55 protein-coding genes (2 of these 55 cut by a window edge) are annotated in these 56,246 nt (G+C 57.3%); 35 read left to right on the top strand and 20 right to left on the bottom strand.

Features of this window, described 5'->3' with window-relative positions; genetic code table 11:
* A protein-coding gene (gene murP, locus FHW74_RS14590; protein WP_183171120.1) for a PTS N-acetylmuramic acid transporter subunit IIBC crosses the window boundary here: on the top strand, positions 1-276 show its 3' end. Its footprint begins 1,170 nt before the window's first position; only the last 276 of its 1,446 coding nucleotides appear in the window; its start codon lies beyond the left edge, outside the window; the stop codon is at positions 274-276.
* Between the two features lie 34 nt (positions 277-310).
* On the opposite strand, the gene FHW74_RS14585 is transcribed toward murP, so the two are convergent.
* Positions 311-613 (bottom strand): DUF1161 domain-containing protein, encoded by a 303-nt coding sequence (locus tag FHW74_RS14585; RefSeq protein WP_183171119.1) that lies wholly within the window; start codon positions 611-613, stop codon positions 311-313.
* Positions 614-722: 109 nt separating this feature from the next.
* On the opposite strand from FHW74_RS14585, the gene FHW74_RS14580 reads away from it, so the two are divergent.
* A complete protein-coding gene (locus tag FHW74_RS14580; RefSeq protein ID WP_183171118.1) occupies positions 723-1,433 on the top strand; it encodes a YnfC family lipoprotein in 711 nt (236 codons plus the stop codon).
* A 26-nt stretch (positions 1,434-1,459) separates the two neighbouring features.
* On the opposite strand, the gene speG is transcribed toward FHW74_RS14580, so the two are convergent.
* Both speG and FHW74_RS14570 read right to left on the bottom strand, forming a co-directional pair.
* Positions 1,460-2,017 (bottom strand): spermidine N1-acetyltransferase, encoded by a 558-nt coding sequence (speG, locus tag FHW74_RS14575; RefSeq protein WP_125295253.1) that lies wholly within the window; start codon positions 2,015-2,017, stop codon positions 1,460-1,462.
* 53 nt (positions 2,018-2,070) lie between these two features.
* Positions 2,071-2,406: a DUF1283 family protein gene (locus tag FHW74_RS14570; RefSeq protein ID WP_183171117.1), complete on the bottom strand. Its 336-nt coding sequence runs from the start codon at positions 2,404-2,406 to the stop codon at positions 2,071-2,073.
* Between the two features lie 114 nt (positions 2,407-2,520).
* Here FHW74_RS14570 and FHW74_RS14565 point away from each other — a divergent pair, with 114 nt between their 5' ends.
* From FHW74_RS14565 to FHW74_RS14545, 5 genes are all read left to right on the top strand, one after another.
* On the top strand, positions 2,521-2,847 hold the full coding sequence (locus tag FHW74_RS14565; RefSeq protein WP_183171116.1) for a YnfA family protein: 327 nt from the start codon (positions 2,521-2,523) through the stop codon (positions 2,845-2,847).
* Between the two features lie 148 nt (positions 2,848-2,995).
* Entirely contained in the window at positions 2,996-4,210 is a 1,215-nt protein-coding gene (gene rspA / locus FHW74_RS14560) for a starvation-sensing protein RspA (protein ID WP_183171115.1), read from the top strand.
* Positions 4,211-4,255: 45 nt separating this feature from the next.
* Positions 4,256-5,662: a glucuronate isomerase gene (uxaC, locus tag FHW74_RS14555; protein WP_183171114.1), complete on the top strand. Its 1,407-nt coding sequence runs from the start codon at positions 4,256-4,258 to the stop codon at positions 5,660-5,662.
* A 27-nt stretch (positions 5,663-5,689) separates the two neighbouring features.
* The gene (locus FHW74_RS14550; protein WP_183171113.1) at positions 5,690-7,240 is read left to right on the top strand and encodes an MFS transporter; all 1,551 of its coding nucleotides are present in this window, start codon (positions 5,690-5,692) and stop codon (positions 7,238-7,240) included.
* A 52-nt stretch (positions 7,241-7,292) separates the two neighbouring features.
* Positions 7,293-8,744: a mannitol dehydrogenase family protein gene (locus tag FHW74_RS14545; protein WP_183171112.1), complete on the top strand. Its 1,452-nt coding sequence runs from the start codon at positions 7,293-7,295 to the stop codon at positions 8,742-8,744.
* Positions 8,745-8,784: 40 nt separating this feature from the next.
* Here the strand turns inward: FHW74_RS14545 and ydfZ are convergent, their stop codons facing one another.
* The 3 genes from ydfZ to ydfG all read right to left on the bottom strand — a co-directional run bounded on the left by ydfZ (position 8,785) and on the right by ydfG (position 10,624).
* Positions 8,785-8,988, bottom strand: a complete 204-nt coding sequence (gene ydfZ / locus FHW74_RS14540) for a putative selenium delivery protein YdfZ (protein ID WP_125295261.1) — start codon at positions 8,986-8,988, stop codon at positions 8,785-8,787.
* A 114-nt stretch (positions 8,989-9,102) separates the two neighbouring features.
* Positions 9,103-9,792 carry a GntR family transcriptional regulator gene (locus FHW74_RS14535; RefSeq protein ID WP_183171111.1) on the bottom strand — a complete coding sequence of 230 codons (690 nt, stop codon included), beginning with the start codon at positions 9,790-9,792 and terminating at the stop codon, positions 9,103-9,105.
* An 82-nt stretch (positions 9,793-9,874) separates the two neighbouring features.
* On the bottom strand, positions 9,875-10,624 hold the full coding sequence (ydfG, locus tag FHW74_RS14530) for a bifunctional NADP-dependent 3-hydroxy acid dehydrogenase/3-hydroxypropionate dehydrogenase YdfG (protein WP_183171110.1): 750 nt from the start codon (positions 10,622-10,624) through the stop codon (positions 9,875-9,877).
* A gap of 149 nt (positions 10,625-10,773) precedes the next feature.
* Between ydfG and dcp the strand changes: the two genes are divergently transcribed.
* The gene (gene dcp, locus FHW74_RS14525) at positions 10,774-12,816 is read left to right on the top strand and encodes a peptidyl-dipeptidase Dcp (RefSeq protein WP_183171109.1); all 2,043 of its coding nucleotides are present in this window, start codon (positions 10,774-10,776) and stop codon (positions 12,814-12,816) included.
* Positions 12,817-12,874: 58 nt separating this feature from the next.
* Here dcp and FHW74_RS14520 read toward each other — a convergent pair whose 3' ends face one another.
* The gene (locus FHW74_RS14520; RefSeq protein ID WP_183171108.1) at positions 12,875-13,714 is read right to left on the bottom strand and encodes a MerR family transcriptional regulator; all 840 of its coding nucleotides are present in this window, start codon (positions 13,712-13,714) and stop codon (positions 12,875-12,877) included.
* 631 nt (positions 13,715-14,345) lie between these two features.
* On the opposite strand from FHW74_RS14520, the gene lpxP reads away from it, so the two are divergent.
* Positions 14,346-15,266, top strand: a complete 921-nt coding sequence (gene lpxP / locus FHW74_RS14515) for a kdo(2)-lipid IV(A) palmitoleoyltransferase (protein ID WP_183171107.1) — start codon at positions 14,346-14,348, stop codon at positions 15,264-15,266.
* Positions 15,267-15,302: 36 nt separating this feature from the next.
* Here lpxP and FHW74_RS14510 read toward each other — a convergent pair whose 3' ends face one another.
* Positions 15,303-15,575 carry a hypothetical protein gene (locus FHW74_RS14510; protein ID WP_183171106.1) on the bottom strand — a complete coding sequence of 91 codons (273 nt, stop codon included), beginning with the start codon at positions 15,573-15,575 and terminating at the stop codon, positions 15,303-15,305.
* 149 nt (positions 15,576-15,724) lie between these two features.
* Between FHW74_RS14510 and FHW74_RS14505 the strand changes: the two genes are divergently transcribed.
* Positions 15,725-16,060: a GlpM family protein gene (locus tag FHW74_RS14505; RefSeq protein ID WP_125295268.1), complete on the top strand. Its 336-nt coding sequence runs from the start codon at positions 15,725-15,727 to the stop codon at positions 16,058-16,060.
* A 245-nt stretch (positions 16,061-16,305) separates the two neighbouring features.
* Here the strand turns inward: FHW74_RS14505 and mgtS are convergent, their stop codons facing one another.
* Positions 16,306-16,401 (bottom strand): protein MgtS, encoded by a 96-nt coding sequence (gene mgtS, locus FHW74_RS14500; RefSeq protein WP_000901367.1) that lies wholly within the window; start codon positions 16,399-16,401, stop codon positions 16,306-16,308.
* Between the two features lie 125 nt (positions 16,402-16,526).
* Positions 16,527-17,492: a transcriptional regulator FtrA gene (gene ftrA, locus FHW74_RS14495; protein WP_183171105.1), complete on the bottom strand. Its 966-nt coding sequence runs from the start codon at positions 17,490-17,492 to the stop codon at positions 16,527-16,529.
* A gap of 93 nt (positions 17,493-17,585) precedes the next feature.
* Here ftrA and FHW74_RS14490 point away from each other — a divergent pair, with 93 nt between their 5' ends.
* Positions 17,586-17,975, top strand: a complete 390-nt coding sequence (locus FHW74_RS14490; protein WP_183171104.1) for a rhodanese-like domain-containing protein — start codon at positions 17,586-17,588, stop codon at positions 17,973-17,975.
* On the opposite strand, the gene FHW74_RS14485 is transcribed toward FHW74_RS14490, so the two are convergent.
* Entirely contained in the window at positions 17,972-19,729 is a 1,758-nt protein-coding gene (locus tag FHW74_RS14485; RefSeq protein WP_183171103.1) for a sigma-54-dependent Fis family transcriptional regulator, read from the bottom strand. The genes FHW74_RS14490 and FHW74_RS14485 overlap by 4 nt on opposite strands.
* Positions 19,730-19,958: 229 nt before the next feature.
* On the opposite strand from FHW74_RS14485, the gene FHW74_RS14480 reads away from it, so the two are divergent.
* A complete protein-coding gene (locus FHW74_RS14480; RefSeq protein ID WP_183171102.1) occupies positions 19,959-21,479 on the top strand; it encodes an aldehyde dehydrogenase family protein in 1,521 nt (506 codons plus the stop codon).
* A 30-nt stretch (positions 21,480-21,509) separates the two neighbouring features.
* On the opposite strand, the gene FHW74_RS14475 is transcribed toward FHW74_RS14480, so the two are convergent.
* Positions 21,510-22,526, bottom strand: a complete 1,017-nt coding sequence (locus FHW74_RS14475) for a LacI family DNA-binding transcriptional regulator (RefSeq protein WP_183171101.1) — start codon at positions 22,524-22,526, stop codon at positions 21,510-21,512.
* Between the two features lie 334 nt (positions 22,527-22,860).
* Between FHW74_RS14475 and ascF the strand changes: the two genes are divergently transcribed.
* From ascF to FHW74_RS14385, 18 genes are all read left to right on the top strand, one after another.
* The gene (gene ascF / locus FHW74_RS14470; protein WP_183171100.1) at positions 22,861-24,318 is read left to right on the top strand and encodes a PTS cellobiose/arbutin/salicin transporter subunit IIBC; all 1,458 of its coding nucleotides are present in this window, start codon (positions 22,861-22,863) and stop codon (positions 24,316-24,318) included.
* Positions 24,319-24,336: 18 nt separating this feature from the next.
* Positions 24,337-25,767: a 6-phospho-beta-glucosidase gene (locus tag FHW74_RS14465; protein WP_183171099.1), complete on the top strand. Its 1,431-nt coding sequence runs from the start codon at positions 24,337-24,339 to the stop codon at positions 25,765-25,767.
* A 264-nt stretch (positions 25,768-26,031) separates the two neighbouring features.
* Positions 26,032-27,003, top strand: coding sequence for a phosphotriesterase (locus FHW74_RS14460; RefSeq protein WP_183171098.1), 972 nt, complete (start codon positions 26,032-26,034; stop codon positions 27,001-27,003).
* 8 nt (positions 27,004-27,011) lie between these two features.
* A complete protein-coding gene (locus tag FHW74_RS14455; protein WP_183171097.1) occupies positions 27,012-27,740 on the top strand; it encodes a creatininase family protein in 729 nt (242 codons plus the stop codon).
* Positions 27,740-28,174, top strand: coding sequence for a PTS sugar transporter subunit IIA (locus tag FHW74_RS14450; RefSeq protein WP_183171096.1), 435 nt, complete (start codon positions 27,740-27,742; stop codon positions 28,172-28,174). Before FHW74_RS14455 ends, FHW74_RS14450 begins: the two co-directional genes overlap by 1 nt.
* Before the next feature lie 28 nt (positions 28,175-28,202).
* The gene (locus tag FHW74_RS14445) at positions 28,203-28,481 is read left to right on the top strand and encodes a PTS sugar transporter subunit IIB (protein WP_125293282.1); all 279 of its coding nucleotides are present in this window, start codon (positions 28,203-28,205) and stop codon (positions 28,479-28,481) included.
* Positions 28,482-28,485: 4 nt separating this feature from the next.
* Positions 28,486-29,796 (top strand): PTS ascorbate transporter subunit IIC, encoded by a 1,311-nt coding sequence (locus tag FHW74_RS14440; RefSeq protein WP_183171095.1) that lies wholly within the window; start codon positions 28,486-28,488, stop codon positions 29,794-29,796.
* 11 nt (positions 29,797-29,807) lie between these two features.
* Positions 29,808-30,548: a sugar isomerase domain-containing protein gene (locus tag FHW74_RS14435; RefSeq protein WP_183171094.1), complete on the top strand. Its 741-nt coding sequence runs from the start codon at positions 29,808-29,810 to the stop codon at positions 30,546-30,548.
* Positions 30,549-30,561: 13 nt separating this feature from the next.
* On the top strand, positions 30,562-31,314 hold the full coding sequence (locus FHW74_RS14430) for a GntR family transcriptional regulator (protein WP_183171093.1): 753 nt from the start codon (positions 30,562-30,564) through the stop codon (positions 31,312-31,314).
* A 260-nt stretch (positions 31,315-31,574) separates the two neighbouring features.
* Positions 31,575-33,956 (top strand): DMSO/selenate family reductase complex A subunit, encoded by a 2,382-nt coding sequence (locus tag FHW74_RS14425; protein WP_183171092.1) that lies wholly within the window; start codon positions 31,575-31,577, stop codon positions 33,954-33,956.
* Entirely contained in the window at positions 33,953-34,573 is a 621-nt protein-coding gene (locus tag FHW74_RS14420) for a DMSO/selenate family reductase complex B subunit (RefSeq protein ID WP_183171091.1), read from the top strand. Before FHW74_RS14425 ends, FHW74_RS14420 begins: the two co-directional genes overlap by 4 nt.
* A 2-nt stretch (positions 34,574-34,575) precedes the next feature.
* Positions 34,576-35,400 (top strand): DmsC/YnfH family molybdoenzyme membrane anchor subunit, encoded by an 825-nt coding sequence (locus FHW74_RS14415; RefSeq protein ID WP_183171090.1) that lies wholly within the window; start codon positions 34,576-34,578, stop codon positions 35,398-35,400.
* Position 35,401: 1 nt separating this feature from the next.
* Complete coding sequence (locus FHW74_RS14410; protein ID WP_183171089.1) at positions 35,402-36,265, top strand: 4Fe-4S binding protein; 864 nt, start codon at positions 35,402-35,404, stop codon at positions 36,263-36,265.
* A gap of 9 nt (positions 36,266-36,274) precedes the next feature.
* Positions 36,275-36,877, top strand: a complete 603-nt coding sequence (dmsD, locus tag FHW74_RS14405) for a Tat proofreading chaperone DmsD (RefSeq protein ID WP_183171088.1) — start codon at positions 36,275-36,277, stop codon at positions 36,875-36,877.
* A 356-nt stretch (positions 36,878-37,233) separates the two neighbouring features.
* The gene (locus tag FHW74_RS14400) at positions 37,234-38,637 is read left to right on the top strand and encodes a cytochrome ubiquinol oxidase subunit I (RefSeq protein ID WP_183171087.1); all 1,404 of its coding nucleotides are present in this window, start codon (positions 37,234-37,236) and stop codon (positions 38,635-38,637) included.
* Positions 38,637-39,647 (top strand): cytochrome d ubiquinol oxidase subunit II, encoded by a 1,011-nt coding sequence (gene cydB, locus FHW74_RS14395; RefSeq protein WP_183171086.1) that lies wholly within the window; start codon positions 38,637-38,639, stop codon positions 39,645-39,647. The genes FHW74_RS14400 and cydB overlap by 1 nt, the downstream gene beginning before the upstream one ends.
* Positions 39,647-39,781 (top strand): DUF2474 domain-containing protein, encoded by a 135-nt coding sequence (locus tag FHW74_RS14390; protein ID WP_125293293.1) that lies wholly within the window; start codon positions 39,647-39,649, stop codon positions 39,779-39,781. Before cydB ends, FHW74_RS14390 begins: the two co-directional genes overlap by 1 nt.
* Positions 39,782-39,926: 145 nt before the next feature.
* Positions 39,927-40,376 carry a cupin domain-containing protein gene (locus FHW74_RS14385; protein ID WP_370528037.1) on the top strand — a complete coding sequence of 150 codons (450 nt, stop codon included), beginning with the start codon at positions 39,927-39,929 and terminating at the stop codon, positions 40,374-40,376.
* Between the two features lies 1 nt (position 40,377).
* Here the strand turns inward: FHW74_RS14385 and FHW74_RS14380 are convergent, their stop codons facing one another.
* The 5 genes from FHW74_RS14380 to ttrB form a co-directional block, all read right to left on the bottom strand.
* Complete coding sequence (locus tag FHW74_RS14380; RefSeq protein ID WP_183171295.1) at positions 40,378-41,271, bottom strand: LysR family transcriptional regulator; 894 nt, start codon at positions 41,269-41,271, stop codon at positions 40,378-40,380.
* 60 nt (positions 41,272-41,331) lie between these two features.
* Positions 41,332-42,321 carry an aldo/keto reductase gene (locus FHW74_RS14375; RefSeq protein ID WP_183171084.1) on the bottom strand — a complete coding sequence of 330 codons (990 nt, stop codon included), beginning with the start codon at positions 42,319-42,321 and terminating at the stop codon, positions 41,332-41,334.
* A gap of 663 nt (positions 42,322-42,984) precedes the next feature.
* Complete coding sequence (gene ttrA / locus FHW74_RS14370) at positions 42,985-46,047, bottom strand: tetrathionate reductase subunit TtrA (RefSeq protein ID WP_183171083.1); 3,063 nt, start codon at positions 46,045-46,047, stop codon at positions 42,985-42,987.
* Entirely contained in the window at positions 46,040-47,044 is a 1,005-nt protein-coding gene (gene ttrC / locus FHW74_RS14365; RefSeq protein WP_183171082.1) for a tetrathionate reductase subunit TtrC, read from the bottom strand. Before ttrC ends, ttrA begins: the two co-directional genes overlap by 8 nt.
* Complete coding sequence (gene ttrB, locus FHW74_RS14360) at positions 47,045-47,782, bottom strand: tetrathionate reductase subunit TtrB (protein ID WP_183171081.1); 738 nt, start codon at positions 47,780-47,782, stop codon at positions 47,045-47,047. It lies immediately after the preceding gene.
* Positions 47,783-47,946: 164 nt separating this feature from the next.
* On the opposite strand from ttrB, the gene ttrS reads away from it, so the two are divergent.
* Together ttrS and ttrR are read left to right on the top strand one after the other, a co-directional pair.
* Complete coding sequence (gene ttrS / locus FHW74_RS14355) at positions 47,947-49,674, top strand: tetrathionate respiration histidine kinase TtrS (protein WP_183171080.1); 1,728 nt, start codon at positions 47,947-47,949, stop codon at positions 49,672-49,674.
* On the top strand, positions 49,674-50,258 hold the full coding sequence (ttrR, locus tag FHW74_RS14350) for a tetrathionate respiration response regulator TtrR (protein ID WP_183171079.1): 585 nt from the start codon (positions 49,674-49,676) through the stop codon (positions 50,256-50,258). The genes ttrS and ttrR overlap by 1 nt, the downstream gene beginning before the upstream one ends.
* A gap of 26 nt (positions 50,259-50,284) precedes the next feature.
* Here the strand turns inward: ttrR and FHW74_RS14345 are convergent, their stop codons facing one another.
* The 3 genes from FHW74_RS14345 to FHW74_RS14335 form a co-directional block, all read right to left on the bottom strand.
* Positions 50,285-51,367 (bottom strand): malate/lactate/ureidoglycolate dehydrogenase, encoded by a 1,083-nt coding sequence (locus tag FHW74_RS14345; protein ID WP_183171078.1) that lies wholly within the window; start codon positions 51,365-51,367, stop codon positions 50,285-50,287.
* A gap of 69 nt (positions 51,368-51,436) precedes the next feature.
* Positions 51,437-51,853 (bottom strand): YeeE/YedE family protein, encoded by a 417-nt coding sequence (locus FHW74_RS14340; RefSeq protein ID WP_183171077.1) that lies wholly within the window; start codon positions 51,851-51,853, stop codon positions 51,437-51,439.
* A 10-nt stretch (positions 51,854-51,863) separates the two neighbouring features.
* A complete protein-coding gene (locus FHW74_RS14335; protein WP_183171076.1) occupies positions 51,864-52,292 on the bottom strand; it encodes a YeeE/YedE family protein in 429 nt (142 codons plus the stop codon).
* Between the two features lie 155 nt (positions 52,293-52,447).
* On the opposite strand from FHW74_RS14335, the gene paoA reads away from it, so the two are divergent.
* The 3 genes in view from paoA to paoC are tightly spaced (at most 4 nt apart) and all read left to right on the top strand, a layout consistent with a single transcriptional unit that may run on beyond the window.
* Positions 52,448-53,131: an aldehyde dehydrogenase iron-sulfur subunit PaoA gene (gene paoA / locus FHW74_RS14330; protein WP_183171075.1), complete on the top strand. Its 684-nt coding sequence runs from the start codon at positions 52,448-52,450 to the stop codon at positions 53,129-53,131.
* Positions 53,128-54,078 (top strand): xanthine dehydrogenase family protein subunit M, encoded by a 951-nt coding sequence (locus FHW74_RS14325; RefSeq protein ID WP_183171074.1) that lies wholly within the window; start codon positions 53,128-53,130, stop codon positions 54,076-54,078. Before paoA ends, FHW74_RS14325 begins: the two co-directional genes overlap by 4 nt.
* Positions 54,079-54,082: 4 nt before the next feature.
* On the top strand, positions 54,083-56,246 hold the 5' portion of the coding sequence (paoC, locus tag FHW74_RS14320; protein WP_183171073.1) for an aldehyde oxidoreductase molybdenum-binding subunit PaoC. The gene runs 26 nt beyond the window's last position; 2,164 of the gene's 2,190 nt are visible here — the first part of the coding sequence; it begins with the start codon at positions 54,083-54,085; the stop codon falls past the right edge of the window.

Below are 56,246 nucleotides of genomic sequence, written 5' to 3'. Positions count from 1 at the left end.
TACGGCGTGACGCTGCCGCGCGTGAAGCCGTTTATCACCGCCTGTCTCGGCGGGGCCTGCGGCGGATTCTTTATTGGCCTGGTGGCCTGGATGGGTCTGCCGGTAGGGCTGAATACGGTGTTTGGTCCGTCAGGGCTGGTGGCGCTGCCGCTGATGACCTCGGGCAGCGGCATCTACGCCGGGATGGCGGTCTATGCGGCGGGCCTGCTGGTGGCCTACGTGTCCGGGTTTATTCTGACGTGGTTGTTCGGCAGTAAAAATATCGATTTAAGTTAACCGCTTCCTCCGGCGGCAGGCCGGAGGAAGAGCGTTACTGCGGCTCGTTCTGCGAGCCATCCTGCGCCGCTGACGGGTTGCCCGGCGCATTACCGCTGCTGGTACGGGTATAGAGGATTTTGTGTGTATCGTTGGCGCAATGTCCCACGACCTGCGCATCCACCTGATCAACCTGATCGCCAGGCACAATCGTTAAGCTAAAGCTGGTTTCCGGTACGCCGTTATTGATGATTCGCTGCTGAATGTCGGCCTTCACCCGTTCGCACGACTCAGGCGCGGCGAATGCCGGTGCCGCTGAAATTAACAAACAGGCGCCAATCCAGGATAAACGCTTCATATCAATCTCCTTTTTGGTCGGGCTCAGGTCTAAGCATAGCAGCCATAGTGTCAATCTCTGTATTTGCTTATATCATAAGCGTTGTTTTCAGACGGGAGGAAGCCCAAGCGTGAAGCCACAGATCCTGATAATAGCGGTATCGGCAGCCCTGAGCGGCTGTGACAATTCGCAAGGGCCTATTGCCTATACGCCTGAAATGGCAAGTTTTTCTAATGAATTTGACTTTGATCCGCTGCGCGGGCCGGTTAAAGATTTCAGCCAGACGTTGATCAATGATAAGGGTGAAGTGACCCGGCGGGTAAGCGCGACGTTATCGGAAGAAGGGTGTTTCGATTCGCTGGAGTTTCACGATCTGGACGCCAATACCGGCGCAGCGCTGGTACTGGATGCCAACTATTATCTGGAAGCCAATTCCGGCGAAAAGCGGGTAAAACTGCAGGGCAAATGCCAGCTGGCGGAATTACCGGCTGTCGGGTTGCTGTATGACACCGACGACAACGGTTTTGTGGTGGCGGCGCGCAGCAAAGAGGCGACCATAAACTACCGCTACGATGAAGAGGGCTATCCGCTGGGGAAAAAGACCCAGGCGAAAGCCTCGACGCTGGCGGTGGATGCCAAAGCCGCCGCCGATAAGCGTAAGAAACTCGATTATCAGTCGGTGAGCACGCTCAATGATAAAGCCATCGCGCGCGCTAAGCAGGCCTGCAAATACGATAGCTTTTTCAATCCGGTAAGCTGCACGCTGGATATCACCGACGAGAGCGTCACGCCGCCGTCGCTCCACCATTTCACCATTAAAAATACCATTGAATACTATTGATCCCGCGACAGCGCCGCGGGAGAGGTTTACTGCGCGGTCGGTTTTAAAATGCTGCCCTGGGTTTTGTGTTCCGCCAGGTATTGATGCTGGAAAATGCACATTCGGATAGTGTTGCGGTATTCGCCATTGATAAAGAACTCGTGCACCAGCTCGCCCTCTACCGTAAAGCCCAGTTTGCGGTAGATGTGGATCGCTTTGACGTTCTCTTTATCGACGATCAAATACAGCTTGTAGAGATTCAGCACCGTAAAGCCGTAATCCATCGCCAGTTTAGCGGCGCGCGACGCCAGGCCTTTGCCCTGATGCTCGGGAGAGATAATGATTTGAAATTCCGCGCGGCGGTGAACGTGGTTAATCTCCACCAGTTCCACTAATCCGGCCTTGTCGCCATCGCACTCAACGACGAAGCGCCGTTCGCTTTGATCGTGAATATGTTTGTCATACAGATCGGAAAGCTCCACGAAGGCTTCGTAAGGCTCCTCAAACCAGTAGCGCATCACGCTGGCGTTGTTATCAAGTTGATGGACGAAGCGCAAATCTTCCCGCTCAAGCGGACGAAGTTTGACGGAATACTCGCTGGGCATGGTAAATCCTTTTGTAGCAGGTGAAACAAGGGCCCCCGCGGGAGCCCTGAGTATTACGGCATAATCTGGCGGCCTGTGCGACGATCCAGGCAGCGAAGGGTGTTCGGTTCCCAGTAAGCGTTCAAATTGGCGCTTTGCTGGCATTTATCCTGGGCGTCGAAAGCGACGTCCGCTTTATCCCACTCTTTTTCTGCGCGTTTATTCACTTTCTGGCGCAGCGATCGCGTGTCATTCCATTGCTCTTTATCCATCGCCGCGTTCTGGCGGGATTGCGCGCTGTCACCGGACTCGATGACCAGTCTGTCGGTCTGCGCATGGAGAGGCGAAGCGATGGTAAACACACCAGCCAGCAACATCAGCACTGCGGATTTGCTAAGGAGGTTTTTCATCCTGGTTTCCTTTCTGGTTAAACAGTACATATCGGTGTCCCGACGCTTTTATTATACCATTGCCGCGTTACAGAGCAGCACACTCTCACGCCATTATCAGGATTTTCCTTCAACATGATTAAAACAACCCTGCTGTTTTTTGCCACCGCGCTTGCTGAAATTATTGGCTGCTTTCTTCCCTGGCTCTGGTTGCGGCGCGGCGGGAGTATCTGGCTGACGCTGCCCGCCGGGCTGTCGCTGGCGGTATTTGTCTGGCTGTTAACCCTGCATCCCGCCGCCAGTGGCCGCGTTTATGCGGCTTACGGCGGTGTCTACGTGATGACCGCGCTACTGTGGTTGCGGGTAGTGGACGGCGTCAAACTCAGCATTTATGACTGGCTCGGGGCGGGGATCGCCCTGTGCGGGATGTTGATCATCGTCGCGGGCTGGGGTCGCGCATAATCCAGGTTTCGCTGCAAAAATGAGCAAATCAACAAAGTGTTTGTGACCGCACTCATGATTTTATGATCTTCATACTTGTATGGTAGTAGCTCAGTTGCGTAAATTGAACGCAACTTAATACATGCCGTTCACGTTGTAAGGAAAAACCATGAAGATCGTCAGTGCTGAAGTTTTTGTGACCTGTCCGGGGCGCAACTTTGTCACCTTAAAAATCACTACCGACAGCGGGTTAACCGGGTTAGGGGATGCCACGCTCAATGGCCGCGAGCTTTCCGTGGCGTCATATCTGAAAGATCATCTGTGCCCGCAACTGGTGGGGCGGGATGCGCACCGCATCGAAGATATCTGGCAGTTTTTCTATAAGGGCGCGTACTGGCGTCGCGGCCCGGTCACCATGTCGGCCATTTCCGCAATCGACATGGCGCTGTGGGATATCAAAGCCAAAGCCGCCAATATGCCGCTGTATCAGTTGCTGGGTGGCGCATCTCGCGAAGGGGTGATGGTTTATTGCCATACCACTGGCCATAGCATCGATGAAGTGTTGGACGACTACGCGCGCCACAAAGAGATGGGCTTTAAGGCCATCCGCGTGCAATGCGGCGTGCCGGGCATGAAAACCACCTACGGGATGGCGAAGGGCAAAGGCCTGGCCTACGAACCGGCGACCAAAGGCGAATGGCCGGAAGAGCAGCTGTGGTCAACCGAGAAATATCTCGACTTCACCCCAAAACTGTTTGAAGCGGTGCGTAGCAAATTCGGCTTCAACGAACATCTGTTGCACGATATGCATCATCGCCTGACGCCCATCGAAGCCGCGCGTTTCGGCAAGAGCGTGGAGCCGCACCGCCTGTTCTGGATGGAAGACCCAACCCCTGCTGAAAACCAGGAATGCTTCCGCCTGATCCGCCAGCACACCGTCACGCCTATCGCGGTGGGCGAAGTGTTTAACAGCATCTGGGACTGCAAACAGCTGATCGAAGAGCAACTGATCGACTATATCCGCACCACCATTACCCATGCGGGCGGTATTACCGGCATGCGTCGTATCGCTGATTTCGCCTCGCTGTACCAGGTACGTACCGGATCTCACGGCCCGTCGGATCTCTCACCGGTCTGTATGGCGGCGGCGCTGCATTTTGATCTGTGGGTGCCAAACTTCGGGGTACAGGAATATATGGGCTATTCCGAGCAAATGCTGGAAGTGTTCCCCCATAACTGGACCTTTGATAATGGCTATATGCATCCGGGCGACAAACCGGGGCTGGGCATCGAATTTGATGAAAAACTGGCGGCGAAATATCCGTATGAACCTGCCTATTTGCCGGTAGCCCGTCTTGAAGACGGCACGCTGTGGAACTGGTAAGCCCTGACGATTAATTCAGTGCATGCTCAGGAAGGGAGAGCAGTCATGAAATTTATAAATGATAGTTTTATGATTAATAATGAATCAGGGCGCAAATTGTATCGTGAACTGGCAAAGGATTTGCCGGTTATCGATTACCATTGCCACCTTGATGCAAAAGAGATTTATGAAAATAAATCCTTTCAGGATATTACCCAGTTATGGTTGGCGGGCGATCATTATAAATGGCGCGCAATGCGCGCCAATGGCGTCAGCGAAGAGAAAATTACCGGTAGCGCCCCGGCGGAAGAAAAATTTCAGGCATGGGCCGAAACAGTGGAGGCCTGCTTTGGAAACCCGCTTTATCACTGGACGCATCTGGAACTGAATTATTATTTCGGTATTGAAGATAATTTAGATTCCAGTAACTGGCGTGAAATCATGGTCGCCTGCAATCAACGTTTATCGCAGGATGATTTTAAACCCCGGGCGCTGATTTCCCGCTCCGGTGTGGAAGTGATTTGCACCACCGACTCGCCGCTGGATTCTCTGGAATACCATCGTCTGTTGCGTAACGAGGCTGATTTTAAAACCCGCGTCTTGCCGACTTTCCGACCGGATGAAATTTTTGAAGAAAACCCGCAGCAATTCCTGTTATTTATTGGAAAACTGGCGGTGTTAACCGGGATTAATATTCAGGGCTTTGCCGATCTGTCGCGCGCGATGGAAAAACGGATTGATTATTTCCATGACGTTGGTTGCCGGATCTCCGATCATGGCCCGGTTGAGATTCATTATCAGGCCGCGACGGCAGGTGAAGTAGAAAAATTATTCGCCAAAAAATGCAGCGGTGAAGCCTTAAGTCAGCAAGAGAATGCGGCACTGATAAGCGCCATTTTTGTCATGCTGGCCGGGCATTATAAGCAGCGGCAGTGGGCCATGCAGATCCACTTTGGCGCGATTCGCAGCAACAACACGCTGATGAAACAACAGATCGGTATTAATACGGGTTTTGACTCCATTGCCGACCAGTGTCATCTGGCGCAGGGACTGAACGGCTTACTGGATAGTATGGCGCGTAACCATGCGCTGCCAAAAACTATTCTCTATAACCTGAACCCGATTTATAACGATATTGTCGCCACGACCATCGCCAACTTCCAGTCCGCCTGTGACGGCGTGAAATCACCCATCCAGTTTGGTTCCGGCTGGTGGTTTAACGACACGCGGCGGGGCATGGAAAGCCAGTTGAACTGCCTGGCCGATCAGGGGTTACTGATGAATTTTGTCGGTATGCTGACGGACTCCCGCAGTTTTATTTCCTATACCCGCCATGACTATTTCCGCCGAATTTTGTGTAATCTGGTCGGCGGATGGGTTGAGCGTGGAGAAGTGCCTGATAATCCGAAAATATTATCAACTCTAATAACAAATATTTGCCACGATAACGCTAAAAATTATTTCCGATTCTAATCTCTCTGACCCTATTGAGGATAGACCATGTCTCAGTCCAAAAAACAAATTACTATACCCGTTAGTATTGGGTATGGCGTAACCGATATTATGGGTGGCGGGGCCTTTACCGTAATTGGTGCCTGGCTTCTCTTCTTTTATACCACCTTTGTGGGGTTATCACCGGTTGAAGCCGCCTCTATTGTGGCTATTGCACGTATTGTCGATGCGATTGTCAGCCTGTTTATGGGCAGCTTTACCGACCATTTTTATAAAAACTATTTGGGGAAGAAATTCGGTCGCCGTCGCTTCTTCTTATTAATTGGCGCGCCGTTGATGCTGGTCTATTCGTTACTCTGGCTTAATGGCATGACGTACGGATTTTATCTGGCCGTCTATCTGGCATTTGAAATTATCGCGGCGATGGTGCTTATTCCGTGGGAAACCCTGCCGTCGGAAATGACCAAGGACTTTAACTCGCGTACAAAAATGTCCACCTGCCGCATGTTCTTTTCGGCCACCGGCACCTTTCTGGCAACCTTTATTCCGGGGCTGCTGATAGGTTTCTTCGGCGAGCATAACGCCAACGCCTATTTAATCAATGGTGTGGTTTTTGCCGTACTGTTTATGGTGTGCGTGTTTATTTCCTGGAAAGTGACCTGGGAGCGTGAATTAACGCCGGAAATGCTGGCTGAGCTGGAACGTCCCGGCGAAGCGAAATCCGTTAAGGAAAAACTGGCGCAGTTGGGCAACTTATTCAGGGATTATGGCTCAACGCTGAAGGTTCGCGCGTTCAGAAAACATCTGGCAATCTATCTGTTCTCCTTTACCGCCAAAGATGTTTATAACACCGTTTTTGTTTTCTTCTGCGTGTATTGCCTGCAGGTTTCTTCCTCCCTTGCCGGGACGCTGCTGTCGATGAGTATCGTCGGGCTGCCGGTAACGCTGCTGGCGGGGGTCGCGATTATTAAATACGGCCCGTCGCGCCTGTATGTTTTCGCCTACAGCGTGATGATGCTGTGCCTGTTTGGCTTGTTTCTGGTCTATCAGTTCCCGACCGATAATAAAGTGCTGCTGTTAGTGGTGCTGGCAGCGGTGTATCAGATAGGGCGTTGCGTACTGGAATTTACCCCATGGAACGTCTTCCCGTTTATACCGGACATCGACGAGATGATCACCCGCCAACGTCGTGAAGGGCTGTTTGCCGCCGTTATGACCTTTTCCCGCAAAACCACAGTGGCGATTGCAACCTTTGTCGTGGGCTTACTGTTGCAGAGCGGCGGGTTTGTGAAAGGCAGCCAGGTTCAGCCGGAGAGCGCGGTAAACACCATCGCTTCACTGCTGTTCATCGGCACGGCAGGCCTGCTGCTGATTGCCCTGTGGCAAGCGTTGACCTTCCGCCTGAACAAGCGTACCCACAAGATCTTTGTTGATGAAGTGGAGCGCCTGAAAGCCCACGGCGCGAAAAGCGACGTTCAGCCTGAGACCCGGAAAGTGGTCGAGGATCTCACCGGCTATCGTTATGAAGAATTGTGGTGTAACACCAACCCGGCACCACACCTGAAACCCGCCGAACTGCGCGTTTCACGAGACAGTTAACAACCAGCCTCCTGAAAAGGGGGCTTTTTAATGCGTTCACAGTGAGTTAATCATGAAAAACAAAACGTTACCTTTACCGCAGTATGACCGCAGCAAGCTGGTGACCCGCTGCGTCCACCTCGGCTTTGGTGCCTTTCATCGCGCCCACCAGGCGGTGTACGCCGATATTCTGGCGACCGATCACCATAGCGACTGGGGCTATTGCGAAGTTAACCTGATCGGCGGCGAGCAGCAGATCGCCGATCTCAATCAGCAGGACCGCTTATACACCGTGGCGGAAATGTCCGCCGATGGCTGGGCCACCCGCGTGGTGGGCGTGGTTAACCAGGCGCTGCATGCCCAGGTCGATGGTCTCGACGCGGTGCTTGACGTTATGTGCCAGCCGCAAATCGCCATTGTGACGCTGACCATCACCGAGAAAGGTTACTGCCATTCTCCGGCGACCGGGGAACTGATGATCGAGCATCCGTTAATTGCGGCGGATTTAAAACAGCCGCAGCAGCCGGTTTCCGCGGTAGGTGTCATCGTGGCCGCGCTGGCGCGCCGTAAGGCATTGGGCCTGCGCGGTTTCAGCGTGATGTCCTGCGACAATATGCCGGAAAACGGTCACGTCACGCGTAATGTGGTGCTGGCCTATGCCCGCGCGATTGACGCCGCGCTGGCGAACTGGATTGAACGCGAAGTGACATTCCCCTCCACCATGGTGGATCGCATTGTTCCGGCGGTCACCCCGGAAACCCTGCAACGCATCGCGGAGCAGACCGGCGTTAACGATCCGGTGGCCGTCGCTTGCGAACCGTTCCGGCAGTGGGTGATTGAAGATAACTTTGTCGCCGGACGCCCGGAATGGGAAAAAGCGGGCGCGGAGCTGGTGCATGACGTGCTGCCGTTTGAGGAGATGAAGCTGCGGATGCTCAACGGCAGCCACTCGTTCCTGGCGTATCTGGGGTATATGGCGGGCTATCCGCTGATTAATGTCTGTATGGAAGATGCCCATTTCCGCGCTACTGCGCGGGCGCTGATGCTGAACGAGCAGGCGCCGACGCTCAGCGTGAAAGGGGTGGATTTAGCCCGCTATGCCGACAGCCTGATCGCGCGCTATGAGAACACCGCGCTGGCGCACCGTACCTGGCAAATCGCCATGGATGGCAGCCAGAAACTGCCGCAGCGGATGCTGGATTCAATCCGCTGGCATCTGGCCAACGGCTCCCGTTGGGATCTCCTGGCGTTGGGTGTGGCAGGCTGGATGCGCTACGTGCATGGCGTAGATGAGCAGGGTGCAGCCATTGAAATCAGCGATCCGCTTAAAGCCGAGATCGCCGCCAAAGTGGCGCACAGCGAGCAGGGCGAGGCGCGCGTTAACGCGTTGCTGGAACTGTCGGCGATTTTTGGCAACGATTTGCCGCAAAATCCGGCGTTTGTAGACGGGGTGACGGCGGCGTATCTGACACTGCTGGAGAAGGGCGCGAAAGCGACTGTGGCGCAATACGCAAAAGCGTTGTAGCAATACCAATGAATGCCGCCCGGGGCGGCATTCTCACCACTTAGTGCATGCCAAGGCGAATTAATTCAACCGGCGCAACTTTACCCTCATAACCCTCTACTTCTACCGTTTGCTGGCGGCGCACATCGGCAGCGGTCATGCCGTCACTATGTATGGCGCGGATAACGCCAGTATGGCCGGTGCCATTAATCATGACCCGGCTGCCTTCGGTGATAGGGTTACGGTTACGATCATAAGTCATCATGGTGGTTTTCTCCTGAACAGAATGAAAATTCAGACGGTGAATATTTTAAAAATCACCGAAGCGAAAACCTTAATGTCGATCAAAAAAACGAGATTTGTGTGATGAATGTCACGCTCAGGCGTCGTCGCTAAACCAGTCGCGATTTTCCTGTTTGATGAGCTGTACCGACTCGCTGATTTCCTGCAAATGGCGGGTCATAGCGAGGTCAACGCCCTCCACGTCATGCTTTTCCAGCGCGTTGAAAATGTTCATGTGTTGTTCCAGCAGCATCTCCGGCGGCGACACGTGATCGAGACTCATATAGCGCACCCGGTCAATGGTGGCCTTGATGTTTTCGATGGTATCCCAGGCGAGTTGACATTCAGCGATATCGGCCAGTTTCTGATGAAAGGCGTCGTCGAGCTCGAAAAAGTCGTTGATCTGTTTACGCTCGATGGCGGTGCGCTGCTGGTTGAGGTTTTGTTCCAGCTGATAGAGCTGTTCGGTGGTGATCATCCCGGCGGCGCGGCGCACCACGGCACATTCAATCGCCTGGCGCACGAAACAGCCGTTGCGCACCTGCGCCAGTGAAATCTTATTCACGTAGCTGCCGCGCTGGGGACGGATCTGAATCAGGCCATTTTCCGCCAGTTTAATAAACGCTTCGCGTACCGGCTGGCGGGAGACGTCAAACCGTACCGAGACCTCTTTTTCCGACAGCGGGGTGCCCGGCGGGATCAGGCAGTGAACAATATCGCTGCGCAAAATACGGTAAATTTGCTGGTTAACAGGCTGGGTGGGGTTTAACAGGGTTTCAACGGCCATCGGTATGCGCTTCGTTTGCAGGTAACTTATTCAATCTACCACGGATCTGCCACCCGGCGCGAGGCCGGGCAGCAGCTAAGCATCAGGAACCGCGGTGTACGCTTAATCCGGCATAAGTCTGGCTGACTGGCATCATCTCCAGGGTGTTGATGTTGACGTGCGCAGGCAGGGTGGCGACCCACCATACCGCTTCGGTCACATCATCCGGCGTGAGCGGGTTAGCGTTCTGGTAGGTTTTGTCGGCTTTCTCATCGTCGCCTTTAAAGCGCACGTTGGAGAACTCGGTGCCGCCCACCAGGCCCGGCTCGATGTCGGTCACGCGGATGGCGGTGCCGTGCAGATCGGTGCGCAGGTTAAGGCTGAACTGGCGCACAAAGGCTTTAGTAGCGCCATAGACGTTGCCACCCGCATAAGGCCAGTTGCCCGCGGTAGAACCGATATTAATAATATGGCCGCGATTGCGTTCCACCATGCCCGGCAGCACGGCGCGCGTCATATACACCAGCCCTTTGTTGTTGGTGTCGATCATGTTTTCCCAGTCTTCAACGCTGGCCTTATGCGCCGGCTCCATGCCCAGCGCCAGCCCGGCGTTGTTCACCAGCACGTCAATGGCGCGCCATTCCTGCGGCAGGTTAGCGATCATCTGTTCGATGGCGGCGCGATTACGCACGTCCAGCTGCGCGGTGTACAGATTGTCGCCCAGCTCGTCTTTCAGCTCCTGCAAGCGCTCCTGGCGACGGCCGGTGGCAATCACCTTATGACCATTTTGAATAAAACGACGGGTAATGCATTCGCCGAACCCGGCGGTTGCTCCAGTAACCAGAATAATCATCTCGCTGTTCCTCAACGCTTTTCAAAGTGATGAATACCTTAGCATGTGAAGCAACCTCGTGGTAAGGGCATCTGTTGCCAGAAATTATTGCGGCCAGGCAAGGGGTTGCATAAGCTTGAGTTTTGCCAGAATTCCCGCGGGAGTGCGTTATGCAACAATCAAATCCCTTTTTCAGCGTCAGCCTGAAGCCTTATCAGGCGCCGCCGTTTGATGAAATCCGTGATGAACACTATCGCCCGGCTTTTGATGAGGCGATGCGCCGCAAGCGCGAAGAGATTGCGCAGATCGCCGCGTACCTCGAACCGCCCAGTTTCGATAACACCTTTCTGGCGCTGGAGCTGAGCGGCGAGATGCTCAGCCGCGTGGTTAATGTGTTTTTCGCCATGAGCTCGGCGCACACCAATGATTATCTCCAGCAACTGGATGAAGAGTTTTCTACCGAGCTGGCGGCGCTGGCGGATGAAATTTACCTCAATCCGGTTCTGTTCAGCCGCCTCGACGCCGTCTATCAGCAGCGTCATGAGATGGCCCCGGATGCCGAAGCGCTGCGCCTGATTGAGGTGATCTGGCAAAACTTTATGCTGGCGGGCGCCACGTTAGCGCCCGCGCAAAAAGAGGCGCTTAAAGCCATCAACCAGTCGTTGGCCCGGTTAACCAGCCAGTTCAACCAGCACTTACTGGCGGCGGCGAAGTCAGGCGGGCTGGAGATCAGCGACGTCAGCCAGTTAAAGGGCCTGACGGACGCGGAGATTCAGGCCGCCGCTCAGACCGCCGCAGATAAAGGGCTGGAAGGGCGCTGGTGGCTGGCGCTGCTTAACACCACCCAACAACCGGCGCTTCAGTCGCTGGAGGATCGCCATACCCGCGAAGCGCTGTTTAACGCTGGCTGGCAGCGTACCGAGAAGGGCGACGCCAACGATACGCGCGAGATTGTCAGCAAGGTGGCGGCGCTGCGGGCGGAAAAAGCGGCGTTATTAGGCTTTGATAATTACGCTGCCTGGAGCATTGCCAGCCAGATGGCGAAAACCCCGGACGCCGCGCTGGGCTTTATGCGCAACATCGTTCCGGCTGCAACGGCGCGGGCGCGCCAGGAGCTGGCGGATATCCAGGCCTGCATCGACAAACAGCAGGGCGGTTTTCAGGCCAAAGCCTGGGACTGGGCGTTTTACGCCGAGCAGGTGCGCCGTGAAAAATATGCGCTGGATGAAAACCAGTTGCGGGAGTATTTCGAACTGGATCGCGTACTCAACGACGGCGTGTTCTGGGCCGCCAGCAAGCTGTTCGGCCTGAAGTTCGTGCCGCGCGCCGATATTCCGGTTTATCACCCGGACGTGCGGGTCTGGGAAATTTTCGACAACAACGGTGCCGGGCTGGCGCTGTTCTACGGGGATTTCTTCGCCCGCGACAGCAAAGGCGGCGGCGCATGGATGGGGAATTTTGTGGAGCAATCCACGTTGCTCGGCAATCTGCCGGTGATCTACAACGTCTGTAATTACCAGAAACCGGCGCACGGCCAGCCCGCGCTGATCTCCTGGGACGATGTGATCACGTTATTCCATGAGTTCGGCCACACGCTGCACGGTTTGTTCGCGCAGCAGCGTTTTGCCACGCTTTCCGGCACCAATACGCCGCGCGATTTCGTGGAATTCCCGTCGCAGATTAATGAACACTGGGCCAGCCATCCGGAGGTGTTCGCCAACTATGCGCGCCATCATCAGCATGGCGAACCGATGCCCGAGGCGCTTAAACAAAACCTGTTCCGCGCCGCGCAGTTCAATAAAGGCTACGACATGACCGAACTGCTGGCGGCGGCGCTGCTGGATATGAACTGGCATACCCGAACGGTGGGCGAGCCGCTGGAGAGCGTGGCAGCGTTTGAACGCCAGGCGCTGGAGCAAGAAAAGGTCTGGATGGAGGCTGTGCCGCCTCGCTATCGCAGCAGCTATTTTGCCCATATCTTTGGCGGCGGCTATGCGGCAGGGTATTACGCTTATCTGTGGACGCAAATGCTGGCGGATGATGGCTACCAGTGGTTTGTCGAGCAGGGCGGATTAACCGCGCAGAACGGCCAGCGTTTTCGTGAGGCGATCCTCTCGCGCGGCAACAGCAGCGATTTAGAAGCGCTGTACCGCGACTGGCGCGGGCACAATCCCGGGATTGAACCGATGCTGAAAAACCGCGGGCTGGCTTAACTTATCTTCATGATGTTAACGCAATCCAAAGCTACCTTTGCAGGTAGCTTTTTTTACCTCAGGCGGTCTGAATATCGGGACTCTCCGGCGGATTCTGGTTGGCGGCAGGGGGAACCTTAAGTTTAAGATCCCCATCCCGACTGGCATTCTTCATCATCGGCCGCACGCCAGGCCCGGTGATCGCCACCGGTACGCCTTGCTCAAGCCAGGCGGTATGGCGCGCTTTCTGGGCGGCGTTGAGCGGGCGCCCCGCCCAGACCAGAATATGGTCGTAGGGTTCGCGGCTGAGATCCGGCTGGGAGACCCTGCCCGCCAGCACTTCAACCTGAAACCCTTCCCCGGCATAGCGAATCGCTTCCAGCCAGAGTTCCACGGTATCGTTGAAATGGGTGCCTAAAATCAGCATGGTGCCGCCCGCGCGTTTGCGCATGTTGCTGACCGCAAAAACAGCATATTCAATCAGGGCGGTATCCAGCCGCACGCGGCTAATTTCCAGGCCTGGCTGGCGGCCAGCGGTGATCCAAAGCCGGAAGGGGCGGATAAACTCATCGATAAACACATGAGGCGGCACCTCACGGGCGATCTTCCAGATAAAACCGCGCAGTTTGCTGAGGTTACCCGCTTCACACAGCGCGTAGAGTTGTTCCTGGTAAGCAAACCAACCGGAGTTTTTGCGGATCTCTTCGCCCATCATCAGCGCCTGAATGCTGCGCAGCGGCACGCCTTTGCCAATCCACTGAACAATTAAATTCACCTGGCTGATATGGGAAAAATCATAGTAGCGGTGACCCTTTTCATCTTTGCGTGCTTTGATAAGACCGTAACGCTGCCACGAGCGTAAATTTTGCGTGGTGACCCCGCACTGTGATGCGAGTATTTCAATGGTAAATCGGCCCATGTCAGGCTCCGTGTGGCAGATTGAGGGCAGTAAAACACCCTGAAAAGGCATCTTGTTAAATGGGGGTTAACAAAATGCGAATTTATGAGTATACGTTGTTTTCGAATAAAGCGAGGGAAATAAACGGATTAAGTTGTTGTAGTAGAGCGATTTTTGATTGTTTCATCGTAATAAGGTTTCGGAACGCCCGAGCAAAAAGAGCGCAAAAAAGTTTTTAACGCTGCAAACGTGATGGCGGCTGATCTAAAAATCGCAATCTTAATCTTTAATTAAGCATTTAAGCGTAATAACGGTTTAAAAATAATCCATGGACAATCCTGGCAACGCCACTCAAAAATTAGCGTTACTTAAAAGAGAATGAAATGGCTATAAAGTTTGCAAAATAATATACTCTTACTCCTAATTGTTGGTAATTGGGATTTTGGCTGGGCTGTTGACGCGAATGGCGTAAATTTAGATTTTTTTAAGTTATTGGTTTAAATGAATAATATTTTCAGTAACATAATGCATCGCTGTTTTTCATCGAATTTACAATAAAAAATGAATTATTTGTTATAACGGTGCCTAACTAAGCAGTGTGAAAATTTTCTTATCAATAGCGGCCTCGCAGGAGGATCGCTTAAGGCCTTGTATGTTTACGTTATCGCGTTTTAAAAACCAATTTTTACACCCTAAATATTGGTTAACCTGGTTCGGACTGGGTTTTTTATGGTTGCTGGTGCAATTACCTTATCCCGCTATTCGGCTGATTGGCTTTAACGCAGGCAAACTGGCGCGGCCATTTTTAAAGCGTCGCGAATCCATTGCGCGTAAAAACATCGAGTTATGCTTTCCCAATAACACCCCGGCAGATACTGAACGCGTGGTCACAGAGAATTTTAAATCGCTGGGCATGGCGCTGCTGGAAACCGGCATCGCGTGGTTCTGGTCCGATCGCCGGGTGCGTAAATATTTTGATGTAGAGGGCATGGAAAACCTACAACGTGCCGCCGCGCAGCAGCGCGGCGTGATGGTGGTGGGGGTGCATTTTATGTCGCTGGAGCTGGGCGGGCGCATTATGGGTATCTGTCAGCCGATGATGGCGACCTATCGGCCTCATAACAACGCCATGATGGAGTGGGTTCAGACCAAAGGCCGGATGCGTTCTAACAAGGCCATGATCGACCGTCGCAACCTTAAAGGCATGGTCAGCGCATTGAAGAAAGGAGAGTCGGTGTGGTTTGCCCCGGATCAGGATTACGGCATTAAAGGCAGCAGCTTCGCGCCGTTTTTCGCGGTGAAAGACGTGGCGACCACCAATGGCACTTTTGTACTGTCGCGTTTATCGCGCTCGGCGTTATTAACGGTCACCATGGTACGCAGGGCCGATAACAGCGGCTATCGGCTCTATATTTCGCCTGAAATTGAAAACTATCCCACCAATGAAGCAGAAGCCGCCGCGTTTACCAACCGGATCATTGAGCACGAAATCCTGCGTGCGCCAGAACAGTATCTCTGGGTGCACCGCCGGTTTAAAACACGGCCAGCCGGCGAGGTATCGCTGTACTTATAGCGTTTTGGTATTGATGGTGCTGTGCAACCCGCGCCGCTAAATACTGCGCTGATCCTCCAGATAATCCAGCCCCTCGGCGCTAATGCGGGTTTCCTGCGAATTGATGCGCCAGGCGCGCTGGGCAATGTTGTAGTTCATGGTAATGTGAATAAATCCTTTCTCCTGGAGGTACAACAAATGCCCGTCGAGGGTCATTTCATCGCCTAACGATGCCGCCAGATCGGCGTAGTCCTCCGCGACCATGGGGTGCGGATAAAGGTCTTCCAGCTTATTCAGAATGGTTCGCAGATGACTTTTCGAGATTCGCATAGCGCAGATCCTTGCCGTGTGGAGTTATCTGATAACTATAGATAACACAACGGTAAACGCGCTTACCGGCCTGAAAAATTTTCATTCGCTAAAGGTTGCTATGGCTTCGCTTCGCTGCGTATGCTGCCGGGTGACTTTTGGGAGGGAAAATGGGCTTACTGATTAAAGCGGCGCTGGGCGCGCTGATTGTGGTATTGATTGCGATCCTGTCGCGCACGAAAAATTACTATATCGCCGGGCTTATTCCGTTATTCCCCACCTTCGCGCTGATTGCGCACTATATTGTGGCCACCGAACGCGGGGTCGAAGCGTTACGCACCACCATCATTTTCGGTATGTGGTCGATTATTCCTTACTTTATCTATCTCGCCTCGCTGTGGTACTTCACTGGCATGATGCGGGTGCCGTTTGCGCTCATCGCGGCAGTAGGGTGCTGGAGTCTCAGCGCCTGGCTGCTGATCCTGTGCTGGACGCGTTTTCACTGATTTTACGCGCTTCGTTTACTTGCCGTTGAGCCATTGCCTGATAAGTTCACAGGGTATTCCGGCGTTCTCTTTGCCATTGAGAACTGCGCGTAGACTACGAATTTCAAAGATCTATCCATGCAAGCATTTAACCGTCAGGGCTCTGGCGGTTTTTTTTTTGCCTGCCGAAAACCGTCAAAAGCAAAAGGCCCCCCGATGTGCGTATCAACGAGGGGCCTTTCTCTGGAAGGGACAGTCTCCGTTCATTAGTCATCCCATTTGTGGCTGAAATAAGCGGCAAGAAAACCGGAAAAAAGAATAATACCCAGTACTGCCATAAATACGTTCATATTGCCCAGCATAGTGGACCTCCATTTATTAGCTGATAAAACCTCACTTTGTTTAAAAAAAGAACCTCAACCGAGTGCAGAGAGCATACCGCGCCTAACCTAAACAAAAGCAGAACTGTGTGAAGATAATGCGACGATCAGGTAAAACTTTTACGATAAGCCGCAGGCGAAACGGAAAAGTGTTGCTGAAAGTGATAGCGCAACGTGCTGGCGCTGCCGAAGCCGACCTGGGCGGCGATGTGATCCAGTGACAGCCGGGTTTTTTCCAGCATCATTCTGGCGCGCACCAGCCGTTCGTTGAGCAGCCAACGCGCAGGCGTGGTGCCGGTGGCGTCCTGAAAACGGCGCAGAAAAGTGCGCGGGCTCATACCGGCGCGGCAGGCCAGCGACGCCACAGTATGGTTTTCCGCCAACTGCTGGTGCAGATAATCAAACAGTAACCCCAGCCGTTTGCTTTCGCGGGCGATCGGCACGGGCCGAACGATACTTTGCGACTGCGCGCCGTCGCGGTGGGGTTGCACCACTAAACGCCGCGCCACGCTGTTCGCCGTCTCCTGGCCGTAATCACGCCTGACCAGATGCAGGCACAAATCAATGCCCGCCGCGCTGCCTGCCGAGGTGAGTAAATTACCTTCATCGACGTACAGGACATCGGGCACCACATCAATCGCCGGATAGCGCTGCTGTAGCGCGTCCAGATAGCGCCAGTGGGTCGTCGCTTTGCGTCCATCCAGCAATCCGGCGGCGGCCAGCACAAATACCCCGGAACAAATCGACATAACTCGACAACCCCGCGCGTAAGCGGCGCGTAGCTGCTGGCAAAGTGCCTCGGGAACCGGCTCGTCCACCCCGCGCCAGCCTGGGACCATCACCGTACCGGCCTCGGCGATTAACGACAAATCGCCATCCGCAACCACCCGCACGCCGCCTGTGGCGCGCAGTTCGCCGCCATCAACGGAGGCGACGGCGAAGCGATACCAGTTCTCTCCCAGCTCCGGTCGCGACAGGCCGAAGATTTCCACGGCCACGCCAAATTCAAAGGTACACAAGCCGTCGTAGGCCAGCGCAACAACCAGCGGTTGGGTGAGGGAGGTTTTCATCATGTCATGATCCTGGCGATTTCTGTCACGTCTGGCCGCAGCCATTTTGCAGGGCGGAAGTTAGAGTATTGTTAACACAAAACAGGAGGCATACCAATGAGCTACGTTACTGAATTTCCGCCCGCCCAGCCGCAACAGGTTGTTGCTCACTACCAACAGCGCTTAGCCTTCGAGACCGATTGCGCGGATGTTTACGCCGCGATTCACGACGGCCAGCAGGATTTTGTTTTACTGCATGTGGTGGGCAACGAAACGACGTTCGCCCGTCGCCATCTGCCGGGGGCGATCTTTTTACCCCATCGGGAGATGACGCCAGCGCGTATGAGTGAATGGCCGCAGGATACGCTGTTTGTGGTCTATTGCGCCGGGCCGCACTGCAACGGCGCGGATCGGGCGGCGTTAAAACTTGCCGGGATGGGGCGTTATGTGAAGGTGATGCCAGGCGGCATCACCGGTTGGGCCGATGAAGCCTTGCCGTTCGCCTAACTCACACTGCGCCGCTCTAACCGGCGGTACAGGGTACTGCGTGAAATCCCTAACTGGCGGGCGGCCTGGGCCATATTGCCGTTCGCTTCGCGCAGCGCCGCCAGCTCATCCGGCGGCGGCGGGACGGCGCTGAGCACGGGCGCCGCCCGTAATCCAGGGCATACCACGCCTTCCGGCAGGGTTTCTTCTTCGATAACATCGCCGTCATCGTACAGCGCCAGCAGCACTTTCAGGAAACTGAGCAACTGGCGGACATTGCCCGGCCAGGGCAGGCGGGAAAGGGTGTTAAGCAGATTGTCCGACAAGGCGATTTGCCGCTTCACGCCACCCAGTTGTTCCCACAGCGTAAGGATAAACGCGGCGAGGTCGGGTTTCTCGCGCAGCGGCGGCAGCCGCAGCTGAAACTCCTGGATGCGGTACAGCAAATCTTCCCGGAAGCTGCCTTGCTCCACGCACTGTTGGAGATCGCGGTGGGTTGCGCATACCAGCGCGAAATTAACGTTATGACGGCCATTACCGCCCAGCGGCGTAACGCATTTTTCCTGCAACACCCGCAGCAGGCGGGTTTGCATCGCCAGCGGCATATCCCCGATCTCATCGAGAAACAGCACGCCGTTATTGGCTTCACGCAATTTTCCCTCATAGCCTTTGGGGTTCGCGCCGGTAAACGCGCCGGGCACATAGCCAAAAAGCTCTGACTCAATCAGGTTTTCCGGCACGGCGGCGCAGTTAATGGCGACAAACGGCCCGCTGCGCCAGTGGCTTTGCTGGTGTAGCGCGCGGCAGAGATGCTCTTTGCCGCTACCGGTTTCCCCGGTGATACACAGCGCGATCCCGGCATTCAGCAGCCGCAACGCCTGGGGGTGGACCGGTTGCTGCATCGGAGGCACGGTGATGCGCGCGCTGTGATGAGTTTGCTGGCGCGCCAGGTAGCGGCGCTGGTTGAGCGCTTCAACCGGCGCAGGGTGTCGATCGGGCCGGTGGGTAAATAACGCGCGCCATGCCACGCTACCGATACTCGCCGACGACAGGCCAAATTCCTGCATCGCCCGCCGGTTGGCGCCGAGTAACACCTCATCGCTAAACACCATAATCATTTCGTTTTCCGGATCGTGCTCCGGGTGCAAGCGCAGCAGCCAGCGGTCTTTATTCAACATATTGCAGGCCCAGTCATGCTCGATATTCGCCACGGCGCGGCGGATAAGCGTGACGGCGTCACGTCCGGGGTGGGTGGCGGGGGTCGATAAATCCAGCACACCAGCGATTTTTCCGTCAGGGCCGTAAACCGGCGTGGCGGCACAGTACAACCCGGCATTGTGATTCAGGAAATGCTGTTCGCCGGCCACTTCGCAGAAATCGCCAATCGCCAGCGCGGTGCCAATGGCGTTGGTGCCGCGAGCCTTCTCACCCCACAGGCTGCCGGGCAGCAGGGCGAAGCGCTGGGCTTTATGCAGGAAATCCTGGTTGCCGAGCGTCTCCAGCACCAGGCCTTGCGCATCGGACATCACAATGATCGACGGGCTGTTTTTCAGGCCTGGCAGCAGAGTGGTGAGCTGCGGTTGCAGCAGGCGAGAAATCCACGGGTTTTGCTCACGGGCATTATTCAGATCGGCAAGGGGAAGCACGGGCGCCGCGTCATCGTCCCGCCGCAAGCCAAGGCGCTCGGAGCGCTGCCAGGACTCGCTGACCAGACCGGGGAGCACCAGGCGAGTGGCGCTGACGTCGACATGATGTGATCCGATTCTGCGTGGCATTATCCTCTCCGTGTCGTGAGTGTTGCATATATGTAGCACCAAAGTGTCGCATCTGTTGCGATGCGCGACACAGTTCCGCGACAGGATGACACACCGTGCGACAGCGGTTTTTGTATCCTGCTGAAAATAAACATCAAAAAAAATTAAACGCGCCGACAATAATCCTGGCATAAGAATTGCTTATCAACATGGGCCTTACCCTACAACACCATAATCAGAGGACATTACAATGAAATATGCCCATCCTGACCAGCCAGGCGCAAAAGTCACTTTCCGTGAGCGTTACGGCAACTATATTGGCGGTAAATTTGTTGAGCCGGTTGCAGGCAACTACTTCTCTGACACCACCCCGGTAACGGGCAAAGTGGTGGCGGAATTCCCGCGCTCCGATGCGCAGGACATTGAGCGGGCGCTCGACGCCGCCCATGCCGCCGCAGACGCGTGGGGTAAAACCAGCGTTCAGGCGCGCTCGAATGTGCTGCTGGCGATTGCCGACCGTATCGAAGAGAACCTGGAAAAACTTGCCCTGACCGAAAGCTGGGATAACGGCAAACCGATTCGCGAAACCTTAGGCGCGGACCTGCCGCTGGCGGTGGATCATTTCCGCTATTTCGCCGGTTGTATTCGCGCGCAGGAAGGCACCGCCGCTGAAATCGATAACACCACCGTGGCGTATCACATCTACGAACCGCTGGGCGTGGTGGGCCAGATTATTCCGTGGAACTTCCCGATCCTGATGGCCGCCTGGAAACTGGCTCCGGCGCTGGCGGCGGGCAACTGCGTGGTGCTGAAACCGGCTGAACAGACGCCGCTCAGCATCTGCGTACTGATGGAAACCATTGGCGACCTGCTGCCGGAAGGTGTGGTCAACGTGGTGCACGGCTTTGGTGAAGAGGCGGGCGAAGCGTTGGCGCGCAGCAAACGCATCGAGAAAATCGCCTTTACCGGCTCGACCCCGATTGGCCGCCACATCCTCTCCTGCGCCGCCGAAAACATTATCCCGAGCACCGTGGAGCTGGGCGGCAAATCGCCCAACATCTACTTCGAAGACGTGATGAACGGCGACCAGGATTTCATTGATAAAGCGGTGGAAGGCGTGGTGCTGGGCTTCTTTAACCAGGGCGAAGTCTGTACCTGCCCGTCACGCGCGCTGATTCAGGAATCGATTTACCCGCAGTTTATCGAAAAAGTGCTCGCCAAAATGGAAACCATCCGCAAAGGCGACCCATTCGATACCGACACCATGATTGGCGCGCAGGCCTCTGAAGAGCAGTACGACAAGATCCTGTCCTATATCTCGATTGCTCGTGAAGAAGGCGGTGAAATCCTGACGGGCGGTGAGCGCGTCGGGCACGGCGACGCGCTGGAAACCGGTTTTTACATCCAGCCGACGCTGATTAAAGGTAACAACCAGATGCGCAGCTTCCAGGAGGAGATCTTTGGGCCGGTGATCGGCATCACCACCTTTAAGGATGAAGCGGAAGCCATTGCGCTGGCGAATGACACCCAGTTTGGCCTCGGCGCAGGCGTTTGGACCCGTGACATCAACCGCGCATGGCGGATGGGGCGGGCGATTAAAGCGGGGCGCGTCTGGACTAACTGCTACCACCTGTACCCGGCGCATGCGGCGTTTGGCGGTTATAAAAACTCCGGTATTGGCCGCGAAACCCATAAGATGGCGCTCAATAATTACCAGCAGGTGAAAAACATCCTGGTGAGCTTTGATAACAAGCCGATGGGGCTGTATTAACTGACAACGTGCGCAGGTTCGCCTGCGTACTTATTTTTTGAATGGCCCATCCTGCACCGAATCCCGCGCCAGCAGCCGCGAAGAAAACAGGCTTTGGGTCGACAGATACCCGCCGTCCAGCATCGAAATCAGCCGCTCAATCACTTCATTTATCATCTCGCTGACCGGATCTTTAATGCTGGACAGCGCAGGCTGTAAGAACGGCGCGGTGGCAATGTTATCGAAGCCGATAATCGAGACATCGCCCGGCACCGTCAGCCCGGCGCCATTAAGGGATTTCATCGCGCCAATCGCCATGTCATCATTACTGACCACCAGCCCACTGAAAGGTAACGCTGCGCTCAGCAGTTTCTCCGCCGCTTGCGCGCCGCTGGCCGGGGACCACTTGCCATAGGCGATGAGCGCCTCGCGCACCGGCAGGCCGCTGGCGGTGAGCGCCGCTTTATACCCCGCCAGGCGGTCAATCGCCGTCGGAGAGTCCATCGAACCGGTGATAAATGCGATATCGCGATGCCCCCGGTCAATCAGGTGTTGGGTCGCCATAAAGCTCGCGCCGTGGTGATCGCAACAAATGCAGTGGCTCTGGTGTTTACGCAGCTTTCGGTTCATCACCATAATCGGCTGCTTGTGCTTTTCAACGAGGGCGTCCATCTCGTCGACGTTGAGAAAACGCGGGTAGATGATGATGGCGTCACAACGCAGATCGAGCAGGAAATCAATGGCGGCTTTTTCTTCTTCAGCGCTGTGCTTGCCGTCGACGAGGATCAACTGACGCCCGTTGGCTTCAAGCCTTTTCGCCGCCTGGGAGAGCAGCTCGCTAAAGTAGCTGCCGGTATACAGGGTGTTGGTCACCACCAGCCCGATGCACTGCGATTTACTGGTCGCCAGATTGCGCGCCAGCAGGTTAGGGCGATAGCCGGTTTCCTCAATCGCTTTGTACACCCGCTCTTTGGTTTCTTCGCTGGTATAGCCCTTGCCGGAGAGTACCCGCGACACCGTCGCCTTTGATACGCCAGCTTTTTTTGCCACTTCCTGCATTGTAGACATGAATCGATCCCGGACGGTGAGTACGCCAGCCATTCTACACAGTTTTAACCCAATCATAGCGGCAGTTTTTGCCCATTAAGGGTGTACGCCCGGCGTTTTTGGCGATCTCAATCACAGATTCACGATCGTTTTTATTTTTGTGTTGAAAACCCTTCCCGATTTAACCACCCTTATGTGGAACCGGTTACCTACGCTGTTTCACTGAAAACGGCGTTTTGCGAAGTTATCGTCTAACCCTATGAAAGTAATAGCCTTACCGATATATGTGCGCTGATTTTGTCGGCCAACAAGCACAGCGATAAAAATACGGCAGGGCGTTACGCGAGAATCAGTCATGTCAAAAAATTATGCAGCAGTATCCCGCTCGATAGTGGATGCCATTGGCGGTGCGGACAATATCGCGTCGGTGACGCACTGCATGACCCGTTTGCGCTTCGTGCTGAAAGACGATAGCGCGGCGGACATCGCGAAACTGAAAAGCATCAGTGGCGTGCTGGGCGTGGTCAATAATGACACCCAGTGCCAGGTGATTATTGGCAATACCGTGTCCCAGGCCTATGCCGAAGTGCTGAAGCTGCTGCCGGAAGGCGCGGTGGCGCATAAAGAATTGCCGCAGAAAAATAAAATCACCCTGCGGCGCATCGGCGCGGGCATTCTTGATGCGCTGATCGGCACCATGTCGCCGTTAATCCCGGCGATTATCGGCGGCTCGATGCTGAAACTGCTGGCGATGATCCTGGATATGACCGGCGTCTTCGAAAAGGGCTCGTCGACATTGATTATTCTCAACACCATCGGCGACGGCGCGTTCTTCTTCCTGCCGATCATGGTGGCGGCCTCGGCGGCGTTGAAATTCAAAACCAACATGTCGCTGGCGATTGCCATTGCGGGCGTGCTGGTACACCCGAACTTTATCGACCTGATGGCGAAAGCCGCCCAGGGGCAGCACGTTGAATTTATGGGCCTGACGGTGACGGCGGTGAAATACACCTACACCGTGATCCCGGCGCTGTGCATGACCTGGATCCTGTCGTACATCGAACGCTGGGTGGACAGAATTACCCCGGCGGTCACCAAAAACTTCCTTAAGCCAATGTTAATTGTGCTGATTGCCGCGCCCATCGCGATTATGTTTATCGGCCCGGTGGGCATCTGGATCGGCAGCGGGATTTCTAAACTGGTTTACACCATTCACAGCCACCTGGGCTGGCTGTCGGTGGCGATTATGGGCGCTATCTGGCCGTTACTGGTGATGACCGGGATGCACCGCGTGTTTACCCCAACCATTATTCAGACCATCGCCGAAACCGGTAAAGAGGGCATGGTGATGCCGTCGGAAATCGGCGCCAACCTGTCGCTGGGCGGCTCGTCGCTGGCGGTGGCCTGGCGTACCAAAAACCCGGAACTGCGCCAGACCGCGCTGGCCGCGGCGGCTTCCGCTATCGTCGCGGGGATCTCCGAACCGGCGCTGTACGGCGTGGCGCTGCGCCTTAAGCGTCCGCTGATTGCTTGCTTAATCACCGGCTTTATCTGCGGCGCGGTGGCGGGCATCGGCGGGCTGGCCAGCCACTCGATGGCGTCGCCGGGGCTGTTTACCAGCGTCCAGTTCTTTGACCCGGCGAATCCGATGAGCATTGCCTGGGTGGTAGGCGTAATGATTCTGTCGGTGGTGATCTCATTCTTCGTAACGCTGCTGCTGGGCTTTGAAGATATTCCGGTAGAACAGTCGGCACAAGCGGAGCAACCCGCGCCGGCCAATCCGCCGATTGAACCGGCAGTAAAAGTTAATTAATTCAGGGAGTCGTACTTCATGTCAGTTTCACAGTTTCCGGACGGTTTTTTATGGGGCGGCGCACTGGCCGCCAACCAGGCGGAAGGCGCTTACCTTGAAGGCGGTAAAGGGCTGACGACCGTGGATATGATCCCCCACGGCAGTCAGCGGATGGCGGTTAAACTCGGCCTCGAACCGCGCTATACCCTGCGCGACGATGAGTTTTACCCCAGCCACCAGGCGATCGATTTCTATCATCGCTATAAAGAAGATATCGCCCTGATGGCGGAAATGGGCTTTACGGTGTTTCGCACCTCCATCGCCTGGAGCCGCATTTACCCGCAGGGCGACGAACTGACGCCCAACGCCGAAGGCATCGCTTTTTACCGCGATATGTTCGCCGAGTGCAAAAAGTACGGCATCGAGCCGCTGGTGACGCTGTGCCACTTTGACGTGCCGATGCACCTGGTGCGCGAGTACGGCTCGTGGCGTAACCGCAAAATGGTCGAGTTCTTTACCCGCTACGCGCGCACCTGTTTTGAAGCGTTCGACGGGCTGGTCAAATACTGGCTGACCTTTAATGAAATCAATATTCTGCTGCACAGCCCGTTCTCCGGCGCGGGGCTGGTGTTCGATGAAAACGACAACAAAGAGCAGGTAAAGTATCAGGCGGCGCATCATGAACTGGTAGCCAGCGCGCTGGCCACGCAAATCGCCCATGAGGTGAACCCGGCGAACCAGGTCGGCTGTATGCTGGCTGGCGGCAATTTTTATCCGTGGTCCTGCAAGCCGGAAGACGTGTGGGCGGCGCTGGAGAAAGACCGCGAAAACCTGTTCTTTATTGACGTGCAGGCGCGTGGCGCGTACCCGTCGTATGCGGCGCGGATGTTCAGAGAGAAGGGCATCAGTATCGTCAGCGAACCGGGCGATAACGACATCCTGAAAAACACCGTGGATTTTGTGTCATTCAGCTATTACGCCTCGCGCTGCGCCTCTGCCGATATGAACGATGGCAACAGCAGCGCCGCCAATGTGGTGAAATCCCTCAAGAACCCGCATATTCAGGCCAGCGAATGGGGCTGGGGCATCGACCCGCTGGGGCTGCGTATCACCATGAATATGATGTACGACCGTTACCAGAAGCCGCTGTTCCTGGTGGAAAACGGTCTGGGCGCCAAAGACGAATTTAACGAGCAGGGCGAGATCGAGGACGATTATCGCATCAGCTATCTGCGTGAGCACATCAAAGCCATGGGGGAAGCCATTCAGGACGGCATTCCGGTCATCGGCTACACCACCTGGGGCTGCATCGATCTGGTGTCGGCGTCCACCGGGGAGATGAGCAAACGCTACGGTTTTGTCTATGTCGATCGTGACGACCGCGGTGCAGGCACCCTGGCGCGCACCCGCAAAAAATCGTTTTACTGGTATACGAAAGTCATATCCAGCAACGGCGCAGATTTAGAATAACGCCGCCAACCGGGGACGCGGCTGCCGCGTTCCCGGTTAACTTTCCCTTCCCATACCGCCCAGTTTATCTGGCTTGTTTTACGCCCGCGCTCACACCCGCACGCCATGCACTTATTCTGATTTATCAATATTTCCTATGAAACTGTGCGTTACCTCGCAGCACTGGGCTTTTTGCTGGTTGTTTTGCGACCATGATCACTTGACCAGTCAGGTAGACAAGTTCTAAGTTGAATACACCAACTCACTGATAACAAGGCGTATCGTATGGGGTTTATTCGCACACTCACGGGTGACATCGCACCGCAGCAGCTCGGGGTGACTTACAGTCACGACCATCTCTACTGCATCCCGCCGTACTGGCAGGAGCGTAACGAAGAGGATCTGCTGCTCGACGATAAAGCCGCTTCCGAGCGTGAACTGGCCGACTTCCGCGCCGCAGGCGGGCAGTCGATTTATGACGCCACCGCGCCGGACTATGGCCGTCATGTTGAGGTGGTGGCGGAGATTGCCAGCCGCCAGCAGGTGCAGATCATCGCCACCGCCGGGTTTAACAAGGGCTTTCTGTGGAGCTCGAAACGCCCGGGCACCGATCAGACCTTCGCCGACTGGATTGCCAACACCCCCCTCGATGCGCTGGTTGAACACGTCAGCCGGGAAGTGACCGACGGCATCGACGGCACCGCTTACCGCGCGGGAATGGTGAAATGCGGCACTGGCTATAACGCCATTTCGCCGCTGGAGCGCAAAACCATGGAGGTGGTGGTGCGCGCCCAACAAGCCACCGGCGCGCCGATGCACAGCCATACGGAAATGGGCACCATGGCCCTGGAGCAGGCCGCGATTTTTAAACAACTGGGCCTTGATTTGTCCCGCATCTGCTTTGCACATATGGATCGCAATCCCGATCCCTGGCTACACCGTCAACTTGCCAACACCGGGGCATTTATCTCGTTTGACGGTATCAGCCGGATCAAATATTTCCCCGAGCATGTCCGCACCGAAGCCATTCTGGCGCTGTGTAAAAAGGGGTATCAAAAACAGATCCTGATCGGTGGCGATTTCGCCCGCAAAAGCATGAGCGCCCATTATGGGAAAGGCGGGCTGGGATTGAAGTTTATCCTGGCGGACTGGCGCCCACGGTTTCTGGAAGAGGCGCGGGAAGCGGGTTTCGACGGCGAAGCGTTGTTGCATGATTTCTTCGTCGACAACCCGGCGCGCTACTTCAGCTTCGGTTAAGGCAGCCTATGAAACTGCATCAACTTAACGAGCAGCAGGCGAAAGCGGCCCTCACCAGGGCCAGAATCGCGCTGTTGCCGCTGGGGGCGGTGGAGCCGCACGGCGATCATCTGCCGCTGGATACTGACAACCTGTTAGCCGAACGCTTCTGCGAACGGCTGGACAGCGCGCTGGGGGAGGATGCCATCACCCTGCCGGTGATCTGTTACAGCCAGGTGTGGTCGCTGTGCGGCCATGCCGGCGCGATTGATATCGGCAACGCGCTGTTGGGGGATCTGCTGGTCAGCCTGGCGCGCAATATGGCGGGTTACGGCATTACCACCACGGCGGTGATCAACGCCCATTACGGCAATTTCGATGCCATCAAAGCGGCAACCCGCCAGCTTCGCGAGGAGGGCATCACGCTGCTGAGCTACAGCTGGGCGGGGATGGAGGGCTGCGTGGCGAAGCTGCGCGAATCGGCGGTGGCGTATCCGGGCTATATGCATGCCGATGAAATTGAAACGTCGTTAATGCTGGCGCTCGCGCCGGAGGCGGTGGATATGTCCCAGGCCCGGGAACATTACCCCACTTTCCCGGAAGATTTCCGCTACCGTCCCGAACCCTGGACCGCGTTTTCCGATTACTCGGTGCTCGGCGATCCGCGCTGCGCCAGCGCTGAAAAAGGCGAAGCATTCGTTCAACAGGCGCTGGAAACCACCTTAGCGTCCATCACGCGCATCATCAGGGAGGCGTAATGATTAGCCCAAACGCAATCTGTCTGGATTACCCGGCGACGTCTGCCGACGAGGCGATCCGCAAATCCGGGGACGCGCTGTGCGCCGCCGGGGCCTGTAGCGAGCAATACACCCAGGCGATGATCGACAGCTATCACCAGTTCGGCCCCTATTTTGTGATCGCGCCGGGGCTGGCGATGCCCCACGCACGGCCAGAGAACGGGGCGGTTGCGCCGCAAATCAGCCTGGTGCGGCTGCGCGAGCCGGTGGAATTTGGTCATGCGGAAAACGACCCGGTGCAACTGGTGCTCGGCTTGTCCGCGACCAACAGCGATCAGCATATTCAGTTGATTCAAAAAATCGTCACCCTGCTGGGTGATGAGGAAAACTTGCACACCTTAATGAATTCCCATGATGCGCAGCAGATTTACCGTCTGATGATCGATGCGGAATAAACCACTACGTCCGTCTGGAGAAATAACAATGAAAATACTCACTGTCTGCGGTTTGGGAATGGGGTCGAGCTTAATTTTACGCATGAACGTGGAAACGGTGCTGAAAAAGCACGGCGTGGAGGCGAACGTCGAACATATGGACGTGTCTGCCGCCGCGTCGGCCAACGCCGATCTGGTGATCACTAACGCCGAGCTGGTGGGCAATTTACAGCATCTTTCCTGCCCGGTGGTGGTGGTGAACAACTACATCGACACCAACGAAATCACCCAGGCGCTGGTCAACGCAGGCATTCTTACTCAGGGGTAAGACCATGAACGAATTTATCGGCGTACTGCGTTGGATCACCGTCAATATCTTCGGCGAAGCGTCCATCCTTATTGGCTTGATTGTGCTGCTTGGGCTGGTGCTGCAAAACAAACCGCTGGCGGATATTGTCTCCGGCACCCTGAAGGGGATTTTAGGCTTTTTGATTATCGGCGCCGGGGCAGGGATTATTGTCTCCGCGCTGCTGATTTTCCAGCCGATCTGGACTGAAGTGTTCGGCTTAAGCTCCATGAACCTGACCAATATTATCGGCCAGGTGAAGTTTAGCGAGCGCTACGGCAGCAGCGTCACTATCGCCATCGCCGGCGGGTTTGCCTTTAACCTGCTGCTGGCGCGCCTGACGCGCTTTAAATACATCTACCTGACCGGGCACATGATGTTCTGGACCACCATGATTTTTGCGGGCGTGATGGTGAACAGCAACCCGGCGATCTCCGGCTGGCAACTGACGCTGATGCTCACCGTGATCATGGGCCTTTACTGGACGTTGCAACCGGCGCTGGTGCAGCCGTGGGTGCGCAAAATCACCGGCAACGACAATATTGCCCTCGGCCATACTTCGGCGTCGGTGGCGCTGTTGGGGGCGGTTTTCGGCAAGCTGTTTTCCCGCAACAGCATCAGTTCTGAAGACATCCAGGTCCCGAAAAAGCTCGGTTTCCTGCGCGATTCCAATGTGGTGACCGCGCTGACCATGACGCTGCTGTTCTTTATCGGCACCTTTATTCTGCAAATTAAAGGCACCCCAAAAGCGGCGGAGATCCTGGCGCAGTCCGGCGATTTAAGTTTCTACATCTATGCCCTGAAACAGTCGTTGATGTTTACCGGCGGGATTGCGGTGGTGCTGCTTGGCGTACGGATGTTTATCGGCGAAATGGTGCCGGCGTTTAACGGCATCGGCTCGCGGCTGGTTCCCGGCGCGCGTCCTGCGCTGGACTGCCCGATCCTGTTTAACTTTGCGCCGAACGCGGTGGTGCTGGGTTTTGTGGGGGCGTTTGTCGGCTCGCTGCTGTGGCTGACGCTGATTGGTCACTACACCGGCTACGTGTTTATCCCCAGCATGATCGTGATTTTCTTCCATGCGGGCACCGCCGGGGTGTTTGGCAACGTCACGGGCGGCTATAAGGGCGCGCTGCTGGCGGGCTTTATCACCTCCACCGTGGTGGCCTGGGGGCAATACTTCTGCGTCAGCTACTTCATTAATAACACCATCCCGGACACCGCGCTGTGGGCCGGCGACAGCGATATGTTTGTGCTATCGCCGCTGATTAGCGCCTTAACCCGTCTGCTGACATTCTGAGGGAGATAACGATGAGCCACGCAGTTAACGCCTATTTCGCGCAGATCCAACAAAAGCTGGCGCAACTGGCGGCGCAGCAGGAGACACTCGACCGCGCCGCCCGGGTGATGCTCGATACGGTGCTGAAGGGCCGCAACCTGTTTGTGTTTGGTGCCAGCCATGCCGGGATTCTGGCGGAGGAGATGAGTTATCGCGCAGGCGGCCTTGCCATCGTCAACCCGCTGTTTTCCCCGGCGCTGATGCTCAACGTTCGCCCGCTGACGCTCACCAGCGCAGTAGAAAATGTCGAAGGGCTGGGGAAAGTGATGGTGGAAAGCTCCCCGCTGGAGGCGGGGGACACGCTGATTATCCATTCGGTGTCGGGCCGCAACGCCATCACCCTCGATGTGGCGCTGGCGGCCACAGCCTGCGGCGCGACGGTGATCGCCATTACCAGCCTGGCGACGGCGAAGCGCGTCACCTCGCGGCACTCCAGCGGCAAATTGCTGGCCGAGGCGGCGGATATTACGCTGGATAACCAGTGCGACTACGGCGATGCGGCGGTCAGCCTGCCGGGCCTGGCGCAGAAAGCCGCGCCGCTGTCGACCATTATGGGGGCGACGATCGCCAACAGCCTGGTGTTGCGCTTGTGCGAGCTGATGCAGGAGAACGGCGTGGAGCCGCCGATCCTTGCCAGCGCAAACATAGACGGCAATCAGCAGATAAATCGGGATATAATGGACGCTTACCGGAGCCGAATCTTCTACCTCTGAGTGGAGCAACCGTATGTTCGAGTCTGATGGACTCCCGCTTTACCTCAAAATCAAAAACATCATTTTGCAGCGTATCCTGTCGTGTACCTACACCGACAGGCTACCCGGCGAGTTGATCCTGGCCGATGAGTTTAATGTGGCGCGCGGCACCATTAAGCAGGCGATCGATTCACTGGTCAGCGGCGGCATGGTGTATCGCGAGCAGGGGAAGGGCACGTTCATCAACCGCGACGCGCTGCTCAAGCACTACACCGATTTACCGGATGTGCTGGTGTCTTTCACTACGCCTCAGCCGGTGCGCGCTGAGGTGGTTTCCCTGCTGGCAACCATGGCGGATCATGATGTCGCCCGGCAGATGGGGCTGGAGGTCGGCAGCCAGTTGATGCGCCTGGAGCGGCGCATGCACCAAGGCGAACGGATCATCGGCCATTCCCTGAGCTGGCTGAATGGCCGCTTTTATAACGATCTCAGCCATATTGATGATGAAGGCACGCTCTATTCCCAGTTGCGGGAAGCCTTCGGCTATTCGCCAACCCACGCCAGAGAAAATTTTACGCCAGTGGTCTGCGACCCGCGCCTGGCCCGGCTGCTGGGCTGCGAACCGGGAGAGGCGCTGTTCAAAATCGAGCGCATCGCCCGCAATCCTGATGATGTGGTGCTGGAGTACAGTATCACTCATGTGAAAAGCGCCACGCTGTCGCTGGAAATTGCGGCCAGCCAGAATTCGGCGGAGGCACACTGGAATTGTAAGATTATTCCCCGCTAATTTTTTCCGCATCGTTTTTCGCAAGGTAATATTACTCAGTACGCCAGGTTGCATAGCGCGATTAAAAGAAATTGTTTAGTAGATATATTGTTAACATTTGCCCTAAAACTCCGTGTTAACTAATAAGCGTTTTCATTTCATTCTGAAAAATATCTCTCAATTTGCGTTAGTTCTTTATTAGCTGCTTTAAATCAAAATGGTAGCGGCATTATTTTCCAAAAATACACACTTTCTTCATGCCTATAAAAGAGAGTGATGCCATGCCAATCAAGGAAGACGAAAGCGAAATAACGGCGCTCAGCCGTCGACGCTTTATTCAGGCCAGCGCCGCGCTGGCTGCTGTACCGCTGGTGGTACCGCAATTTGTTTCCGCCGCATCCGAATCCTCCGCTCCGGCCGCGGTCACGCCGCAAAATAGCGAACGGGTTGTACCCACCTGTAGCACCTTCGACTGCGGCGGCAAATGCGATATTCGCGCACATGTCGATCAGGGCATCGTTACCCGTATTACCACGCGACCCGATGCTGAGCTGGATGAAGCGATGCCGATTATGCGTGCCTGTGTGCGTGGACGCGGTTACCGTAAATTCGTTTATCACCCGGACCGCCTGAAATATCCGATGAAACGCGTCGGTAAACGCGGCGAAGGGAAGTTTGAAAAAATCAGCTGGGATGAAGCTACCACGCTCATCGCCGATAATCTGAAGCGGATTACGGCCAAATACGGCCCGGCCTCGCGCTATGTGCACGTCGGCACCGCCGTCAGCGGCGGCACCTTCTCCGGGGATAAAATGGTGCGCCGCCTGTTGAACCTGACCGGCGGTTACCTTGAAACCTATCACTCCGTGAGTATGGGCAACACTGCCGCCGCCACGCCGTACACCTACGGTACGCCCGCCTCCGGGAGTTCTCTGGATACGCTGCTGGAGACGCCGTTGGTGATTTTGTGGGGCCACAACACCAACGAAACTATCTTTGGTCACGCCAATCACTACTTCCAGCAGATGAAGCGCAACGGCACACGGTTTATCGTTATCGATCCGCGTTATTCCGATACCGTCGCTTCGCTGGCGGATCAGTGGATCCCGCTGCTGCCGACTACTGATAACGCGCTGATGGACGCGATGATGTACGTCATCATCACCGAGAATCTGCACGATAAAGACTTTATCGCCCGCTATACCCTCGGCTTTGATGAAGCCAGCATGCCGGAAGGCGTACCGGCCAATGAATCGCTGGTAGCGTATCTGACTGGCGCGAAAGACGGCGTGGCGAAAACCCCGGAATGGGCGGAGCCGATCACGAAAGTGCCTGCCAATACCATCCGCCAACTGGCGCGGGAATATGCCACCGCTAAACCAGCGGCGTTGATCCAGGGCTGGGGACCGCAGCGCCATATCTGCGGCGAGCGCACCGCGCGCGGCTCGACGCTGCTGGCCACTATCACCGGCAACGTCGGTAAGAAAGGCAGTTGGGCGGCAGGTTACGGCGGTATCGGCAACCGCAAATTTATGAGCGAGCCGGAAAGCATCGAAAACCCGATCGCGGCGAAAATTTCGGTGATGAACTGGATGCAGGCGGCGGAAGACGCCAGCAAAATCACGCCGGAGCAGGGGCTGAAAGGGGCTGAAAAACTCGACAGTAATATCCGCATTCTGTTTTCGCTGGCAGGCAACTACCTGGCGAACCAGAACCCGGACATCAATAAAGCGGCAAAGCTGCTGGAAGACGAATCGAAAATTGAGTTTATCGTCGCCAGCGATCTGTACCTGACGCCCAGCGCCAAATATGCCGATCTGTTGCTGCCGGAAACCAGCTTTATGGAGCGCTGGAACATTGGCGAAACCTGGGGCACCGGCAACTACGTGATCCTGTCAGAAAAACTGGTCGAGCCGGAATTCGAGCGCCGTTCAGACTACGAATGGTTGCGTGAAGTCGCTGCGAAGCTGGGCGTTGAGCCTGCCTTCAGCGAAGGGCGCGATGAAAAACAGTGGATCGAGCATATCGTCGAAACCACCCGCGCCGCGATGCCCGCAGAAAACATGCCGAGCTTTGCGCAGTTGCAGGTGCAGCGCCGCCATCTGTTTAAAAGCGAGCCGTACGTGGCGTTCGCCGACAACATTCGCGACCCGGAGAACAACCCGTTTAAAACCCCGTCCGGCAAAATTGAGATCTTCTCGAAGCGGCTGTACGACATGAACCACCCGGAAATCCCGGCGTTGTCTCACTACGTGCCTGCGCACGAAGGCCCGCAGGATGCGCTGACCGAGAAATATCCGCTGCAACTGATCACCTGGAAAGGGAAAAACCGCGCCAACTCCACGCAGTACGCCAACCCGTGGTTGCAGGAAGCCCAGACCCAGAAACTGTGGATTAACCCGCAGGATGCCGCACGGCGCGGCATCGCGCAGGGCGACCAGGTGCGCATCCATAACGATCGCGGTATCAGCATGGTGCCAGCGGAAGTGACGCCGCGCATTATCCCTGGCGTCGTGGCCATGCAGGCGGGCGCCTGGTGGCAACCAGACGCGTCAGGCGTGGATCACGGCGGCTGCGCCAACGTGCTGAGTTCCACCCGCATCACCCCCCTGGCAAAAGGGAATTCGCATCAAACTATGCTGGTTGAGGTTGAGAAAGCATGAGCCAATATATGGAGTTTCCCCCGGTAAGCGATAAGCAACTGGGTTTCTTTATCGATTCGTCGCGCTGCTCCGGGTGCAAAGCCTGCCAGGTCGCCTGTAAGGACAAAAACAATCTGGAGCCGGGCCGTCGTTTCCGCCGGGTGTATGAAGTCAACGGCGGCGGATTCGCCCCGACCGGCAACGGCGGGCTGGAAAACAATGTCTTCGCCTACACGTTATCGATTTCCTGCAACCACTGCGCGGATCCGATCTGCACCAAAAACTGCCCGACTACCGCCATGCACAAGCGTCCGGGCGACGGCATCGTGCGCGTCGACACCAACAAATGCATCGGTTGCGGCTACTGCGCCTGGTCGTGCCCTTACGGCGCGCCGCAGTTTGATAAAGAAGCGGGGCAGATGTCGAAGTGCGATTTCTGCGTCGATTTGCAGGCGAAAGGCGAAGATCCGATTTGCGTGGCGACCTGTCCGCTGGGCGCGATTAAATTCGGCCCGATTGACGAACTGCGTAAGCAGTACGGCACGCTGTGCGACGTCCAGGGACTGCCGGATTCGGCGATCACCCACCCGAACCTGGTGGTGAAGCCGCATCAGGGCGCTGAAAAGGGAAGTAACTAATTATGCATGAATGGCCATTATTGATTTTTACTCTGCTGGTGCAGGCGTCGGTGGGTTTGACGCTGTTCAGCGCCGTTAACGCCTTTAACCGCCAGGCAAACAGCCAGGCGCTGCGCGTGGCGTTGATTACCAGCTGTGTGCTGGGCGGCGTGGGTTTAATCGCGTCGGTCGCGCATCTGGGTTATCCGCTTAACGCGTTTAATTCCCTGCGCCATATCGCCAGCTCCTGGCTGAGCCGCGAAATCATCCTTGCCGCGCTGTATCTGGGCGTGCTTGGCGTAACGACGTTGCTGGCGCTGTTCGCCAAACGTATCGTGCCGCTGCTGGTGCTGTTGGCCGGGCTGATCGGGCTGGTGGATGTCTATTGCATGAGCAATATCTACATCAGCGCGTCGGTCGTCACCTGGATGCATTTCAACACCTTGTTTATGTTCTACGGCTCGGTGCTGATCCTCGGCGCAGTGCTGGCGATGCTGATGTTGGTGCCGCGCGGGCGTAACGGTGAAATGCGCGATCTCGCGAAACTGGCGGTGGCTGCCGTGGTGGTTGCCGTGGCGGCACGGCTGGTGGAACAACCCGCGTATATGAGCTTTCTGGCGCAGTCGCGTGTGAGTGACGTTGTCACATTCCCGCTGCAGGCGCTGGCGGCATTTGATGGGTTAGCCAGCGTGCGTATGGCAGCCTGGTGCCTGATGGTAGCAGGGGCCGCGCTGTTCGCGCTTTCGCTGCGCCAGCGGCGCATTGCCCGTGGTGTCGCGCTCTCTGGTAGCGTGCTGCTGGTGGTGGCGGAAATCATGGCTCGCTATACCTTTTTTAGCCTGAACTGATATGTCGCTGCTGTCGTTAAACCTCAACCCTGCGCCGCCCGGCGCAGGGTTGTTATGCGTTCGCCACAAGGTTAAGAAAAACCCTTGTCAGGCCTGTATTGACGCTTGTCCTCTGGCAGCCATCTCACTGACCGATGGCAACATCGTTATTGATGACGATAAGTGCAATCGATGCGGGCACTGCCTGTTTGCCTGCCCAACCGACGCGCTGGAGAATATCTCCCCCATTAAACGTCACTGGCATCAGGATCGCCTGACCGCGCCGCTGAGCGCCCAGCCAGCCTGTGTGGATGAACTGCTGATGTGGCATTTTCATTACGGCATCCGGGCCATTGAACTGGATACGCCTGGTGAAGGGTGGTTGCGGGCGATTGCGGAACTCAATCTCAGGCTCAAAGCGCTGGAACAGCCGGTATGGCGGCTGGCGCAGCCTGCGGCGCATCCGGTGAATACTGTGCGCCGCCAGTGGTTGAGAATGGCTAACGAAACGGACAGCGGGTCGGTGCCGTATGGCCGCCGCGCATTGCGTGACGCTGTCACTTTCATTAATCATTATTCAATCAATTTTCATGCCGAACGGTGCTATTTGTGTGGGGCTTGCGCGCGTATCTGTCCGGAGCAGGCGATTCGCCTTGAGGCCGACCATATCACCCTCGACAATGCCCGCTGCACCGGTTGCGGCCAGTGTACGGCGGTCTGTTTCCCCAACGCCATTGACAGCGAAAAGGCGATTAATCACGTTGCCGAACGGCGTTTAGCGGTCGTTCAGCAGCGCTGCGCCACCTGCGGCCAGCTGTTCAGCGCCTGGACGGCTGAACAATCCACCTGCCCATTTTGCCGACAACACACCATCGGCATGCGATAAGGAATCATCATGAAAGCGGATTTAGCCCACTGGGCCCAGTTGCTCAACCTGCTGGCGAGCGCGTACCGTACCGCGCCGCAGTCAGATGCGTTTACGCCGCTGGGCGAATTTTTCCAGACGCCGGACTGGCCGGCACTCTGGCCCGCGCAGCACGCAGACATCGCGGCCCTGCAACCTGAACTGGCGCAGCGGGACAGGGCGTTGCTCCAGCAGCAATGGCAGTGGTTGTTCGTCGGCCCGGCGAGTTTGCCTGCGCCGCCGTGGGGATCGGTATGGCTCGATCCGGAACAGGTATTACAGGGCGACTCCACGCTGCGGCTGATGGATTTTCTTAACCAGCACCGTATCACGCTGCATACCGGCCATCCGGAACCGGCGGATCATATCGGGCTGATGCTGTTTCAGGCGTCATGGCTGGCGATGGCAAACCAGCCCCGGGCGCTGCTGGAGCTGCTGGGCGAGCATTTCCTGACGTGGCTGCCGCTGTACCAGCAGGCGCTGAACCATGCCCATCCGCAGGGCTTTTATCGCGCGCTCGGAGAACTGACCTTACTGACCCTCCGGCAATTACATCAGGCACTTAATGATGATCAGCCTGAGCGGATTTTATAACCATCGATTTTATTTTCGGTTATTTTCCCGGCAATACGCTGCCGCTGCGAATTAAAGTTATTTTAATGCCACGATTCAGGATGGATATTAACGCAGCGGCAGACGCGAATATTTCTCCATTCTAGCTATCCTGATCCCTGAATAGATTACCGCAGGCGCTGTGCCATGCTCCGCTGGCTGGCAGGGCGCGCCGGGAAAGGCGTCATCAATCAGAAAATAATGTCAGTGCCGCTTGCCGCTATTTTCCCTCCCTGCTCAGGGTCATCCATTGCCTTCATTTTCTGCGTCTATACTCAAGGCGTTAAATAACTTACTGCCGGTCCGTTTAATACCGGTTTGTCGATGATGAGGCAGCCATGTTTGGTTTAGACGCGTTTATTCTTGCCAGGATACAGTTTGCCTTCACCGTATCCTTTCACATTATTTTTCCGGCGATCACCATCGGGCTTGCCAGCTATCTGGTGGTGCTGGAAGGGATGTGGCTGAAGACCCACCATCCGCTGTGGCGTTCGCTGTATAAATTCTGGTTGAAAATTTTTGCCGTTAACTTCGGTATGGGGGTGGTGTCCGGTCTGGTGATGGCCTATCAGTTTGGCACCAACTGGAGCGGATTTTCCCAGTTCGCCGGGAGCATTACCGGCCCGCTGCTGACTTATGAAGTGCTGACCGCGTTCTTCCTCGAGGCCGGTTTCCTTGGCGTGATGCTGTTCGGCTGGAACAAGGTCGGCCCCGGACTGCACTTTTTCTCGACCTGCATGGTGGCGCTGGGCACGCTGATGTCCACCTTCTGGATCCTCGCGTCCAACAGCTGGATGCACACGCCGCAGGGCCACGAGATTATCAACGGCCAGGTGGTGCCCGCTGACTGGTTCGCGGTGATTTTTAACCCGTCATTCCCGTACCGGCTGTTCCATATGTCGGTGGCGGCGTTTTTAAGTAGCGCCATGTTCGTCGGCGCGTCCGCCGCCTGGCACCTGCTGAAAGGCAACGACACCCCGGCGGTGCGCAAAATGTTCTCCATGGCGCTGTGGATGGCGCTGCTGGTGGCCCCCATTCAGGCGGTGATCGGCGATATGCACGGCCTGAACACCCTCAAGCACCAGCCCGCGAAAATCGCCGCCATTGAAGGGCACTGGGAAAACCCGCCCGGCGAGCCGACGCCGCTGCTGCTGGTGGGCTGGCCGGATATGGAGCAGGAGCGCACCCGCTACGGGCTGGAAATTCCGGCGCTTGGCAGCCTGATCCTGACCCACAGCCTCGACCAACAGGTGCCGGCGCTGAAAGATTTCCCTAAAGACGAGCGGCCCAATTCCACCATCGTGTTCTGGTCGTTCCGCCTGATGGTGGGAATGGGCGTGCTGATGATTGGACTGGGGCTGGCAAGCCTGTGGCTGCGTTATCGCGGTCGGCTGTACCAGTCGCGACCGTTTCTCCATTTTGCGCTGTGGATGGGGCCCTCCGGACTGATTGCGATTCTGGCCGGATGGGTGACCACCGAGGTGGGGCGTCAGCCCTGGGTGGTGTATGGGCTGATGCGCACCCGGGATGCGGTCTCGGCCCATAGCGACCTGCAAATGTCGATCAGCCTGCTGGTGTTTATCGTGGTGTATACCCTGGTGTTTGGCGTCGGGTATCTGTACCTGATCCGGCTGATAAAAGTGGGCCCGCAGCCCGAAGACGATTTGTCGTCGAAAACCGATGGCCGACCCGCGCGGCCCATTTCCGCCGTGGGCGAGCGTCTGGAAGAGGAGAAAAGATAATGAACTTCGACCTGTCGGTAGTGTGGTTCGTCATTATTGTTTTCTCGACCCTGATGTACATTGTGATGGATGGCTTCGACCTGGGGATTGGGGTGCTGTTTCCGTTTATCCGCGACCCGCACGACCGTGACGTGATGGTCAACAGCGTCGCGCCAGTGTGGGACGGTAACGAAACCTGGCTGGTACTGGGCGGCGCAGGGTTGTTCGGCGCATTCCCGCTGGCTTACGCGGTGATTGCCGACGCCCTGACCATTCCCATTACCCTGATGCTGATCGGTTTGATTTTCCGCGGCGTGGCGTTTGAGTTTCGCTTCAAAGCCACCGAATCGCACCGTCCCTGGTGGGATGTGGCCTTTCTGGCGGGCTCGATCCTGGCGACTTTTTGCCAGGGGATCATCGTCGGCGCGGTGATTAACGGCTTCCCGGTGGAAGGGCGCACCTTCGCAGGCGGCGCGCTGGACTGGTTAACCCCGTTCAATCTGTTCTGCGGTCTGGGGCTGGTGGTGACTTACGCGCTGCTGGCCGCCACGTGGCTCATCATGAAAAGCGAAGATCCGCTGTTTACCCGGATGCGCCAGCTGACGCCGCCGCTGTTAATCCTGCTGTTAATCGTGATGGCGATTGTCAGCGCCTGGACGCCGCTTACCCATGACGATATCGCCCAGCGCTGGTTCTCGCTGCCTAATTTGTGGTTCTTCCTGCCGGTGCCCGTGCTGGTGCTGATTTGCAGCCTGGCGCTGTGGAAAACCGTCTCGCGCCCTGGCCACCACGCCACGGCATTTATCCTGACGCTGGCGCTGGTGTTCCTTGGCTTTAGCGGGCTGGGGATCAGCATCTGGCCGAACATAATCCCACCTAATATCTCTCTGTGGGAGGCCGCCGCGCCGCCAGCCAGCCAGGGCTTTATGCTGGTGGGCGCGCTGCTGATTATCCCGGTGATCCTCGCGTATACCTTCTGGAGCTATTACGTGTTTCGCGGCAAAGTGCGCCACGGGGAGGGCTATCACTGATGGAAAAACGGCAAAGCAAACTGAGCCAGATTGTCTGGCTGGTGGTGATATGGGCCGCCAGTATCCTGGCGCTCGGCGCGGTCAGCATGGTGCTGCGTTTGTTGATGACCTCGGCCGGACTGAAATCCAGCTAACGCCGATTAATGAGCTGCGCTCATAACACCATCCCGGTTTTATGCATGGATGTGAATGCAGGGGGCGATTAGGCTTTTAGTCATCGCCCGGACGGGCATCCACAACAGCGAGCCATCCATGAAATTATTGAGCGCAATGACGGTGATGCTCTCAGTGCTGACCTCCGGGGCAGCGCTGGGCGCAGAGGAAGACAAAGTGAAAATTACCCCGAGTGGTTCACAGGCGTCGGCGAAAGGGCCGGACAGCTGGTTTACCGGCCAGGTGCGGATTGATTCACCGTTTCAGGCCACTGAGCCCGCCCGCGTTAGCGGCGCGACCGTGACTTTCGAACCCGGCGCGCGTACCGCCTGGCATACCCATCCGCTGGGCCAGACGCTGATCGTCACCCAGGGGAAAGGGCTGGTGCAGGAGTGGGGCAAACCGCTGCGGGAAATCAACGTCGGGGATATTGTCTGGATCCCGGAAAACGTCAAACACTGGCACGGCTCAGCGCCGAATACCGCCATGACGCATATCGCCATCGCCGAATCGGTTAACGGTAGCCCGGTGGAGTGGCTGGAAAAAGTGACCGACGCGCAGTATCAGGGGCAGTAATTTACCCCCGAAAGCGCAGCGCCTCGACAAACAACGAAAACGCCGTGGTGTGCTGCCGACGGCTGGGATAGTAGAGATAGTATCCCGGAAACGGCTCGCACCACGTCTCAAGCACCCGCACCAGCCGACCGTCCGCCAGCTCATCACGCACCGTATCATCCGGCAGATAAACCAGCCCGGTTCCCGCCAGCGCCGCATCAATCCGGTGGCGAATCGGATTAATGGTCAACTGGCCCTCCACGCGTACCCGCAGTTCTTTGCCGTCGCGGGAAAACTCCCAGGCATACAAACCGCCCAGCGTCGGCAGGCGCATATTGATGCAGCGATGCTGCTGGAGATCGGCCGGTACCTGCGGGGCGGGATAGCGGGCAAAATAATCGGCTGAGCCGACTACCGCCATGCGCATAGGCGGGCTGACCGGCACGGCAATCATATCCTTCGCCACCTGTTCGCCGAGGCGAATGCCGGCGTCAAAACGCTCTGTAACGATATCCGACAGGGCGTTATCCACCGTCACTTCGACATGGATATCCGGCCAGGCGGTGAGAAACGGCGACAGCACCGGCCATAGCACCCAGTCCACGGCATGTTCGCCGGCGGTGATGCGGATATTGCCGGCAGGCACCTCGCGCATCTCCTTCATGGTGTTGAGCTCGCTTTCGATATCGCGGAAGTGCGGCCCCAGCCGTTCCGCCAGCCGTTCGCCAGCCTCGGTGGGCGACACGCTGCGGGTAGTGCGGGTCAACAGACGGATACCCATGCGCTCTTCCAGCCCGCGCATCGAGTGGCTCAGGGCCGACTGCGACAGACCGAGCTTTGCGGCGGCGCGGGTAAAACTGCGCTCCTGCGCCACCACCAGAAAGGCAATCAGATCGTTAAAGTTCTCTTTTAGCAAGGGATTGTCCTGGAGCGAGGTGATGGAGCCAGTATAAACCATCCCTGGCTCCGCTTACGATTAACGCCCGACCCGCGCCTGTAAAGCGGCGGGGTAGCGTTCGCCAACAATGCGCACCGTTTCCAGCGCCTGGGCGATGGCGCTAAGTTCCTGTTCATTTAGCGTGACCTGCGCCGCGCCAAGATTTTCCTCTAGGCGATGCAGTTTGGTGGTGCCCGGAATAGGCACAATCCACGGCTTCTGTGCCAGCAGCCACGCCAGTGCGATTTGTGACGGTGTCACGCCTTTGTCGTCTGCTAGCGCTTTAATGCGTATCACCAGTTGCTGGTTGGCTTCCCGCGCTTCCTGGGCAAAGCGGGGCACTTTGCTACGGAAATCGTCGTCGCCAAACGGCGTATCGGCGCTTATCGCCCCGGTTAAAAACCCTTTCCCTAACGGGCTGAACGGCACAAAGCCAATGCCTAATTGTTCCAGCGTCGGGATGATTTCCTGTTCCGGCTCGCGCCACCACAGGGAGTATTCGCTTTGCAACGCGCTGACCGGTTGCACCGCATGGGCGCGACGGATGGTATTAACGCCCGCTTCGGATAACCCGAAGTGCTTCACTTTGCCTTCGTTGATCAAGTCTTTGACGGTGCCCGCCACGTCCTCAATGGGCACCTCCGGGTCAACGCGATGTTGGTAAAGCAAATCAATAACCTCGGTTTTCAGGCGGCGCAGCGAGCCTTCCACCGCTTTACGGATATGCTCCGGGCGGCTGTTAAGGTTCTGCTGTTTATTGTCATCCCCGAAGCTGAAACCGAATTTGGTGGCGATCACCACCTTATCACGCAGTGGTTTAAGCGCTTCGCCGACGACTTCCTCATTCAAATACGGGCCATACACTTCAGCGGTATCGAAAAAGGTCACGCCGCGCTCAACGGCGGCGCGGATCAGCTCTACCGCCTGGCGGGTATCGGTCGCCGGACCGTAGCCGTAGCTCAGGCCCATACAACCCAGGCCCAGCGCCGAGACTTCAAGACCACTATTGCCGAGTAGACGTTTTTGCATTGGTTGTGTTCCTTAATGACAGATTGTTCGGCCGCGCACTAACGCGCGGCAGGCAGGAACAGACAGCTTAATTGAGCGTGGGTGACATGATTAGCCAGGTAAATCCGCAAGAGTTAATGAATATTATTCATGAATCACGCCGCGGCATTGCGCGGCGGTGCGAGTTATTTTTTATAATGTAGGCCTACTGAACCGTAAAGCGCATTTTGGATTTCTGCCGAATTGTAGCGAATAAAAAAATAACTATGGCGTTCGCGAATACTGACGCAGCCAGGACACTAAACATAAAAAAATCATTCCAGTATTGTTCGCTTATAAAACCAACGCGTTGACTTATCAATTCGTACAAATCCATTTCAGGCAAAAAGCAGTAAAAAGCGGCAAAAATGACAAAAAACGAAGTGAACTGAAAAAGCCACATAATGACTTGTTTTCCTGGGGTCATCACTAATACACCTGAATAGTTCCGAAAGCGACAAGCGAATCAGAAATAATTAATTTAGGAGTGTTTAACAAAGCCTGACGTAATATTCTTTAGTAACTCCATTTATATTAAATAACGCTCGTTAGTATGGTGTTTTTTTATTAAATGTATAGCGCGATTAATAAGATGTAGCTCTTTTAGCTTAAAGCGCCGCTTTATTTATAAAGCGGCGTTATAGGTCAGATGCGCTCAATCTTCGCCGGCAATCCCTGGCGCACCGCCGAGCCGGATACCCAGTCCAGCCAGGTGTTCGGCACCGTGCGGGTCGGATCGGCAAAGCCCAAATCGTTTTGATTGATACCGGAACCATTCTGCGGCGCGACCGCCAGCGGCTCGCCGTCCAGCGTGTGCTGGCTGGCGCCCATTTCCCGGTGACCATAGCCGTGTTCGACGGCAATCACGCCGGGCATCACGCCTTCCAGCAGGCTAATTTGCGCGGTGGTACTGCCGCCCGGCGTGGTAATGCGCACTTCATCGCCGTGCTTCACGCCAAAGCGTTTGCCATCCTGCGGATTAAGCGCCACCAGATTAACCGGCTTCACGTGGTGCAGGCGCGGGATCACAATGGTGGAACTGCTCATCACGTTGGACTTAAACGAGATCATCTTCAGCGGCCAGGCGTCCGGCTGATACACCTCGTCCAGCGCTTTACCGTCTGACAACCGCGCCGGATACCAGGCCGGACAGCCGCTGTAACGCTCGCCGGTAATGGCGTGGCGATGCTTTGCCACCTCGGCGTTCCAGATTTGCAACGGTTTATCCCAGCGATTGCCGATGCTGCCGTTTTCCCGCCCCGACTGATGCGGCGCAAACCGCCCGCCGCGGGTAAAGATAAACGCCACCCGCCGGGCTTCATCGGGTTTAAGCGTCTGGTTGATGGCGGGCATCAGCCGGTCGACACCGGTCAGTTGGATGTCCTCATCACTGGCGGCAGGCGCGGGCGCTTTTCCGGCATACGCGATATTGGCCGCCACACGCAGGTAATAATCCTCCGCGCGATGAAGCGCCAGCGCATTGCCATCGCTGTCCTGCATGGCGTTATCGCCGAAGCCGGGCAGGCCGATGCGCTGCGCCACGGCGATGCAAAACGCCTCCATAGAAACCGGATCGCCTTGGGCGGTGCGGGCGGTAGCGGGTTTCACCACCGGCCAGCGCGCGGTGGTGGCTTTACTGGCGACCCCCGCCCAGGGCGCGCTGAACCCCCAGCTTTCAAAGTTATGGGTATCCGGCACCAGATAATCCGCCAGCGCGGTGGTTTCATTGATAAACGCGTCGATGGCGATAAACAGCGGCAGCCGCGCCGGATCTTTGAGCTGCTCCTCCGCCACCGCCCGGAACCCGGCAATGCCGTATAACGGGTTAGTCATGTTAGAGATCCACGCCTTCAGTGGGTAAGGGTAGCCGTTAAGCGCGCAGGGCAGCAGCTCGGTAAGTTGCCCGGCGACAAACGGATACCACGGCGCTTTGGCGGGCCACGGCGACTGCCCGGCGGCGACTTTCTGGCGATATTCATCGGAGCTTTCATAGGCGGCTTTGCTACGGCCAATATTCAGCCCTTTGGGTTTGACCATGCCGGGGAAGCTCGCCAGGTTATAGCGCGGCCCGTCGGTCACGCCGTTAAACTTGCCGCCGCCGACGAACACGCCGCCTTCCAGGCTGAGATTGCCGATCAGCGCGTTTAGCATCATCACCGCCCAGGCGTTATAGAAGCCGTTGCCGGACATCATCCCGCCGTGGGTAATCACCGCCGCTTTGCGCCCGTGGCGGGTAAAGGCGTCCGCCAGTTGGATGATACGCGCCACCGGCACGCCGCACTGGCGGCTGTACTGTTCCAGCGACAGTTTCTCCGCGCTCTCTTTCAACAATTGATACGCGCTTTTCACCGTCACCTCGCTGCCGTCCTGCAAGGTCAGGGTACGGGAAACCCACAGCGTGGCGGCGGAGCAGCTTTCTGCGGGCACCAGTTCCCCCATGCGATCAACCACCAGCACGTTGTCGCCGCCGCCGTTCAGCAGCGCGGCGGTAAGGTGTTGCCCGGCCAGCGGATGATCGTCGCTGGCGATCACCAGATGGGTGGCGTTAGTCCAGCTTTTTTCACCCGCCTGCTGCATTGCCGCCGCGCCCGGCAGGGAAAGATAGCTTTCGTTAGCGCGTTGATTGTCGATAATCCAGCGGATCATACCCATCGCCAGCGCCGAATCGCTGCCCGGCACCACCGGCAGCCACTGGCCGCGCGGGTCGGCCATCACCGTGGTGAGCGGTAGCGCAGGGGCCACCACCACGTAACTGAAATTATCCCGCAACCGCGCCGTGGCAAGCTGGCTGGCCTGGCGCTTAAACGGGTTACCGGATTGCGCCGGGGAGGTGCCCATAAACAGCGCAAACTCCACGTGTTCCCAGTCGGGTTTCACGTGCGGGTTTTTATCCAGATCGTTCATCAGCGCGCCGGACCCGGCGCGATAGGACAGCCCGCAGTACGCCCCGTGCGCGCCAAAGTTTTTACTGCCGAAACTGTTCTGGGCGAAGCGGCGCATAAAGGTATCGCGCCCGTCATCGCTGGTATTGGTGACCAGCAACTGGTTGGCTTTGGGGCCGAAACCCGGATGCGCCGGATCGATGGGGGTGTGCAGGTCGCGAATGGCGCGTAACCCGTCGACATGGCCTTCGCCAAACAGATCGCCGCCTTCCACCACTTCGCTAATCAACTGTTCAAAGCTGATGCGCTGCCATTTGCCTTCACCACGTTTCCCGACGCGTTTCATCGGTTCCAGGATGCGCAGCGGGCTGTACAGCGCTTCCAGGGTGGTCGCGCCACGGGAACAGACGGTGGAGCGGGCGTCGAGGCCGCTTTCCCCGCCCATTTGCGTCAGCGCCTGGGCTACCGGGATTTTGGCATCAACGTGCTGCTCCTGGGAGAGCGGATGATATGGGTTGCCGGCAATACGGATGATTTTGTCGGTTTGCCGGTCGACGCGCACCCGGATACCGCACTGGGTCCAGCAGCCGAAGCACTGGGTCATCGACACCGCCTGCTGCGCATTAGCCTGCCAGCCCGACGCGGCATGGCCTTCCGGGATCAGCGCATTGCCGTAAATGCGGTGCAACGTCACTTTGCCGGCGCTGCCGTTGACCAGCCCGTCAAAGGTTCTTTTGATCACATCCCGGTAGCTCAGCCCAAACGCGCCAACCCCTCCGAGTACCAGCCCCACTTTAAGCCACTGACGACGGGTTAATTCAGGCATGATGATTTCTCCGTATTAAGCCATTCACACTTTCACGCGCGATGATAATCAGCGCCATCCACAGCCCGAAGGTGCCGACAATCGCCAGCAATCCGTCGGTGCCCATCGGCAGCGCGTAGGGGTTAAACAGCGCGTTGTATTTCGGGAGGGTTTGCCCCTCGATGAGTAAGGTCCAGCGCATCAGCCAGCTCAGCGCCATTGAGGCCAGCGCAAGCAGGATGCCGCCCGGCAGGGGTAACCGACGCTTAAGGGCAAACAGCGCCGCGAGTAAGGTTAACAGCCACAATGCCGCCCAGCCCGTTGCCAGGGTTTGCGCCCGGGGCCAGGCCAGCCAGTGGCGCAGCGCCGCGCCGGACAGCGTATCGCCGGAAATCCACATCAGCACCGTGATGCCCAACAACACCAGGGTAACCAGCAGACCGCGCGCCAGCCTCTGTTGCCGCCGTGGCGTGCGGGTTGCGGCAATCAACAGCGCCAGCAGGGTCTGGAAAGCGCTCAGGAACATCGCCAGCGGGAACCACCAACTGAACCAGATTGGGCGGGCGCGCACCACCGAGACTTCGCGCCCGGTGTACAGCAGCAAGCCAATCGCCGTCAGGGCGCTGGCATACGCAATCCAGCGGGTCCAGGCGAATGTTTTGCCGTAAATGTTCTGTAGCGTCGCGGCGATAAACCACAGGGCGATGAAGCCGCTAAACAGCGGTAAAAACAGCGCGCCCCAGGGCATCCACGACCACGGCGTCGGCCAGGCGTAGAAGTGCCACACCCGGGCGGTTTGATGGAGATCGGCCGTCAGCGCCAGCGGCGCGGCGATGGCGCAGGTCAGGCCAATTAACAGCGTCAGCCGCTCCAGTTCCGGGTGGCGGCCGCGCAATCCACAGGCCAGCAGCGCCGAGCAGGCGGCAATACCGATAAAGAAGAAATACTGGACCGCCCAGGGCAGCCAGGTCACATCCTGCGGGTGGGCGAGCACTTCATTAATCATAAGCGGCGACATTTACACCTCCTGCCACAGCGCAGGCTGGCTGCGGCCCATTAACGGGTTAACAAGCGCCTCGTCGAGGCCCAGATAAAACACCTGCGGCGAGGTGTTATTGTCCGGTTTCAGCACCCGGATAGCGTCCTTGTGCTCATCAAGCAGCTGGCGCAAGCGGCTTTGCGGATTGTGCAAATCGCCGATAATGCGCGCGCCGCCCACGCAGGACTCCACACAGGCGGGCAGCAAACCTGCTTCCAGACGGTGAACGCAGAAGGTGCATTTATCGGCGGTCTGGGTTTCATGGTTGATAAAGCGCGCGTCATAAGGGCAGGCCTGGACGCAGTAGGCGCAGCCGACGCAGCGCTGGTTATCAATCACGACTATCCCGTCCTCGCGCTGGAAGGTGGCCTGCACCGGGCACACCGGCACGCAGGGCGGGTTATCACAGTGGTTGCACAGGCGCGGCAGCAAGACGTTAGTGACAACGTCACTATTTTCCCGCCGAACCTGGTACTGGTTCACCGTGGTGCGGAATTCGCCCTGCGGCGTCTGGTTCTCAATTGCGCAGCTGACTGTGCAGGACTGGCAGCCGATGCAACGTCGTAAATCGATCAACATGGCATAGCGGTGAGTGGCGGACCCTTCGCGGCGCGTCGGCCCAAAAGACAATTTGGCCTGTGCCAGCGGGAGGGTGGCCGCGCTCGCCGCCGCCGTCACCCCCAGTTGCCTGAGAAAAATGCGTTTACTGATATCCATACTTATCTCCGTGGACGCCGTTACAATCCATGCGTCACAGTGTTGTTAACAGCGTGATGAATAAAGAATCTGTATGATTTACAGTGTAAAAATGGGCGAGGGGCAGGGACTATTGTGGTAAACCACATACCCGGCGGGTTGTTGATCTAACGCAATCCGGCACGATGGGAGAAAGGGTGAAAAGGGCGTTATTACTGATGATTTGCCTTGGCTTCGGCTTATCCGCCATGGCCGGGGAAAGGACGATCGGCGTGCTGGCGATGCGCGGCGACGCCGCGACTCTGCGGCACTGGCAGCCGCTGGCGGATTCCCTGAACCAGCGGGTGCCGGGGGAGCATTTTCGTATTCAGCCGCTCGATCTCAGCCAGATGCGCGAGGCGGTTAATCAAAAATCCATCCAGTTTGTACTCACTAATCCGGCGCAGTTTGTCCAGCTAAACAGCCATTACTATCTGCGCTGGCTGGCGTCGCTGCGCTCGCAAGACGGCAATAACATTATCGGCAGCGTTATCCTGGTAAACCGTGAAAGTAAATTACAGGATCCACAGGATCTGATCAGCAAAACCGTCGGCGCGATCGATCCTTTGGCATTCGGCGGTTATCTTACCGGTTATAAAGCATTAACCGATCGCGGTATTCGGCCTGAGAAAGATTTCAGGCTGCGTTTCACTGGCTTTCCGGGGGATGCGCTGCTGTATCTGCTGCGTGAGAAGGCGATTCAGGCGGCGATTGTGCCGGTGTGTTTGCTGGAGCAAATGGATGCCGAAGGGTTAATCGACAAAACCGCGTTCAGGCCGTTGATGGTGGATCCGGTTGCCGCGCCGTGCGTCACCAGCACGCCGCTGTACCCAAACTGGTCATTTGCCGCGTTGCCGGATGTCGATAACGCGCTGGCCGATAGCGTGGCGCGCGCGTTACTCAATAACCAGCAGCCGCCGTTTCTCTGGGGTGCGCCGGTCTCTACCAGTGAAGTGGAAAACCTGCTGCGGGCGGTGAATCAGCATCCGGAACAGCGCCGGCTCTGGCAGGAGGTGCGCAGTTGGCTCATCCAGAATCAGTTTGCGGTCGGCGTGTTGATCCTGGTTGTGCTGTTGCTGTCGGTTAATCATATCTGGATTGCCCTGCTGGTACGCCGACGCGGGCGGCAGCTGGCAAAAGCCAGCGAAACGCTGCGCCAGCAAGAGAAAGCGCTGGAGAACGCCCGGCAGCTCAGCGTGCTGGGGGAAATGGCATCGGGATTCGCTCACGAACTCAACCAGCCGCTGTCGGCGATTCGCCACTATTCCCAGGGCTGCCTGGTGCGGCTGCGTAAAACCGATGAGCACCATTTTTTGATCCCGGCGCTGGAGCATATCGACGCCCAGGCCCAGCGCGGCGGCGAGACGCTGCGTAATCTTCGTCACTGGGTACAACAGCCGTCTGCGTTTGATGCCGCCGAACGGGAGTCTGTTACGGTTTCCGCCAGGGAGACGGCCCAGCGCGTCGCAGATCTGCTACGGCTCGGGCAGCATTATCCAGGGCTGACGCTGTTTAATCAGTTACCGGCCACCTTAACCCTGACGCTGCCGCCGATGGTGCTGGACCAGTTGCTCGCCAACCTGATTCTTAACGCCGCCCAGGCGGGCGCCAGCGCCATCTGGCTAACAGAACAGGAGGGCGGGATTGTGGTGCAGGACAACGCAGGCGGAATAGATGACGCGCAGTTGGTCCACGCGTTTCGGCCATTTAATACCACCAAACCCGACGGTATGGGGCTTGGGCTGGCAATCTGCCAACGGCTGATCCGCGATACTTACGGCGAAATCACGCTGGATAATCATCCCGCGCCGGACCATAAAACCGGGCTGCGCGTGATGCTGCAATTTTCAATCAATGACGCTAAGGATACCTGATGCCGGTTGTTCATCTGGTGGATGATGATGTCGCTGTGACCGAAGCTTGTCAGTTTTTGCTGGAAGGGTTTGGTTATCGCGTTCAGTGCTGGAACGAGAGCCAGACGTTTCTGGCGCAGGCCGCGCTGCATGAAGCGGGCGTGGCGCTGCTCGATTTACGGATGCCGCATCTCGACGGCCACGGGCTGTACGGCGAACTGCTTAAGCGGCGCAGCACCCTGGCGGTAATTTTTCTCACCGGGCATGGCGATTTGCCGGTCGCGGTAGAGCAAATGAAGCGCGGCGCGGTGGATTTCCTGCAAAAACCGGTCTCCGCCGGGCCGCTTATCGCGGCGATTGAACGGGCTCAGGCGGTCTCTTCTGCTGCCTGCGAGCGGCGGCAGATCCGCCAGCGCTATGAAAGCCTGACGCCAAAAGAGCGGGAAATCGCCCAGTTTATTGTCCAGGGCCTGATGAACCGTGAAATCGCCGGGCGGTTGAACGTGGCGTTGCGCACGGTGGAAGTGCATCGCGCCAGAGTGATGGAAAAGATGGCGGCGCTGAATATCGCCGAGCTGGTAGGGAAGATGCGGGCAATGGAATAACAGGCCCTGGCGGGCCTGAAAAAAATTTACCCCAGCTGCGCCTTAAAACGTTCCAGCTCGTCTTCCGGCATACCCGCCTCACGAGCCGCCTGGCAAATGGCGTTCCAGCTACTTTCATCCAGCGGGATCCCCTGGGCGAGGCGCGCTTCGCGGTTATGCATTTCCCATTCGCCCGGTACCTGTACCGGCTGCGCCGGATCGTGCGGTGACTGTTTTACCCACTCCACAAACGCGTCGGTTTGCTGCTGCATATCCGGGGCGTCGAACAGGTCGGGGTTGAGAATAAGGGTGGTCATGCAGTTGAAGATGGCGTCCACGCTCGCCTGTAATGTCTCCTGATGGGTGGTTTTCCCGCCCGACAGCGCGCCGCCGAGAATTTCGCACATCGCCGCCAGCGCGTAGCCCTTATGCTGGGCGAAGGTAAGCAGGGAACCCAGCGGCGCGACGTGCATCACGGCCGGATCGTTGGTCGGCAGGCCATGTTGATCAATCAAACAGCCATCCGCCACCGGCTCGCCTTTGTGCCAGGCGACGCGGGTTTTGCCAAAGGCAATGGCGCTGGTGGCGTAATCTAACAGTAGCGGCGGCGCATCCTTGCGGGGGAACACCACGCACAGCGGATTGGTGCCGAATCGGCTGTCTTTACCGCCGAACGGCGCGACCATCGGGTCGCCCACTACATTCACGAAGTGAATAGAAATAAACCCCGCCGCCGCGCATTTTTCTGCCCAGTAACCAATGCGGCCTATATGGTGCGAGTTATGCAACGCCACGGCGGCTAGCCCGAACTGGCGAGCTTTTTCAATGCCCAACTGGATAGCTTCATGAGCCGCCACCTGGCCAAAGGCGGCGTTGCCCTCCAGCGTCACCACCGCACCGGCGTCTTTGACTACCCTGGCATGCTGATTAAGCTGTAAATAGCCCTGCGCCAGCGAGCGAATGTAGCTTGGGATCATCCCCACGCCGTGGGAGTCGTGGCCTGCCAGGTTGGCGGAAACCAGATGATCGGCCACCAGCCGCGCTTCCTGCGGCTCACTGCCCGCATAGCCCAGCAGCGCCTCGACAAATTCCTGAAGCGCTGCCGCCTGAAAACGTAACCCTGTCTGCATTATTGTTCTCCGTTATAGGTTGTGTGCGTTTTCATGCTGCGCTTTGCGGGATGTGAGGTCAAGCCGCCGCTATTTGCCTCTGTTTTCAAGCCATTGGTAAACCAGCATTCCGGCGATCATCGCCGCCACAAAGACCACGCCCTGGCCGATCCCCGCGCCGAGCAGGACCAGGCCCGGTCCGGGGCAAATCCCCGCCAGCCCCCAGCCGATACCGAACAGCACCGAACCGCCAATCAGGCGCTGATCAATCTGCTGTGAAGTCGGCAGATGCATTTCGGTTGCGCAGACGGGCCGCGCGCGCTTTTTCGCGCTGCGAAAGGCAAAGAAGCCGACGCCGATTGCGCCGCCCATCACAAACGCCAGCGCGGGATCCCACAGCCGGGTGATATCCAGAAAGCTCAGTACCTTCGCGGGGTCAGCCATGCCGCTGACGATCAATCCGATGCCAAAAATCAGCCCGGCGAGCAGGGAAACGAGATTATTCATGTTGCGCTCCTTAACGCCAGAATCCGGTTAGCCAGACGGTGACAAACGCCACGCCCATAAAGGTGGCGGTGGCCGCCAGTGAACGGCGCGACAGCCGCGACAACCCGCAGACGCCGTGCCCGCTGGTGCAGCCGGAAGCGTAACGGGTACCGATACCCACCAGCAGCCCGGCGATAATCAGTAGCCACCACGGCGTGGCGACGGTAATTGGCGGGAGCGGGGCAACCAGCCGGTACAGCCAGGGCGCGAGCACTATTCCCGCCAGGAACGCCAGCCGCCAGCCTTTATCCGGGGTTTTCCGGTTTAATAAACCGCCAAGAATGCCGCTGATCCCGGCGATGCGTCCGCAGAACACAATTAATACCCACGCCGCGCCGCCGATCAGCAATCCGCCGATAAAACTCGCCAGCGGTGTAAAGTTCGCCATATCAATGTTCACGTTTATCTCCTTATTCATTCGCGCAACTTATCAGGGCTATCAGGATTTAAGAATAATCCTGCTGCCAGTGCTGACTATGCTTAATGTTCAAAAACTTCCAAAACCATTGCGGTAAGCGCCCATTCTTACCCTTTTTTTATGACTGGAGGCCTGGTATGAGCAACCAAGGCAACAACGAGCAGCAAGCCCATCCTGACGACGATCGCCACCATTTTAACCTGACGCGGCGAGAACTTTTAAAAGTTGGTGCGGCGACGGCTGCAACAGCGGCCGTTCCTTCGGGCGTGGCGCTGGCCAGCGAGCCGCCGGTGACGCCGCCGCCGGAAATCACGCCAGTGCGTTTTACCGTTAACGGCGAGGTCCGTGAACTGAACGTGGATACCCGTACCACCTTGCTGGACGCGCTGCGCGAAAACCTGCATCTCACCGGCACCAAGAAGGGCTGCGACCACGGCCAGTGCGGCGCCTGTACGGTGATTGTTGATGGTCGACGGGTGAATTCCTGCCTGACGCTGGCGGTAATGCATCAGGATGCCGATATCACCACCATCGAAGGACTCGGCACGCCGGATAACCTGCACCCGATGCAGGCGGCATTCGTCAAACACGACGGCTACCAGTGCGGCTACTGTACGCCGGGGCAGATTTGCTCGTCGGTGGCAATGCTCGAGGAGATCAAAGCCGGGATCCCGAGCCACGTCACGCTGGATCTGGTTTCGCCGCCGTCGATGGATGCCGATGAAATCCGCGAACGGATGAGCGGGAATATCTGCCGCTGCGGGGCCTATTCCAATATTCTCGCCGCGATTGAGGATGTCGCCGGAGGGCAGAAATCATGAAGGCGTTTACCTATCAGCGCGTGACTACCCCTGCGCAAGCGGCATCCAGCGCTCAGGGGCATGCCGGAGCCAAATTTATCGCCGGCGGCACCAATCTGCTCGATCTGATGAAGCTGGAAATTGAAACCCCGACCCATCTTATCGACGTTAACGGTTTGGGGCTGGATACCATTGAACCCACGCCGGAAGGGGGATTACGTATTGGCGCGCTGGTGCGCAATACCGATCTGGCGGCAGACCAACGGGTACGGCGCGATTACGCGGTGCTGTCGCGCGCGCTGCTGGCCGGGGCGTCAGGGCAGCTACGCAACCGGGCGACCACGGCGGGCAATTTGCTCCAGCGTACCCGTTGCCCGTACTTCTACGATACCAACCAACCCTGCAATAAACGCCTGCCGGGCAGCGGCTGCGCCGCGCTGGAAGGCTTTAGCCGCCAGCATGCGGTGGTGGGCGTGAGTGATGCCTGCATCGCCACCCATCCCAGCGATATGGCAGTCGCCATGCGGCTGCTGGATGCGGTCGTCGAAACGGTGAAGCCGGACGGCAGCGAACGTAAAATTCCGCTGGCGGAGTTTTATCGCGCGCCGGGCAGAACGCCACATCTGGAAACTGTCCTGACGGCCGGCGAGTTAATTACCGCCGTGACGCTGCCTGCGCCGCTCGGCGGCACCCATATCTACCGTAAAGTGCGCGATCGCGCCTCGTATGCTTTCGCCCTGGTCTCCGTGGCGGCCATCGTGCAGCCCGATGGCACTGGCCGCGTGGCGCTGGGCGGCGTGGCCCATAAGCCCTGGCGAATGGCAGAGGCTGATGCGCAACTCACTCACGGCGCGCAGGCGGTTTACGACACGCTGTTCGCCAGCGCGCAACCCACGGCTGAAAACCAGTTCAAGCTGATCCTGGCGAAGCGCACGCTCGCCTCGGTACTCACGGAAGCGAGGGCATAAGCTGATGAAATTTGACAATCCGGCTCAGGAAAACCCCATCGACCAGCTTAACGTGGTGGGCCGCCCGCACGATCGTATCGACGGCCCGCTGAAAACCACCGGCACTGCGCCTTATGCCTATGAATGGCATGATGAGGCGCCGAATGCGGCCTATGGCTATGTCATCGGTTCCGCCATCGCCAAAGGGCGTATTACCTCAATGGATGTGCAGGCGGCGCAAAAGGCGCCGGGCGTGCTGGCGGTGATCAGCGCTGAGAATGCCGGGAAGCTGGGCAAAGGTGAAAAAAATGCCGCCACGCTACTGGGCGGCCCGAAGATTGAGCATTATCACCAGGCGATTGCCGTGGTGGTCGCCGACACCTTTGAACAGGCGCGGGCGGCAGCGGAGCTGGTTCAGGTGGAATACCAGCGCGAGCGCGGGGCTTACGATCTGGCTGAAGAAAAGCCCGCCGTTACCACACCGCCGGAAGATACCCCGGATAAAAAAGTCGGCGAATTCGACAGCGCGTTTGCTTCCGCCGCGGTTAAGCTCGACGCCACCTATACCACGCCGGATCAGAGCCATATGGCGATGGAGCCGCATGCGTCAATGGCGGCCTGGGACGGGGATAAACTGACGCTCTGGACCTCTAACCAGATGATCCACTGGTGCCAGACCGATCTGGCGAAGACCCTGAACATTCCCGAAGAAAACGTCCATGTGCGTTCTCCGTATATCGGCGGCGGCTTTGGCGGCAAACTGTTTTTACGCAGCGATGCGCTGCTGGCGGCCCTGGGGGCGCGGGCCATTAAGCGTCCGGTGAAAGTGATGCTCACCCGACCGATGATCCCCAACAATACCACCCATCGTCCGGCAACCATTCAGCGGGTACGCATTGGCGCGGATAAGGACGGGCATATCACCGCCATCGCCCATGAGAGCTGGAACGGTAACGTGCCGGGAGGACCCACGGAAACCGCCACCAACCAGACCGAGTTTCTCTATGCCGGGGCCAATCGCCTGACCGGTTTGCGGCTGGCGAAGCTCGATTTACCGGAGGGCAACGCCATGCGCGCCCCTGGCGAAGCGCCGGGCATGATGGTGCTGGAAATCGCCATGGACGAGATGGCGGAAAAGCTGGAAATGGATCCGGTGGAGTTTCGCGTGATTAACGACACCCAGGTGGACCCTGCCGATCCGCAACGTAAATTCTCGCAGCGCCAACTGGTGGCGTGTTTACGCCAGGGCGCGGAACACTTTGGCTGGAGCCAGCGTAACCCGAAGCCTGGCCAGGTGCGCGAAGGGCGCTGGCTGGTGGGGATGGGTATGGCGGCGGGCTTTCGCAACAACCTGGTGATGACATCCGGCGCACGTGTGCATCTGGATGCGCAGGGCGGGGTCACGGTAGAAACCGATATGACCGATATCGGTACTGGCAGCTATACCATCATCGCCCAGACTGCCGCGGAGATGATGGGCGTGCCGCTGGACAAGGTGATGGTAAAACTCGGCGACTCCGCTTTTCCGGTTTCCGCTGGCTCTGGCGGGCAGTGGGGCGCAAACAGCTCGACGGCTGGCGTTTATGCGGCCTGTGTGAAGCTGCGCGAAGCGGTGGCGAATACGCTGGGCTTCAATCCCGATAAAGCGGTATTTGCCGAAGGGCAGATCCGCGACGGGGATCGCAGCGTCGCGCTGACCGATGCCGGGGCGCTGAGCGCCGAAGACAGTATTGAGTTTGGCGATCTCGATAAAAAATATCAGCAATCCACCTTTGCCGGGCATTTCATCGAAGTGGCTGTGGACGTGGCGACCGGCGAAGTGCGGGTGCGCCGGATGCTGGCGGTGTGCGCGGCGGGCCGGATCCTGAACCCGAAAACGGCGCGCAGCCAGGTGATCGGCGCGATGACCATGGGGCTTGGCGCGGCGCTGATGGAGGAGTTAGCCATCGATACCCGGCTGGGGTATTTCGTTAACCATGATATGGCCGCCTATGAAGTGCCGGTTCATGCCGATATTCCGCGTCAGGAGGTGATTTTCCTTGATGAGACCGACCCGATCTCCTCGCCGATGAAAGCCAAAGGCGTGGGCGAACTGGGGATTTGCGGGGTCAGCGCGGCTATCGCCAACGCCATCTATAACGCCACGGGCGTCAGGGTGCGTGATTATCCCATCACGCTGGATAAGTTGC

Origin of the sequence: Atlantibacter sp. RC6, assembly GCF_014193285.1 — a bacterium.
Lineage (GTDB): Bacteria > Pseudomonadota > Gammaproteobacteria > Enterobacterales > Enterobacteriaceae > Atlantibacter.
The sequence above is the reverse complement of the archived record's forward strand: the minus strand, read 5'-3'. Positions and strand labels throughout refer to the sequence as shown.

What these genes read in the sequence shown, in the direction of transcription:
- FHW74_RS14585 (WP_183171119.1), bottom strand. Translation starts at nt 613, where the DNA reads ATGAAGCGTTTATCCTGGATTGGCGCCTGTTTGTTAATTTCAGCGGCA.
- speG (WP_125295253.1), bottom strand. Translation starts at nt 2,017, where the DNA reads ATGCCCAGCGAGTATTCCGTCAAACTTCGTCCGCTTGAGCGGGAAGAT.
- FHW74_RS14570 (WP_183171117.1), bottom strand. Translation starts at nt 2,406, where the DNA reads ATGAAAAACCTCCTTAGCAAATCCGCAGTGCTGATGTTGCTGGCTGGT.
- FHW74_RS14565 (WP_183171116.1), top strand. Translation starts at nt 2,521, where the DNA reads ATGATTAAAACAACCCTGCTGTTTTTTGCCACCGCGCTTGCTGAAATT.
- rspA (WP_183171115.1), top strand. Translation starts at nt 2,996, where the DNA reads ATGAAGATCGTCAGTGCTGAAGTTTTTGTGACCTGTCCGGGGCGCAAC.
- uxaC (WP_183171114.1), top strand. Translation starts at nt 4,256, where the DNA reads ATGAAATTTATAAATGATAGTTTTATGATTAATAATGAATCAGGGCGC.
- FHW74_RS14550 (WP_183171113.1), top strand. Translation starts at nt 5,690, where the DNA reads ATGTCTCAGTCCAAAAAACAAATTACTATACCCGTTAGTATTGGGTAT.
- FHW74_RS14545 (WP_183171112.1), top strand. Translation starts at nt 7,293, where the DNA reads ATGAAAAACAAAACGTTACCTTTACCGCAGTATGACCGCAGCAAGCTG.
- ydfZ (WP_125295261.1), bottom strand. Translation starts at nt 8,988, where the DNA reads ATGATGACTTATGATCGTAACCGTAACCCTATCACCGAAGGCAGCCGG.
- FHW74_RS14535 (WP_183171111.1), bottom strand. Translation starts at nt 9,792, where the DNA reads ATGGCCGTTGAAACCCTGTTAAACCCCACCCAGCCTGTTAACCAGCAA.
- ydfG (WP_183171110.1), bottom strand. Translation starts at nt 10,624, where the DNA reads ATGATTATTCTGGTTACTGGAGCAACCGCCGGGTTCGGCGAATGCATT.
- dcp (WP_183171109.1), top strand. Translation starts at nt 10,774, where the DNA reads ATGCAACAATCAAATCCCTTTTTCAGCGTCAGCCTGAAGCCTTATCAG.
- FHW74_RS14520 (WP_183171108.1), bottom strand. Translation starts at nt 13,714, where the DNA reads ATGGGCCGATTTACCATTGAAATACTCGCATCACAGTGCGGGGTCACC.
- lpxP (WP_183171107.1), top strand. Translation starts at nt 14,346, where the DNA reads ATGTTTACGTTATCGCGTTTTAAAAACCAATTTTTACACCCTAAATAT.
- FHW74_RS14510 (WP_183171106.1), bottom strand. Translation starts at nt 15,575, where the DNA reads ATGCGAATCTCGAAAAGTCATCTGCGAACCATTCTGAATAAGCTGGAA.
- FHW74_RS14505 (WP_125295268.1), top strand. Translation starts at nt 15,725, where the DNA reads ATGGGCTTACTGATTAAAGCGGCGCTGGGCGCGCTGATTGTGGTATTG.
- mgtS (WP_000901367.1), bottom strand. Translation starts at nt 16,401, where the DNA reads ATGCTGGGCAATATGAACGTATTTATGGCAGTACTGGGTATTATTCTT.
- ftrA (WP_183171105.1), bottom strand. Translation starts at nt 17,492, where the DNA reads ATGATGAAAACCTCCCTCACCCAACCGCTGGTTGTTGCGCTGGCCTAC.
- FHW74_RS14490 (WP_183171104.1), top strand. Translation starts at nt 17,586, where the DNA reads ATGAGCTACGTTACTGAATTTCCGCCCGCCCAGCCGCAACAGGTTGTT.
- FHW74_RS14485 (WP_183171103.1), bottom strand. Translation starts at nt 19,729, where the DNA reads ATGCCACGCAGAATCGGATCACATCATGTCGACGTCAGCGCCACTCGC.
- FHW74_RS14480 (WP_183171102.1), top strand. Translation starts at nt 19,959, where the DNA reads ATGAAATATGCCCATCCTGACCAGCCAGGCGCAAAAGTCACTTTCCGT.
- FHW74_RS14475 (WP_183171101.1), bottom strand. Translation starts at nt 22,526, where the DNA reads ATGTCTACAATGCAGGAAGTGGCAAAAAAAGCTGGCGTATCAAAGGCG.
- ascF (WP_183171100.1), top strand. Translation starts at nt 22,861, where the DNA reads ATGTCAAAAAATTATGCAGCAGTATCCCGCTCGATAGTGGATGCCATT.
- FHW74_RS14465 (WP_183171099.1), top strand. Translation starts at nt 24,337, where the DNA reads ATGTCAGTTTCACAGTTTCCGGACGGTTTTTTATGGGGCGGCGCACTG.
- FHW74_RS14460 (WP_183171098.1), top strand. Translation starts at nt 26,032, where the DNA reads ATGGGGTTTATTCGCACACTCACGGGTGACATCGCACCGCAGCAGCTC.
- FHW74_RS14455 (WP_183171097.1), top strand. Translation starts at nt 27,012, where the DNA reads ATGAAACTGCATCAACTTAACGAGCAGCAGGCGAAAGCGGCCCTCACC.
- FHW74_RS14450 (WP_183171096.1), top strand. Translation starts at nt 27,740, where the DNA reads ATGATTAGCCCAAACGCAATCTGTCTGGATTACCCGGCGACGTCTGCC.
- FHW74_RS14445 (WP_125293282.1), top strand. Translation starts at nt 28,203, where the DNA reads ATGAAAATACTCACTGTCTGCGGTTTGGGAATGGGGTCGAGCTTAATT.
- FHW74_RS14440 (WP_183171095.1), top strand. Translation starts at nt 28,486, where the DNA reads ATGAACGAATTTATCGGCGTACTGCGTTGGATCACCGTCAATATCTTC.
- FHW74_RS14435 (WP_183171094.1), top strand. Translation starts at nt 29,808, where the DNA reads ATGAGCCACGCAGTTAACGCCTATTTCGCGCAGATCCAACAAAAGCTG.
- FHW74_RS14430 (WP_183171093.1), top strand. Translation starts at nt 30,562, where the DNA reads ATGTTCGAGTCTGATGGACTCCCGCTTTACCTCAAAATCAAAAACATC.
- FHW74_RS14425 (WP_183171092.1), top strand. Translation starts at nt 31,575, where the DNA reads ATGCCAATCAAGGAAGACGAAAGCGAAATAACGGCGCTCAGCCGTCGA.
- FHW74_RS14420 (WP_183171091.1), top strand. Translation starts at nt 33,953, where the DNA reads ATGAGCCAATATATGGAGTTTCCCCCGGTAAGCGATAAGCAACTGGGT.
- FHW74_RS14415 (WP_183171090.1), top strand. Translation starts at nt 34,576, where the DNA reads ATGCATGAATGGCCATTATTGATTTTTACTCTGCTGGTGCAGGCGTCG.
- FHW74_RS14410 (WP_183171089.1), top strand. Translation starts at nt 35,402, where the DNA reads ATGTCGCTGCTGTCGTTAAACCTCAACCCTGCGCCGCCCGGCGCAGGG.
- dmsD (WP_183171088.1), top strand. Translation starts at nt 36,275, where the DNA reads ATGAAAGCGGATTTAGCCCACTGGGCCCAGTTGCTCAACCTGCTGGCG.
- FHW74_RS14400 (WP_183171087.1), top strand. Translation starts at nt 37,234, where the DNA reads ATGTTTGGTTTAGACGCGTTTATTCTTGCCAGGATACAGTTTGCCTTC.
- cydB (WP_183171086.1), top strand. Translation starts at nt 38,637, where the DNA reads ATGAACTTCGACCTGTCGGTAGTGTGGTTCGTCATTATTGTTTTCTCG.
- FHW74_RS14390 (WP_125293293.1), top strand. Translation starts at nt 39,647, where the DNA reads ATGGAAAAACGGCAAAGCAAACTGAGCCAGATTGTCTGGCTGGTGGTG.
- FHW74_RS14385 (WP_370528037.1), top strand. Translation starts at nt 39,927, where the DNA reads ATGCTCTCAGTGCTGACCTCCGGGGCAGCGCTGGGCGCAGAGGAAGAC.
- FHW74_RS14375 (WP_183171084.1), bottom strand. Translation starts at nt 42,321, where the DNA reads ATGCAAAAACGTCTACTCGGCAATAGTGGTCTTGAAGTCTCGGCGCTG.
- ttrA (WP_183171083.1), bottom strand. Translation starts at nt 46,047, where the DNA reads ATGCCTGAATTAACCCGTCGTCAGTGGCTTAAAGTGGGGCTGGTACTC.
- ttrC (WP_183171082.1), bottom strand. Translation starts at nt 47,044, where the DNA reads ATGTCGCCGCTTATGATTAATGAAGTGCTCGCCCACCCGCAGGATGTG.
- ttrB (WP_183171081.1), bottom strand. Translation starts at nt 47,782, where the DNA reads ATGGATATCAGTAAACGCATTTTTCTCAGGCAACTGGGGGTGACGGCG.
- ttrS (WP_183171080.1), top strand. Translation starts at nt 47,947, where the DNA reads ATGGGAGAAAGGGTGAAAAGGGCGTTATTACTGATGATTTGCCTTGGC.
- ttrR (WP_183171079.1), top strand. Translation starts at nt 49,674, where the DNA reads ATGCCGGTTGTTCATCTGGTGGATGATGATGTCGCTGTGACCGAAGCT.
- FHW74_RS14345 (WP_183171078.1), bottom strand. Translation starts at nt 51,367, where the DNA reads ATGCAGACAGGGTTACGTTTTCAGGCGGCAGCGCTTCAGGAATTTGTC.
- FHW74_RS14340 (WP_183171077.1), bottom strand. Translation starts at nt 51,853, where the DNA reads ATGAATAATCTCGTTTCCCTGCTCGCCGGGCTGATTTTTGGCATCGGA.
- paoA (WP_183171075.1), top strand. Translation starts at nt 52,448, where the DNA reads ATGAGCAACCAAGGCAACAACGAGCAGCAAGCCCATCCTGACGACGAT.
- FHW74_RS14325 (WP_183171074.1), top strand. Translation starts at nt 53,128, where the DNA reads ATGAAGGCGTTTACCTATCAGCGCGTGACTACCCCTGCGCAAGCGGCA.